This is a genomic window from Pseudomonas sivasensis, from assembly GCF_021391435.1.
GTDB lineage: Bacteria > Pseudomonadota > Gammaproteobacteria > Pseudomonadales > Pseudomonadaceae > Aquipseudomonas > Aquipseudomonas sivasensis.
In genome coordinates this window covers 3,987,743-4,045,413 of the sequence record NZ_CP090029.1, presented here as the reverse complement: position 1 = coordinate 4,045,413, position 57,671 = coordinate 3,987,743, and the positions used below count along the sequence as shown (strand labels likewise).

Genomic DNA, 57,671 nt, shown 5'->3' with positions numbered 1-57,671 from the left:
GCCCACTGACCGACCCCCATGCGCTGGAAGCCATGCGCCTGATCAACGGCAACCTGGTGCAGATGATCGCCAACCCCACGGACATTGCCCTGCGCGAGAAAATCATGCTCGGCAGCATGCAGGCGGGCCTGGCGTTTTCCAACGCGATCCTCGGCGCCGTGCATGCCATGTCCCACAGCCTCGGCGGGTTTCTCGATTTGCCCCACGGTTTGTGCAACGCGGTGCTGGTGGAGCATGTGGTGGCGTTCAACTACAACTCGGCGCCGGAGCGCTTCAAGGTGATTGCCGAGACCTTTGGCATTGACTGCCGTGGCCTCAACCATCGACAGATCTGCGGACGATTGGTCGACCACCTGATCGCGCTCAAACATGCGATTGGCTTCCACGAAACCCTGGGGCTGCATGGGGTGCGCGTGGCGGATATTCCGTTCCTGTCCGAGCATGCGATGGACGACCCCTGCATCCTCACCAACCCTCGTGAGTCCAGCCAGCGTGACGTCGAGGTTGTTTATGGCGAAGCGCTCTGACGACCAGCAACAAGCACTGGCAGGGCTGCTGGGCTTGGGCAATCACTCGGCACGCAAGAGTCACTACCCGGAACTCACCGCGCGCCTCGACGAGCTGGAGGCGGAGCGCAACCGCTATATCCGTCTCAACGATGAGCTGGAGCAGCGCGTGGCCGCGCGCACCGATGAGCTGCTGGAAGCCAACCGCAACCTGCAACAGCAGATCGCCCAGCGTGAGCAGGTCGAGCAGGAATTGCGCGATGCGCGCGACGCCGCGGAGGCTGCCAACCGCAGCAAGGACAAATACCTCGCCGCCGCGAGCCATGACCTGCTGCAACCGCTGAACGCGGCGCGGCTGCTGATCTCCACCCTGCGTGAACGCAACTTGCCCAGCGTCGAGCAGGTACTGGTGGAACGTACTCACCAGGCGCTGGAAGGCGCGGAAGATTTACTCACCGATTTGCTGGATATTTCGCGGCTCGACCAGGCGGCGGTCAAACCCGACGTGGCGCTGTATCGCCTGGATGAACTGTTTGCGCCGCTGGTCTCGGAGTTCCAATCGGTGGCGCTGGCGGCCGGGCTGAACCTGCGCGCGCGTACCGGCCATTATGCGATTCGCACCGACTTGCGCCTGGTGACGCGGATTCTGCGCAACTTCCTCAGCAACGCCTGCCGCTACACCGACGAGGGCTGCATCCTGCTCGGCGCGCGCCGCCGTGGCGACCGCCTGCGCCTGGAGGTGTGGGACACCGGGCGCGGCATCGCGGCCGACCGGCTCGACGCGATCTTCCTCGAATTCAACCAGCTCGACGTCGGCCGCGCCTCGGACCGCAAAGGCGTGGGGCTGGGCCTGGCGATTGTCGAGCGTATCGCCGAGATCCTCGGCTACCCAGTGGCGGTCCGTTCGTGGCCGGGGCGTGGCTCGATGTTCAGCATCGAGGTGCCCATCAGCGAAGAGATGCCCCTGGCGATCAGCCAACTGCCGGTGCTGCCGACCACGGGCAACCCGCTGCCGGGGCGGCGTTTGCTGGTGATCGATAACGAGGTGAGCATCCTCGAAAGCATGCGCGCGCTGCTGGTGCAGTGGGGCTGTGAGGTGGTCACCGCCACCGACCAGGCCGGTGCGTTACTGGCGTTGCAGGGCAGGGCGCCGGAGTTGATCCTCGCCGACTACCACCTCGACCACGGCGTGGTGGGCGCTGCGGTGGTCAAGCATCTGCGCGAGCATTTCGCGCAAAAGATCCCGGCCGTGATCATCACCGCCGACCGCACCGACCAATGCCGTCGTGTGCTGCGCCGCCTTGACGCGCCGTTGTTGAACAAACCGCTCAAGCCCGGCAAGTTGCGGGCGGTATTGAGCCAGTTATTGACCTAGGGTCTTGATACCCGTCAACACCCGTTGCGGCGCTTTGCCCCATGCTGCCTGCCTGATTTAGAGCACGACGGAGCCCGCCATGAACGCCCCCGCAACAACCGCAGCATCCTTCAAGTTGCCCCTGGGCCTGGTGATCGGCGTACTGGCGATGGTCGGCGTGCTGCTGTTGCCGCTGCCCGCCGATCTGCCGGTGGCCGGGCAGCGCATGCTGGCGATCCTCGCGTTTGCCGTGGTGGTGTGGATCACCGAGGCGGTGTCCTATGAAGCCAGCGCGATCATGATTACCTCGCTCATGGCATTTTTGCTGGGCACGGCGCCGTCGCTGCAAGACCCCGCCCATCTGATCGGCTCCAGCCCGGCCATCAGCATGGCGCTCACCGGCTTTTCCAACCCGGCACTGGCCTTGGTGGCGGGCGCGTTGTTCATTGCGGCGGCCATGACCCACACCGGCCTCGACCGGCGCATCGCCCTCGTGACCCTGACCCGCGTCGGCACCAGCACCCGCGGCATTCTGCTGGGGGCGATTGCGGTGACCATCCTGCTCAGCCTCGTGGTGCCCAGTGCCACCGCGCGCAGTGCCTGTGTGGTGCCGATCATGATGGGCGTGGTTGCCGCGTTTGGCGTGGACAAGCGCTCCAATATTGCCGCCGGCCTGATGATCGTGGTGGCCCAGGGCACCAGCATCTGGAACGTCGGCATCCAGACCGCCGCCGCGCAAAACCTGCTGACCGTGGGCTTTATGGACAAGATGCTCGGCCAGCGCGTGTCGTGGATCGACTGGCTGATCGCCGGCGCGCCGTGGGCGGTGATCATGTCGGCGGTGTTGCTGTTCCTTGTGATCAAGCTGCTGCCGCCGGAAACCGACAGCATTCCCGGTGGTAAAGAGGCCGTGGCCCAGTCCCTGGTGGACATCGGCCCGATGACCGGCCCGCAGAAGCGCTTGCTCACCGTGTCGGTGCTGTTGCTGTTGGCGTGGGCGACGGAAGGGCGCCTGCACCCTTTCGACACCACCTCGACCACCTACGCCGGGCTGGTCTTCCTGCTGTTGCCGGGGATTGGGGTAATGACCTGGAAGGATGTGCAGTCGCGTATTCCGTGGGGCACGGTGATTGTATTCGGCGTGGGCATCAGCCTCGGCACCGCGTTGCTGACGACCCAAGCCGGGCAGTGGCTGGGCTCCCAGGTGGTGGCGCACACCGGGTTGGATCAGGTCGGGCCGTTGGGGGTGTTTGCGATTTTGGGAGCGTTTTTGATTGTGATCCACCTGGGCTTTGCCAGCGCCACGGCGCTGACCTCGGCGCTGTTGCCGATCCTGATTGCGGTGTTGCAGACCTTGCCCGGGGAGTTCAACCGGTTGGGGATGACCATGCTGCTGGGGTTTGTGATGAGCTACGGGTTCATCCTGCCGATTAATGCGCCGCAGAATATGGTGTGCCTGGGGACTGGGACGTTTACGGCGCGGCAGTTCGCCAAGGTGGGGATTCTGGTGACGGTGATCGGGTATGGGCTGATGTTGGTGTTTGCGGCGACTTACTGGAGTTGGTTGGGTTGGATCTGATCGGGAAGGCGGTTCTGGATGGGCATGCAATCCAAAGAGAGCAAGCCCCCTCCGACTTTTGACCGTACCCGCTCCAGGCATCAATTCCATGCCCAAGATGGCAAGATGAACCCCGCTCAGGTTTACTACTCTGAGTAATGGTTTTACCGACCTCACCCGTCGGGTCATCTAGGTCATCGAATGGATAAATACACCCCCCACACCTGGGAACCCCACGAGCGCCCGAGCCTGCCCGGTTCGCCGTCGACGCCGTGGCACCCTACGCACAAGCGTTGGCTGTATGCGCTGGTCGGTGTGCTGGTCGCGATCACTGGCGGCCTGGGAAATGCCCTGGTCATCGCCAACCTGCAATACCTGCAAGGCGCCCTCGGCGCGACCACAGCGGAAATGGCCTGGCTGCCCGCCGCCTATGTGATGACCAACGTGTGCATGAACCTGCTGCTGGTGAAGTTCCGCCAGCAGTTCGGCCTGCGCGTGTTCACCGAGGTGTTCCTGGTGCTGTACGCGCTGGTGACCTTCGGCCACTTGTTCGTTAACGATCTCAGTTCGGCCATCGCGGTGCGGGCGGCCCATGGGATGGTGGGCGCGGCCCTGAGTTCGTTGGGCTTGTACTACATGATCCAGGCGTTCCCCGCCAAGTGGCGACTCAAAGCCCTGGTGCTGGGTTTGGGCACGGCGCAGTTGGCGTTGCCGCTGGCGCGGTTGTTCTCCGAAGATTTGCTGCAAATCGCCGAGTGGCGCGGTTTGTACCTGTTTGAATTGGGGATGGCGCTGATCTGCCTGGGGTGTGTGTTCTTGCTCAAGTTGCCGCCGGGTGACCGCTTCAAGACCTTTGAGAAACTCGACTTCCTGACCTTCGGCATCCTCGCCACCGGCGTGGCGTTGCTCTGTGCGGTGCTGTCCCTGGGGCGCATCGACTGGTGGCTGGAAGCCCCGTGGATCGGTATCGCGTCAGCCTGTTCCCTGGTGTTGATCATGGCCGGCCTGGCCATTGAGCATAACCGCGCCAACCCGATGTTGATGACCCGTTGGCTGGGCAGCGGCACCATGATTCGCCTGGCACTGGCGGTGATCCTGATTCGCATGGTGCTGTCGGAGCAGTCCACCGGTGCGGTCGGGTTCATGCAGATGTTGAACATGAGCTACCAGCAGATGCATACGCTGTACGTGGTGATGCTGGCCGGCGCAATCAGCGGGCTGGCGGTCAGTGCGCTGACGATCAACCCGGCTCATCTGCTGATGCCGCTGGTGATCTCCCTGGCGCTGATGGCCACGGGTTCGGTGATGGACAGTTTCTCCAGCAACCTGACCCGGCCCGAAAACCTGTATATCAGCCAGTTCCTGTTGGGCTTTGGCGGCACTTTTTTCCTGGGACCGACCATGGTGTTGGGCACCAAGAACGTGCTGACGAACCCGCGCAATCTGGTGAGTTTTTCGGTGATGTTCGGCATTTGCCAGAACCTCGGCGGCCTGATTGGAGCTGCGTTGCTGGGAACGTTCCAGGTCGTGCGGGAGAAGTTTCATTCCAGCATGATCGTCGAACACTTGACCTTGCTCGACCCGCGTGTGGCCGCGCGGGTGAGCAGCGGTGGCTCGGCCTATGGCGGTGTCATTGCCGACCCCGAGCTGCGCAACCTGATGGGTATCCGCAGCTTGGCCACGGCGGCCACCCGTGAAGCGAATGTCATGGCTTACAACGATGTGTTCATGCTGATTGCGATCATCGCGATCCTGACCATGCTCTGGATATTTATTCGCAGTCTGTGGCTGATGAGTACCACCCAAGCAGCAGCCCCTCCCGTTCAACCCAGCGGCGCACCTTCATGACCGAACCTTCGACAACCACCACCACCGCCATTGCATCCACCCCGGAAGGCACCATGCCGCCCGGCGCCACGGTCACCGAGCCGCGCTCATTGCGCGTGCGCATCCTTTCGTCCATGGGCTTCGCCGCGATTGCCATCGTCGGGGTACTGATCGTGCTGTATGCCTGGCAACTGCCGCCGTTCAGCAGTGCGGTGGAAACCACTGAAAACGCCCTGGTACGTGGCCAAGTGACGATTATTGGCCCGCAGCTCAGCGGCTATGTGTTCGAGGTGCCAGTGCAGGACTTCCAGTACGTCAAGGCCGGTGACTTGTTGGTGCGCCTTGATGATCGCATCTACAAGCAGCGCCTGGACCAAGCCTTGGCGCAACTGGCGGTGCAGAAGGCCTCGCTGGCCAATGTTGTGCAGCAGCGCAACAGCGCCGAAGCGACCATCAAGTTACGCCAGGCTGCGCTGGTAGACAGCCAGGCACAGGCGCGTAAAAGCACTGCGGATTTGCGTCGTAACGAGGAGCTGATCAGCGACGGTTCGGTGTCCAAGCGCGAGCTGGACGTGACCCGTGCTGCCAATGCGCAGACGGTCGCCGCCGTCGCCCAAGCCCAGGCCAGCCTGGAAATCGCGCGGCAGGATTTGCAGACGGTGATCGTCAATCGCGGCTCCCTGGAAGCGGCGGTGGCGAGTGCCGATGCGGCGGTGGAATTGGCGCGGATCGATCTGTCCAACACCCGCATCACCGCACCCCGCGACGGTCAGTTGGGGCAGATTGGCGTGCGCCTCGGTGCCTACGTCAACTCTGGCGCGCAGCTGATGGCACTGGTGCCGAAGCAGCTGTGGGTGATTGCCAATATGAAAGAAACCCAAATGGACAATGTGCAGGTCGGCCAGCCGGTGACCTTTACCGTGGATGCGCTGAACCACCGCAAGTTTCATGGCACGGTGCAGCATATTTCGCCGGCCACCGGCTCGGAGTTCAGCCTGTTGCAGGCGGACAACGCGACGGGCAACTTTGTGAAGATTGCCCAGCGCGTGCCGGTAAGGATTACGGTGGACCCGGATCAGGCTGAGAGCGAACGGTTGCGGCCGGGGTTGTCGGTTGTCGTGAGTATCGATACGGCTGGGCGTCTGAAAAACTCTCCACCCTGACATCACTGACAAAACCTAAATCAAAACTGTGGGAGGGGCTTGCCCCTGATAGCTATAGGTATTTACACAACTTTATAGCAGTCAACGGTAATCACGATGCGAAGCGAGCCGCCGTAAGGGCGGAACCCATAGCGGCCGTTGGCTGAATAATGGATATGTACTCGGTCTGTTCCAGCATCCTGTTCGGCTGTCAGGCCGCTATCGGGGGCAAGCCCCCTCCCACATTTTGAATGTATTTCAGGGTGAAGTTGAGTTGGACCGACTGATTGTGTTCCAGCAGTTTCAGGCCCGGCCGTCCCGCCAGGTGATGAGCATTCACCGGATGACTCACCGGCTCGATGCAAAAGAACCCCTGCCCCGGCGGGCAGTACAGCAGGAAGTAATCGGCCCCGCTGGCCTGGCATTCCAGCGCATAGCCCAGGTCCGGCTGTTCGATCCGGCAATACCCGTCCCACTGGCAAAAGCCGTTGTCCACCAAGCCTTGGGGCAGGGCATTCATTTCCTGGAAATCCCACTCGTCCGGCACCGGTGCCAAGCCGGTCGGCAGCTTGGACGCGTCACTCATCCACACCTGCGCGGCCTTGGCCTGCAACCGGGTACCCGGCCGACGCGGAAAGTACGGATGCAAGCCCACGCCATGCCACGCCGCTGTTTCGGCCAGATGGGTCACGCGCAGTTCGATACGCAAGGCCCCATCGCTCAAGTGAATCCGCTGCTCGGCGCGATAGGCAAAAGGCGTCTCGCAGACCACCTCCAGCACCACTTCATCTGCCGACTGGCTGACCACCTGCCACGCTTGTTGCCAGGCCGAACCGTGAATCGGCAGCGGATCGGTCAGGCTGTTAGGCGTGAGCACCAGCCAACCGTCGGGGTTATCGAAACCGCCGTGGGCAATGCGGTTGGACCAGGGCACCAACGGATAGCACCCCAGCTTGCCCGGCAAACCGGTATGGATCGCCTGCTCATCGTTATGGCGCAGCAACGGCTGCCCGGTGGCGCGCACCGTCCAGTTGACGATGCTGCCGCCCACGGCCGGATTCAAGGTGAGGTGGGTCAGGTTATCTTCAAGTTCAATCAGCATTACAGCACCACGCTCGGCAGCCACAGCGACAATGCTGGAATGTACGTCACTGCTATCAGCACCAGGAACAGCACGGCATAAAACGGCACCAGCGCCTTTACGGTTTTCTCGATGGTGGTTTTGCCCACCGCTGCGCCGACAAACAGCACCGCGCCCACCGGCGGGGTGATCAGACCAATGCCGAGGTTCACCAGCATGATCATGCCGAAGTGCACCGGGTCGACGCCGATACCCAACACCACCGGCAACAGGATCGGCGTGAGGATCAGGATCAGCGGCGCCATGTCCATCACCGTGCCGAGCAACAGCAGCATGGCGTTGATGCACATCAGGATCACGTAGCGGTTGTCCGACAGCGTTAGGAACAGCGTGGTGATCTTCGCCGGGATCTGCATCAGGGTCATGATGTAGCCGAAGCTGGCGGCGAAGGCGATCAGGATCATCACGATGGAAATCGTGCGCACCGTGCGGTGCATCAGCTTGGGCAGCTCGCGCCACTTGTAGTCGCGGTAGATGAACATGGTCACGAAGAACGCCCACAGCACTGCAATCGCGGCAGACTCAGTGGCAGTGAAGATGCCCGAGAGGATGCCGCCGAGGATGATCACCATGGCCATCAGGCCCCAGAGCGCATCGGCGGCAATCTTCAGCGCCTGCTTCAGGGGGATGACTTCGCCTTTGGGGTAGTTGCGTTTCTTCGCGAAGATCAGGCACAGCACCATCAGGCACGCGCTCATCAGCAGGCCCGGCACCACGCCGGCCATGAACAGCGAAGCGATGGACACAGTGCCGCCAGCCGCCAGGGAGTAGAGCACCGAGTTGTGGCTGGGTGGCGTGAGCAAGGCCTGCACCGAGCCGCTGACGGTCACCGCCGTGGCAAATTCCCGTGGATAGCCACGGCGCTCCATTTCTGGAATCAGCACCGAGCCCACCGAAGCGGTGTCCGCCACCGACGAGCCGGAGATCGCGCCGAAAAACGTCGAGGCCATGATGTTCACCAGGGACAGCCCGCCGCGCACAAAGCCCACCAGCACCCCGGCAAACGCCACCAGCCGCCGCGACATGCCGCCCTCGGCCATGATCGCCCCAGCCAGCACAAAGAACGGTATCGCCATCAGCGAAAACTTGTTCACCCCGCCGGCCACCTGAATCATCAGGGCCTGGAACGGGATATCGATCCACCACGCGCCGATCAGCGCCGACAGCCCCAGGGCATAGGCCACCGGCATGCCGATCAGGATCAGGGCGATAAAGCTGCCCAGCAGAATCAATGCGTCCATATCAGGCAGCCCCTTCGTTTTCTTCTACCAGGTCGAAGCGCACCACGCGCCGGTTGCTCTGGTCGCCCAGCAGCAGTTTTTCCAGCACGAAAATCAGCGTCAGCACGCCCCCGATGGGGATCGGCATATAGGTGATACCCACGCGCAGGGTGGGGATGGCGCTCATGAACTGGTTCCAGGTGGACAGGCACAACTTGGTGCCCCAGATCGCCATGAACAGACAGATTGTCGCCATCAGCAGTTGCGAGAAAATGCCGACGATTCGGCGTTGGGCAGGTGGCAGGCGGTCCGTGACCATGGCCACCGACATGTGCGCCCCGGCACGATAACTGGCGGCTGCGCCGATAAAGGTGAACACGAGCATCAGCAGGATAGCGGTGGGCTCCGGCCAGCTGGAACCGGTGCCGAGGATGTAGCGGGCAAAGATGCCCCAGGGAATGATCAGTGCGACCCCGAGGACCGAGAGACCGGCGACCCAGATGCAGGTCATGTAGATACGGTCGTTGATGCGCAGCAGTAGATTCTTCATGGCGTTCACCGTCACCGGGCGCGTCGATGCCGACCGCGCCAGGCCTTGTCAGGGAATGGGGCGTTACTGAACGGCGTCGATACGCTTGATGATGTCGGCGTAAGGCGCGCCGTACTTGGCTCGCACCGCGGCGGTGGCGTCGTAGAAGGGTTTTTTGTCGACGGTGATGAACTCGACCCCGGCCTTCTTGAGTTTTTCCTCACTGCTGGCGGACTTGGCGTCCCACAGCACGCGCTCATCGGCCTGGGCGACCTTGGCGGCTTTTTTCACCATGTCCTGCTGGGCGGGAGTGAGTTTGTTCCAGGTGATTTTCGACATCACGATGGGCTCAGGCAGGATCAGGTGTTCGGTGAGGGTGTAGTACTTGGCGTTCTGGAAGTGGTTGTGTTCCAGCAGGGTGGGCGGGTTGTTCTCCGCGCCGTCGATGACACCGGTCTGCAAGGCACTGAAGATCTCGCCGGTGTCCATGGCGATGCCGTTGGCGCCCATGGCGTTGAAGGCGTCGATGAACAGCGGGTTGCCCTGCACGCGGATCTTCATGCCCTTGAGGTCTTCGATCTTGCGCACCGGTTTCTTGGTGTAAAGGTTGCGCGTGCCGCCGTCCATCCAGGCCAGGGCCACGAGGCCGAACTCGGAGTCGGTGATCTTGGCGAGGATTTCATCGCCGATCTCGCCGTCGATGACCTTGCGCATATGCGCCTGGTCGCGGAACACGAACGGCAGGTTGAAGACGTTCACGTCCGGCACCACCGGCCCGACGATGCCGAGGCTGACGCGGGTCATCTGCACGGCGCCCACTTGGGCCTGTTCGACCACTTCTTTCTCGGAGCCCAGCACGCCGCCCGGGAAGTACTTGAACGTGAGTTCGCCGTTGCTTTCCTTGGTCAGCGCCTTGCCCATGTTTTCTTCGGCGACCACGGTGGGGTAGCCAGCGGGGTGGATGTCGGCGAATTTGATTTCCAGCGCGTGAGCGGCGCTGCTGAGGGTGAACACTGCGGCGGCGAGCAAGGTGCGTTTGAAGTCCATTGGGGGTCACTCCTGTCTTGTTATTTTATTGTTGTATTCAAGGCACAGCGATGCAGCTAGAGGGTGAAGGTGGGCTCCGGCAATCCGGTGACGCCGGGGTTGAGCGCAAACACGCCGCCGGCGATGGACTGGTCGCTCTGGTCATCACGGATCGAGGTGACGAAGAGGGTGTCCAGCCGACTGCCGCCGAAGGCGCACATGGTGGGTTTTTTCACCGGCACGCTCAGGGAGCGATCCAGGCGACCGTCGGGGGTGAAGCGGTGGACCAAACCGGCGTCGTTGGCGCAGATCCAGTAGCAGCCTTCGGCGTCAACCGCGGCGCCGTCGGGTCGACCCAGGAAATGGTTCATGTCGACAAACACGCGGCGATTGGACGGCGTGCCGGTCTCGATGTCGTAGTCGAAGGCCCAGATCTGCTGCACCAGCGGGTGGGAATCGGAGGCGTACATCGTGCGGCCATCGGGGCTGAAGGCCAGGCCATTCAGGGTGATGAACCCGTCAAGTTGGGCGTGGGGCGCTGAACCGGACGCATAACGGTAGAGGATGCCTTGCGCCGCATTGGCGCTCATGTTGAGCACCATGCTGCCGGCCCAGAAACGGCCCTGGCGATCACAGCGGCCATCGTTCATGCGCATGTCCGGGCGTGGGTGTTTGACACTGGCCAGAGGGGTGGTGTCGAGGCTGTCGTCGTTGTGTGCGGTGAGTTGGAAAAAGCCGGTTTCCATGCCTGCGACCCAATTGCCCGCATTGGTGCGGGCGATGCAGGCGAGCATCTGCGGGGCTTTCCAGGCGGCGACATGGCCGTTGCCGGCGCTCCAGCGCTGCAGGCCGCCGTTGGGAATATCCACCCAGTACAGCGCGTTTTCCTCAGGCACCCATACCGGGCATTCGCCCACGGCATTGCGGGCGTCGACGATCAATTCAGCAGTCATGGCAACTCATTCCCTTGGGTTGATGTGAACTCAGTCACCGAACGGTCCGGCTGCGCAGAATGCGCCACCCTGATAGACCTTGGCCGGGTCATCGGCTGCCACTGGCGGCTGGGCTTCGACCTGGGCGCGGAACACTTCGGACGTGTCTTTGGGCACAAAACCCAGGTGTGCGGCGTGGCGGTTGTCCCACCAGGTGTCGAGGTTATCCGACATGCCGTAGACCACGGTGTGGCCGACGTTCGGCGTGTACAACGCGCGTTCGAGCAGTTGAGTGAGGTCGTCGAAACTCAGCCAGGTGTGCATCATCCGACGGTTCTGCGGTTCCGGGAACGAGGAGCCGATACGGATGCTCACGGTCTCGATGCCGTAGCGGTCGAAGTAGAAGCTGGCCATGTCTTCGCCATAGGACTTGGACAGGCCGTAGTAGCTGTCGGGCCGGCGTGGGGAATGGGCGTCGATGGTTTCGGTCTGCTTGTAGAAGCCGATCACATGGTTGGAGCTGGCGAAGATCACGCGCTTCACGCCATGGCGGCGGGCGGCTTCGTAGATATGGAATGTGCCGCTGATATTGGCACCGAGGATTTCTTCAAACGGACGCTCCACCGAGACACCGCCAAAGTGCAGGATGGCGTCGACGCCTTCCACCAAGTGGTGCACGGCTTGTTTGTCGGCGAGGTCGCACGGTTGGACTTCCTCCGATGCATCGGCAGCCGGGGCCATGGCGGCGATGTCGGACAGACGCAGTACCTGGGCGTAAGGGCGCAGGCGCTCGCGCAGGACTTTACCGAGGCCACCGGCGGCACCGGTGAGCAGCAGGCGGTTGAAGGGAGCGGGAGCGGGGGTGGTCGTGGTCATGGGGATTCCAAATTTTTGTTGTAGGTTGTCGTATGACTATGCCGAAGTATTGTTAGGGAGCCCCCAGGTTGTCAACGTTCTTGCGGACAGAGTGCGGAGCAAAATGTGGGAGAGGGCTTGCCCTCAATGAGGGCGTGCCAGTGAATGCATCTGCTACTGACCCACCGCCATCGGGAGCAAGCCCTCTCCCACAGGGGATTTTCTTGGGCTGGGAGACTGAGCTCTACAGCAGGGAGATTGGATAGCTGATAAAGATCCGGTTTTCGTCGAATTCGTTGGTGCTGAAATCCCGACGCATGGTCGAGTTCCGCCACTTAACGTTCAGGTTCTTCAACGCACCGCTCTGCACGGTGTAGGCCAGCTCCGACTCACGCCCCCACTCCTTGCCATCAGTGATCGCCCCGGTGTGCACGTTGCTGCCGCTGATGTAGCGGTTCATCAGGGTCAGCCCCGGTACGCCGAGCACCACGAAGTTGAAGTCATGTCGCACCTGCCAGGATTTTTCCTTGGCGTTGTCATAGCTGGCGTTGTAACTGTCGTTGGCCAGGGTGCCGCCGCTGGTGCCGTTGACGCGCATCCACACGCTGTCGCCGGTGAGTTTTTGCAGGCCCACATAGAAGGTGTTGCCGCCGTATTTGGCCGAGAGCAGGGCGAAGGTGGTCTTGTTGTCCAGGTCGCCGGCCAGGGCGCTGCCGTCTTCCTTGCCGCTGAAGAAACCGAGGTTGGCGCCCAACGTCCAGTCGCCTACCGGCTGGCTGTGGGTGAGGTTGACGTAGCGCTGCTGGTAAATGTCGCTCAGTTCGGCGTACCACAGGCCGACCTGGGTGCGCTTGTCATTGAAGCTGTATTCGCCGCCGCCGAAGTTGAACCGGTCGGAGGTGAATGCCGCTTTGCCGTTCATGAACATGTCTTCCATGCTCGCGTCGTTGCGCGGGCTGTTGCCACGGAACTGGCCGCCGTAAAGGGTCAGGCCGGCGATCTCGTTGGACGTCACCTGGCCGCCGCGAAAGGTCTGGGGCAGGGAGCGACCATCGTCGGAACGCAGGATCGGCAGCACCGGCATCCATTCGCCGACCTTCAGTTCGGTCTTCGACAGTCGGGTTTTCAGCGCCACACCCAGGCGTCCGAAGTTGTCGGCGGGGCGGCCGTCATCGTGGATTGGCAGCAATTGGGTACCGCCAGTGCCTTTGCCGCCATCCAGTTTCTGGGAATACAGGCCCAACACATCAAGGCCGAAACCCACCGTGCCCTGGGTGAAGCCCGACTTGGCATCGAGAATGAAACTCTGCGTCCACTCTTCGGCCTTGCCCTGGGCGTTTGCCGGGTTGGTGAAGTTGCGGTTGAAGTAGGCGTTGCGCAGGTTGAGCGTGGCTTTGGCGTCGTCGACAAAACCTTCGGCGTGGGTGATGAGGGGCAGGGTGAAGGCCAGGCCGCCGAGACCGATAAGGCCGATACACGACGAGGAATTACGGGCGAATTGACTCACAGTGACGCTCCCTTTGATTTGTTGTTTTTATTATTTGTTATACGTCGTCGTACAACATTAGGGCGGATATTTGCGGGGTTTTCGTGGAGTGTCAAGCAGAAGTTATACGATGACTAAGTGAAGGCGTTAACAGTCAATGTGGGAGGGGCGGTGCGACGATTCGACGTGCCCCCGATAGCAGTGGGTCAGTCACAGATGATGTCGCTGATACACCGCCATCGGAAGCCAGGCGAGTCGACGCACCGCCCCTTCTATATTCAGTCAGCCAGGACCATCGGCGGCAAAGTGCCGAGGAGCGAAACAGCGGCTACTGCGCAAACACCCAGCAGCCACTCCACCATCACGCTGACCTTCAAACTGCCCAGCTGCTGTTCGCAACGATCAAGGCGCAGCCGGTTCAGCAGTGCCAGGGCCAACATGCCCAACACCAGCATCACCTTGATCAACAGAATCAGGGCAAAACCACTGAACAACGGCGTGGGCCACAGTTGCCCGGTCAGTACGCGCACATTGATCAAGCCAGTCACCAGCAGGCCCGCGACCAGGCCATAGCCCACGCCACTGAAACGACGCAGGACAGGTGCCAGCTCATCACGGTTCGATTGCCTGAGGATCATAACCAGCAGCAATAACCCACCCAACCATGCACCGACGCACATCAGGTGCACTACTTGGTTGAGGATCAACAGCTGCCCGCTCAGCCCGTCGAGCATGGCGCCATGGCCGACCGGCGCGAGGGTCATCAGCAAGAGTGTGATCAGCGGCAGGCGCGGGGCCTTCCACGCGGTCATCAGGGCGATGGCCAGCAACCCATTCAACATCAGATGCCAGGTCCATACCTGGCCAAAAAAGGTCTTGCCCAGCACCAACTTCACGGTCGACGGTTCCAACGCTGCCGCCCATGAGCCCGCCATGCTGACGGTGATCAACATTAACCAGATCACACCCGACGCGAGAGCCGTCCATGCCAGGCCACGGGTCAGGCGCAACAATTGTCGGTCCAGCACGGGCTGCGGTTTGGCGCCTAGGAGCCAGGGCCTGAACACACAGGCCCCGAACATCAGCAACACGACGATGAAATGCACAAAGCGGCACAGCACCAGCAGCGTCGCCATGGATTATTGGCCGACCTTGAAGCTGTATTCGCCGTTGCTCTTGTGGGTGTCGACCGAGACGGCATTCCACACCACCTTGTAGTTACCGGCCGCCAATGGCGCGGCCGGGGTGACTACGAGGGTTTTCTTGTCGGCGCCTTCGGTATCCAGGCCCTTGATGGCGATTTCGGTGCCGTCCTTGCTCAGGGACACCTTGGTGAAGGTGGCTTCGATGCCTTCGCTGAAGGTCAGGCGCAGATCCTGGGGGGCCGTGACAGTGCTGTCTGCCGCAGGCGTGGCGCTTTTGAGATGAGCATGGGCAAATGCTGCGGAGGCACCCAGCAGGGAGGCGAGCAGGGCGACAGTGGTCAGGGTTTTCTTGATCAACATTGTGCAATACCCATCAATGGTTAGGAGCGGGCAGTGTACGAAGTTTCGACTGCGCCTGTCGCCCCGATCTAGAGCGGGTGGTAGTCTTTGGCGTATGTCTTTGTCAGGGAGCCCTTATGGGCAATCACAAGATCGGAATTCGTCGGATCAACGTCGAAAAAATCCTGCTGGCGGCGGAGAAAATCTTCGCCGAGAAAGGCTACGGCAGCACCGCCATGGCCGACATTGCTGAAGAAGCGCAATTGCCGCGCTCCAACCTGCATTACTACTTCACCACCAAAAGCGAACTGTACAGCGCCGTGCTGTTCGACCTGCTGGAGGTGTGGAAACAGGACGCCCTGAGCTTCGAAACCTTCGATGACCCGCGGGTGGTCCTCAGCAGTTACATCCGCGCCAAGATGCAGCGCTCACGCACGCGGCCCTATGGTTCGAAGGTCTGGGCCAACGAAATCATCCACGGCGCGCCAACACTCGGTGAGGCGCTGGACGAGAGCCTGTACGACTGGGCCAAGATGAAGGAAGCGAAAATTCGCCAGTGGGTGGAAGACAAACGCATCCTGCCGGTGGAGCCGTCGAGCCTGCTGTATATGATCTGGGCATCGACCCAGCACTATGCCGACTTTGACCATCAAGTGAAGATTTTGAATGATCACCAGCCGTTGTCGGATATGCAGTTCGAGAAGGCGATCCAGACGGTGACAGGTGTGATTTTGCGCGGGATTGGGTTGGAGCCTTGAGTGGGATGGGGGGCTGAGGGCCTCATCGGGAGCAAGTCGAATCGTCGCACCGCCCCTCCCACCTTTACTGCATTTTGTCTGAAAGAATGCAGACAACTGTGGGAGGGGGCTTTACTGCATTTTGTCTGAAAGAATGCAGACCATTGTGGGAGGGGGCTTGCCCCCGATAGCGGCCTACAGGCCTACAGGCCTACAGGCCTACAGGCCTACACCGCCTCCCGGTAGGGATTCCTCGGATCCTGCGTCCAATTCAAAAACGGCTTGCCCGTGTCGATAGGCACCATCTCGATACAATCCGCCACTGGGCAGGTGATCTGGCACAGGTTGCAGCCCACGCACTCATCATCGATCACCTCGTACTTATGCGTGCCGTCCGCCTGCTTCAAGCTGGCGATGGCCTGGTGAGAGGTATCCTCACAGGCAATATGGCAACGCCCACAGCCAATGCACGCCTCTTGGTCGATCTTGGCGATCACCTGGTAGTTGATGTCCAGGTACTTCCAGTCCGTTGTATTGCCCACAGCCCGCCCGGAAAACTCTTGCAAGCTCGCGTAACCCTGGCTGTCCATCCACCGCGACAGCCCGTCCTTCATCTCCTCCACGATGCGAAAACCATGCAGCATCGCCGCCGTGCACACTTGCACCGCGCCGCAACCGAGGGCGACAAATTCAGCGGCGTCGCGCCAGTTGCCGATGCCGCCAATGCCGCAGATCGGCAGGCCTTTTGTCTGCGGGTCGCGGGCGATTTCCGCGACCATGTTCAAGGCAATCGGCTTGACCGCCGACCCGCAATAACCTCCGTGGGTGCTTTGCGTACCGACGATGGGGAGGGCGACCATGCGATCCAGGTCCACGCTGGTGATGGAATTGATGGTGTTGATCAGCGACACCGCATCCGCACCGCCGCGATAGGCCGCCCGCGCCGCCACACGGATGTCGGTGATGTTCGGCGTGAGCTTGACGATCACCGGCAGCGAGCAATAGGTCTTGCACCAGCGCGTCACCTGTTCCACATACTCCGGCACCTGGCCCACCGCCGCGCCCATACCGCGCTCGGGCATGCCGTGGGGGCAGCCGAAGTTCAGCTCGATACCGTCGCAACCGGTGGCTTCCACCAGGGGCAGAATGTTTTTCCAGGACTCTTCAACACACGGCACCATCAGCGACACGATCAGCGCGCGGTCGGGCCAATCCTTTTTCACCTGGGTGATTTCCCGCAGGTTGATCTCCAGGGAACGGTCGGTGATCAGCTCGATGTTGTTGATGCCCAACACTTCACGGTTGGCGCCGAAGTGCGCCGAGTAACGTGACGACACGTTGACCGCTGCGGGGTCCTCACCCAGGGTCTTCCACACCACGCCGCCCCAACCTGCTTCAAACGCACGCACCACGTTGTAGGCCTTATCGGTGGGCGGCGCGGAGGCCAGCCAGAACGGGTTGGGGGCTTTGATACCGGCGAAGACAATCGAGAGATCGGCCATTACGCAGCCTCCACATTGAGCATGAGTTGGGCGTGCATGGCTTCGGCGGCCAGCTTGCCGTGTTGCACTGCCTGTACGGTGAGGTCCTGGCCGAGGCTGACGCAGTCGCCGCCGGCGTAGACCCCAGGGATGCTGGTGCGTAGCTGTTCGTCGACGAAGATGCGCTCGCCCACGCGGTGCAGCTGTTGCGCCAGGGGATCGTGCAATGCGTCGTTGTCGAAGCCTTGACCAATGGCCTTGAAGATTGCATCGGCAGCCAGTTCGAAGGTTTCCCCGGTGGGGAGCAGGCGGCCGTTTTCCACGCGGGTGCGGGCGAAGCGCATGCCGCGTACGTGGCCCTTGTCATCCAGCAGCACTTCTTCGGGCTGTGCCCAGGTTAATAGGCGCACCTGATTAGCCTTGGCGATGTCTTGTTCATGGTGAGTGGCGCCCATATCGGCAAGGCCACGGCGGTAGACGAGGTTCACATCGCGGGCGCCGAGGCGGGCCATTTGCACGGCCATGTCGATGGCGGTGTTGCCGGCGCCGAGCACGATGCAGCGGTCGGCCAGGGGCAGTTGAGTCAGGTCATCGGCCTGGCGCAGCTCGCGGATGTAATCGGTGGCGGCGAGCAGGCCGGGGGCGTCTTCGTGGGGCAGCCCCAGTTGTTTGCTGGCGGCGAGACCCAGGCCGAGGAATACCGAATCGAATTGCTGATGCAGTTCGCTCAAGGTCAGGTTGTCACCCAGGCGCTGGCCGTGGCGGATTTCGATGCCGCCGATTTGCAGGAGAAAATCCAACTCCTTTTGGGCAAAGTCGTCCACCAGTTTGTATTTGGCGATCCCGTATTCATTCAGGCCGCCGGCTTTTTCCCGCGCTTCGAAGATCACCACGTCGTGGCCATGCAGGGCTGCGCGATGGGCACAGGCCAGACCGGCTGGCCCGGCGCCCACCACGGCGATGCGCTTGCCGGTGGAAGCGGCGCGCTGGAAGGGGTGTTCGCTGAAGTGCGCATTGTCGATGGCGTAGCGTTGCAACAGGCCGATCAGCACGGGCGCGCATTCTTCGCTGTTGTTACGCACGCAGGCTTGTTGGCAGAGAATTTCGGTGGGGCAGACCCGGGCGCAGCTACCGCCGAGGATATTGGCCGAGAGGATTTTCTGCGCGGCGCCTTGGACGTTGTCAGTGTGGATATTGCGGATGAACGAGGGGATGTCGATTTCGCTGGGGCACGCGTTCACGCACGGGGCGTCGTAGCAATACAGGCAGCGCGAGGCTTCCAGTTGGGCCTGGCGGGCGTTGAGGGGCGGCGCCAGGTCGGTGAAATGGCTGGCGAGGGTGGCCCCGTCTTCATGGGGATGGGGGAGGTGGGTCAGGGTCTGGATCACGGTGTTGGCCTCACGGTTATTGAGGTGCTGCCTCTGATGGGCATTGGTTTTTTGTGTTGTCTGTTTGGGCCTCATCGGGGGCAAGCCCCCTCCCACATTCGACCGAGTTGTATCTGAATGAATGCGGTCAAGCGTGGGAGGGGGCTTGCCCCCGATGGCGGTCTCAGCGCTTCACAACAACCGGCCTGGAATGCTCCGCCCGCTTGCTCAACTGCTCAAACACCGACGGATACGCCGGCCGTTCCACATACCGCCCGGCCCCGCGTTCGGCGCGCAGGTCGCCATCGGCCCAGACCAGTTTGCCCTGGCTGATGGTGTGGCTCGGCACGCCGCGCACGGTCTTGCCTTCGAAGATGTTGAAGTCGACCTTTTGATGGTGCGTCTTGGCGGAAATGGTCCGCGTGCCTTCGGGGTCCCACAGCACCAGGTCGGCATCCGCACCCACGCGGATCGCGCCTTTGCGTGGGTACAGGTTGAAGATCTTCGCGGTGTTGGTGGAGGTCAACGCGACAAACTCCTGCATCGACAGGCGCCCGGTATTGACGCCTTCGTGCCACAGCAGCGCCATGCGGTCTTCGATACCGGCGGTGCCGTTGGGGATCTTGCTGAAATCGTCACGCCCGGCAGCTTTTTGCTCGGCGCAGAAGCAGCAGTGGTCGGTGGCGGTGGTGTGCAGGTTGCCCGATTGCAAGCCATGCCACAGCGCTTCCTGGTGCCCGCGCGGGCGGAACGGTGGACTCATCACATAGCCGGCGGCGGTTTGCCAGTCGGGGTGTTGGTAGACGCTGTCGTCCAGCAGCAAGTGGCCGGCGAGCACTTCGCCGTACACCGCCTGGCCCTTGCCACGGGCATAGGTGATTTCATCCAGCGCTTCTTTGGTGGACACGTGCACCAGGTACAGCGGCGTGCCGATCGTCTCGGCGATACGGATCGCACGGCTGGCCGCTTCACCTTCTACCTGGGACGGGCGCGACAGCGGGTGCGCCTCCGGCCCGGTGATGCCCTGGGCCATCAACTTGCGTTGCAGGTGATACACCAACTCGCCATTTTCGGCATGCACGGTGGGCACGGCGCCGAGTTCCAGGCAGCGCTCGAAGCTGGCGACCAGGGTGTCGTCGGCCGCCATGATTGCGTTCTTGTAGGCCATGAAGTGCTTGAAGCTGTTGATGCCGTGATGGCTGACCAGCTCGGCCATTTCCTCGCGCACCTGTTCGCTCCACCAGGTGATTGCCACGTGGAAGCCGTAGTCGGATGCCGATTTTTCGGCCCAGCCGCGCCATTGGTGAAACGCTTCCATCAAGGACTGCTGCGGGTTGGGGATCACAAAATCGATGATGGAGGTGGTGCCTCCGGCCAAGCCCGCTGCTGTACCACTGAAAAAGTCTTCACTAGCCACGGTGCCCATGAAAGGCAGTTGCATGTGGGTATGGGGGTCGATGCCGCCGGGCATCAAGTATTGGCCGCTGCCATCGAGTATTTCAGTGCCGGCGGGAATATCCAGATCCGTGCCAATGGCGCGAATTAGACCGCCTGCGCATAACACATCGGCGCGGTAACTTTCATCATGGGTAATAACGGTAGCGCCACGGATCAACAGCGACATGTCGAGTTCCTCACAGGCTTGACCGGCTTGTGCCAGTTCTAAGTGTTGTAATACTGCTGCCGATGGTCGGTTAATTCCTGTCATCGGTGACAGGAATAGAAGCTAGCCCGAGTTTTTCGATTGAGCAAGAAGATTTTTAATAAGCTTATATCCATATTAAGTATCTGATTTATAAGTATTAAAAATTAAAATCACCAAAATGTAGCGGCCTCTCACCATTTTGACGCACTTGACAGGATCTCAATATGAGCAACATTTCTTATTGCAAATCAGACGGTTGAGATATGCCTCTTGACGGGGCTGGGAAATAAAAATAATTGTGTTGCACCAGATTGAGTCCCGACAGTTCGGGCAACTTCCACGTTATTCGGCCTGAGTCGCGTGGCAAGTACCGCAGGTTCAATCGGAAAGCTGATTAACTTCAGTCAGTTATATGAGCGGTAAGGGTGTGGTGGCGGTTTTCGGCACGGTTATTGAGTGCAGAAACGGCTGGCCGGGCCCGTGATGTCATGTTGTTTACGAGGTACTCCGGCCACCTGCACTCACCACGCAGGTGAGCAAAAATAATTCGAAAAAACCGTGGAGCGGCCATGCAACAGAACAGATCGCAAGTCATAGAACGCAACGGCCTGTACGAACTCGACGCCGGCCCCGACGTCCTCGACAGCCCTCGCTATAACCACGACATGGCACCGACCAAGGTGCATGAACGAACCTGGAACAAATGGCACATCACCGCGCTGTGGGTCGGCATGTCGATCTGCGTGCCCACCTACACGCTGGGTGGGGTACTGACCGCTTACTTCGGGTTGTCGGTGGGCGAGGCGCTGATGGCGATTTTGCTCGCCAATATCGTGGTGCTGATTCCGCTGACCCTCAACGCCTTCCCCGGCACCAAGTACGGCATTCCGTTTCCGGTGTTGCTGCGTTCGTCCTTCGGGATCCTCGGTTCCAACGTGCCGTGCCTCATCCGCGCGCTGGTGGCGTGCGGCTGGTTTGGTATCCAGACGATGTTTGGCGGACTGGCGATTCACCTGTTCCTGGGGTCGATTTTCGAGGGGTGGAAGTCCCTAGGCGGCACCGGTGAAGTGATCGGCTTCATGATTTTCTGGTGCCTGAATTTGTGGGTCGTATTGCGTGGCGCTGAGTCGATCAAGCGTCTGGAAACCCTGTCGGCGCCGTTGCTGGTAGCTGTGGGCATTGGCCTGCTGGTGTGGGCGATGCCGAATGTATCTATCAGCGAGTTGATGGCTATTCCTCCCAAGCGCCCTGAAGGGGCGAGCCTCACCGGTTATTTCATGGCCGGCCTTACCGCGATGGTGGGCTTCTGGGCCACCTTGTCGCTGAATATTCCCGATTTCAGCCGCTACGCCAAAAGCCAGAAGGATCAGATCCTCGGGCAGATTTTCGGCCTGCCGCTGACCATGTTTCTGTTCGCCGCCCTCGGCGTGATCATGACCGCGGCGTCAGTGAAGCTGGTAGGCGTCAGCGTGTCCGATCCGGTGACCCTGATCGGTCATATCCAGAGCCCGGTGTGGGTGGCCGTGGCCATGGCGCTGATCATCGTCGCGACCTTGTCCACCAACACTGCCGCGAACATCGTCTCGCCCACCAACGACTTCCAGAACATCGCGCCCAAGCTGATCAACCGCACCACGGCGGTGATCCTCACCGGCCTGGTCGGGCTGGTATTGATGGGCCATGAACTGCTGAAAAAACTCGGCCTGATCGTCTCGGATGTGAGTCTGGAAACCGTGTATTCCAACTGGTTGCTGGGTTACTCAAGTTTGCTGGGCCCGATCGCCGGGATCATGGTGGTGGACTACTTCATCACCCGCAAACAGCAACTGGACCTGGCCGGCTTGTACCGCGACGACGTATACCCGGCGTGGAACTGGAGCGGCTTTATCGCCTTTGGCGTGCCGGTGGTGTTGACGTTGCTGTCGTTGGGCAGTGATGCGTTCAGCTGGTTCTACAGCTACGGCTGGTTTACCGGTTCGGCGTTGGGCGGGTTGTTGTATTACGGCCTGAATGCCAGGCGCGGAATCAGCCCGGTCGTTGTCAATTCATAAGAAATACAAGCCTGAGGAGATCCCCATGAACGCTGCCCTTGACGTTCTGCAATCGACCCACCAGCACATCAACCGCGACCGCTTGTGGCAGTCGCTGATGGACCTGGCCAAACTCGGTGCCACCCCCAAGGGCGGCGTGTGCCGCCTGGCCCTCACCGACCTCGACCGCAAGGCCCGCGACCTGTTTGTGCAGTGGTGCGAAGACGCCGGTTGCACCGTGACCGTTGACGGCATTGGCAACATTTTCGCGCGCCGTCCCGGTCGTAATCCCAACCTGCCGCCCGTGATGACCGGCAGCCATATCGACACTCAGCCCACGGGCGGCAAGTTTGATGGCTGCTTTGGTGTATTAGCCGGGGTGGAAGTGCTGCGCACCCTGAACGATCTGAATATCGAAACGGAAGCGCCGCTGGAAGTGGTGGTGTGGACCAACGAAGAAGGCTCGCGCTTTCCGCCCTGCATGATGGGCTCCGGAGTGTTTGCCGAAAAATTCACCCTGGCGGAGACGCTGGCCAAAGTCGATGCGGATGGCGTGAGCGTGGGTGATGCGTTGAATGCGATTGGGTACGCGGGAACCCGTCCTGAGAGTGGGCACAAGGTCGGTGCGTATTTCGAAGCGCATATCGAACAAGGGCCGATTCTGGAGGATGAGAAAAAGACCATCGGTGTGGTACTCGGCGCCCTCGGACAAAAGTGGTTCGACCTGAAGCTGCGCGGCGTTGAAGCGCATGCGGGGCCGACACCGATGCACCTGCGCAAGGACGCCCTGGTAGGCGCGGCGGCAGTGGTGGCGGCGGTGAATGCGGCGGCGTTGGGGCATCAGCCCCATGCTTGCGGGACCGTGGGTTGCCTGCAGGCGTATCCCGGCTCACGCAACGTCATTCCTGGCGAAGTGCGCATGACCCTGGACTTCCGTCACTTGGAACCGGCGCGCTTGGATTCGATGATTGCCGAGGTGCGCAAGGTCATTGATGACACCTGCGCCAAGCATGGCTTGAGTTTTGAAATGGAACCCACGGCCGACTTCCCGCCGCTGTACTTCGACAAAGGCTGCGTTGACGCCGTGCGCGATGCGGCGAATGGGCTGGGCTTGTCGAACATGGACATCGTCAGCGGGGCAGGTCACGACGCGATCTTCGTCGCCGAGTTGGGGCCGGCGGGGATGATCTTTGTGCCGTGTGAGGGGGGGATCAGCCATAACGAGATCGAGAATGCCGCCCCGGATGATCTGGCGGCGGGGTGTGCGGTATTGCTGCGCGCCATGGTGGCTGCATCGGCAGCCATCGCCAGCGGCAAACTCGCCGCCTGAAATGCCGGTAAAAAATGTGGGAGGGGGCTTGCTCCCGATTGCGGTGTATCAGTTACAGATAATCTGACTGACCTACCGCAATCGGGAGCAAGCCCCCTCCCACATTTGAACGGTGTTGTTTCAGCTAGTGTTGCCAGACGTTAGACCCAGATGGCATCCCACAATGGGTAGTCGCCAATCCGCTCCACCAGGCCCGCTCGCAATGGATTAGCCACCACATATCGGGCCATTTTCACCAAGTCATCTTCCTTGCGTAGCGCCCGGTCATGGAAGCTCTCTTGCCAAAGCCGCCCCTTGCGTCCGCTTGCACCATTAACGGTCCTGGTGCTTTTTGACTTCACCTGGCACATCAAGTCCGCCAGCGAGCCTTTTTTCAGTTCAAGCAGCCAATGGAAATGGTCCGGCATGATCACCCATGCCAGGGAATTGGCCAGCCCTTGGTACTGGGCCAGCCGAAATTGCCAGACCACTAAGCGAGCGAGATGGAAGTTGTTGAATATCGGTATGCGTTCGTGGGTGTTGGTGGTGATGAGGTAGATGCGGTTGGGTTCGCTGAAGCGGCTGATGCGCAGGCGGTGTGAAGCGGGTAAATCTGCCATTCCCTGGCCCTCTCTAGATGTGCTTAGAGAGGCTAGATTGGAGAGCAAGAGGTTGATGGGCAGGCTTTTGGCAGGATGTGTCGGGAAGGTCGCCATCGGGGGCAAGCCCCCTCCCACATTGGCTCAGCGGTGTTCATACATTGTGTGTCTGACGCGGGACCAGTGTGGGAGGGGGCTTGCTCCCGATGAGGCCGGAACTGACGCTGCCGAAACCTCATTGGACGTGGAAGTACCTTGTTTTGAGGCTGTGGTGTAAGGCATGTCTTACTCCTTTGTACGAAGTCTCTTTTGTTCTTCTCCTCGCTCATCATCTTGGCTATCTGGTGTTAGGTTCTGCCGCGCAAAAACCTAATGCAGAGGAAGCATGCAATGGCGAACCCTATAACCCCGCCTGGTGTATCTGTTGACGAAAATATGGCCACCGCTTTTCATAAAAAGAATGTACTGAAAGCCGGTTCAGCGTTTATGTACTCTTGGTTTTATACTCAGGTCCGCAATCGCGGCCCGTGGGACTACAAGCAAATTTCCAAAGAATATGAAGCGTTTGGAAATTTTCACTATGTTGCGGTGGGGATTGCGGCGGGTTTCAGCGAGGAAGTGCTTTTACGCGCAGCGGGACTTGCTCAAACCAGAGCGGGTACGGATAAACCCGAGTTTGGTCGTTGGTGGGGGGATGCGCCTTTCGGTGACGATCCAGTCGACCAATATTGGATCAAGAAAGGAATCAGCTATGCCAGGTTCAGGAACTACTAGAAAGTCGCTTTACTCAAGGGTTACAACGATTTTGCTGGCGCTTTGCTTGGTGTATATCGCTGGTGATTGGCTGCTTTCGCCGGGCCGTCCGCAATTGACGGAGGTTGTACTCCGCGTACCGATCAGTGATGACGCTTCGATCTATGGCGTCAAGGATGATCGCGGAGGGGCCACTGTTCCGTTCAGTTACCGATATTACGTTTACCGCACCTTGGGAACCGATAGTGAAATATTGGCTGTATTGAAAGATGCCCATCCGTTTCTAGTTACGCGTGACGGGGCGGTAAAAGTTGATGTCGAGAGCCGTTCGATTACGGTTTCGGTGTCGGGGGATGTATCCGACTATCACAGCAGTACCCTGTATCGGCATGCCAATGGTAGTGATTACACAGCGGTGAGTGTTTTTCTTAATAGTCGGCCAGAGGGCTGAAATGTGCGGTGGCTCAGTCAGTGGTGGTTGACTGAGCCACCGCTATCGGGGGCAAGCTCTCTCCTGGATTTAGCTTGAACTGTGCCTGGAGGTGATGTCAGGCGCCAGGTTGCCAGCCGCCGCCGAGTGCCGTCAGGAGTCCTACACTGGCCTGCAGCTGCCGCGTCTGCACCGCCTGCAATGTCCGTTGCGCTTGCAACGCCGCCGTCTGCGCCGTCACCACATCCAGGTAACTCACCGCACCCGCTTGATAGCTGTTCATCGCCAGCGATTGCGTGTGTTGCGCCGCGTCCGCCGCGGCTTGCTCATCCTGCGCTTCCTGCTGCAAATCCCGCAGTTGCGCGAGGTTATCTTCCACCTCGCGCACGGCCTTCAGTACCTGGCTGCGGTACTGCGCGGACGCTTCTTCAAACTCGGCCTTGGCTTGGCGTTCATTGGCATTCAGGCGGCCACCGTCAAAGATCGGCAGGTTCACCAACGGCCCCAGCGCCCAATACCGATTACCTGCCGACAGCAGATTCCCCACGCCTTGCGTTTGCCCGCCGATCAGCCCGGTCAAACTGAAATCCGGATACCACGCCGCCTTGGCTACGCCGATATTCGCGTTGGCCGCAAACACCCGGCGCTCTGCCGCCGCAATGTCCGGGCGACGTTGCAGCAGGTGGCTTGGCAGCTGCGAGGGAACCCCTGGCAGGGCGATCAGTTGCTGGCCGGGCGGCAGCGTAAAGTCGCTGGCTGCCACACCCACCAATTCACCGATGGCGTGCTCGGTGAGGTTGCGTTGCCCGCGTACCTCATCCAATTGCGCCCTGGCCTGCGCCAGTTGATTTTGCGCACGGGTCAGGTCCAGCTCCGAGGCTATCTGGCCCTCATAACGGCTGCGGGTCAGTTGCAGTGCCTGGCTGAAATCCTCCAGCGAGCCAGTAAGAATCCGGCTCTGCGCATCCAGCCCATTGAGCTGCACGTACAAGGTCGCCAACTGATGCTGCAAACTCAGGCGCGCTACCGCCAGGTCATCCCCGGACGCTTGCGCCTGGGCGTCACCGGCCGCGACCTGATTGCGAATTTTGCCCCACAGGTCCAGGTCGTAACTCAACGAAAAACCGGCGGTGTTGCTGTTGTACACCGACGGCTGCGTCTCCCCCCGTAGCGGCCGCGAGTCAGATTGGCGCTGGCGCAACGGTTGTGCGCTGGCGGTAATCTGCGGGAACAGCCCGGCATGTAACTGACTGGCATAGGCTTGGGACGCATCGAAGTGCGCCAGCGCTGCAGCCAAGTCCGGGTTGGCCTTGAGCAATTGCTGTTGCAGGTCATTCAGGCGCGAATCGTTGTAGAGCTTCCACCATTCGGGGGCCAGTTGGTCGGACGGCTGCGCGCTGTGCCAGGGGCCGTTGTTGGTCTGCTCGCGGTAGTTGGCCGGCAGGTCAATCGACGGCACCTTGTAGGTGGGCGCCATCGAGCAACCTTGCAATACCAGCAGCGTCAACGCAGCGAGTGGTTTAAGCCCTGTGCGCATGCGCACCTTAAGCCTTACGCGCATGCGCACCTCCGGCGTCGGCCAGTTGCACAGCGTCGCCTTCGCGCAGAGCGTCGGGCGGGTTGTCGACCACGCGGTCGGCAGGTTTCAGGCCCTGGTCGATTACCAGGCGTTCGCCCAGGTCGAGGCCGATATGGATGGCTTGCAGGTGCACATGGTTCTGCCCATCCAGTACCGCGACCTGGGTGCCTTGGGCGCGAAAGATCAACGCGCTGGCCGGGATGCTCACACCATGGGTGTCGGCCGGAATCGGCAGCGTGGCTTCGGCGTAATCACCTGGCAGTAGCGCGTCGTCGGGATTGTCGACCACGAACTGCGCGAGCAGGGTGCCGGAGCGGCGGTCGATGGCAGTGGAGTCGCCGATCAGCCGTGCCTTGAAGTGCTTGCCAGGGTGTTCGGGCACGGTGAGCCGGGCTTCCAGGCCGGGGTGAATCACTGCCGCGTAGTTCTGTGGAACGGGTACATAAAGCCGCAGCTGGTGCGTATCCGCGATGCTGAACAACTCCGGGTCGCTGTCGGTGTCGGCCTTGATCAATTGGCCGATGTCGGTGTTGCGCGCCGTGATGGTGCCGGCGAACGGCGCGCGAATCGTCTTGTAGCCTTCCAGTGCGGACAGCCGCGCATAGTCGGCAGCAGCAGCCTGGGCATTGGCTTTGGCGGCCGCGGCGTTGGAGGTTTTTTCATCGGCTTCCTGGCGCGATACGGAGTGGCTCGCCAGCAGGTTTTGCCATCGGGTTGCGGTGGTTGCAGCGAGGCGCGCATTGGCCTGTTCCTGCACCAAGCGTGCATGGGCTTGCGCCAGTTGCTGGTCGAGGTCGGGGCTGTCGATTTCGGCGAGGACTTGCCCGGCCTTGACCTGGCGGCCGATGTCGACTGTCCAGTCCTTCAAATAACCGCTGACCCGGGCGTGGATCGGCGCCTTGCTCCACGCCTCAAGGTGCGCCGGCAGGCGCAAGGTATCGCCGGCCACATTCTGCTTGGGTTGAAACACCATCACTTGCGGGATGGCGGCTGTCTCTGTCCAGGCGGTGACCGATTGCTCGTGCAGCGTGCGGGCATGCAAGCCGTTGGCGACCAACAGGGCAGCCACGGTCAGGCCGCCGACACCCATGAACATCAGGCGCTTGCGCGAGGGTTTGTGATCAGACGACATGTGGGGTTTCTCCTGCAACTGCGCGACTAGGGTGACGCCCGTGGACCAGGCTGAAGACCACGGGAACAAACAACAGGGTGGCGATGGTGGCGAAGATCAAACCACCGATCACCGCACGGCCCAGCGGCGCGTTTTGCTCCTCGGACAGCGCCAGGGGCAACATGCCGATGATCATCGCCAGGGCGGTCATGCACACCGGGCGGAAGCGCGTGTAACCGGCCTCCAGCGCGGCCTTGAGCGCATCACCATGTTCGGCCAGGCGCTCACGGCAGAAGCTAACCACCAGGATTGAGTTGGCAGTGGCTACGCCCATGCACAGGATCGCGCCGGTCAAGGCGGGCACCGACAACGAGGTGCCGCTGAGGAACAGCATCCACACGATCCCCGCTAACGCCGCTGGCAACGCAGTGATGATCACAAACGGGTCGGCCCACGATTGGAAGTTGACCACGATCAGCAGGTAGATCAGCACCACCGCGCCGAGCAGGCCGAAGCTCAAGCCGCTGAAGGCTTCATGCAGCGCGTCGATCTGGCCGTGCAGGCTGATCGTCGCGCCTTTTGGGCGCATGGACGCGGTGTCATCCAGCACCTTTTGCACGTCGCGGGCTACGCCGCCGAGGTCGCGGCCTTGCACGTTGGCGTACAGGTCCAGGGTCGGTTCGATGTTGTAGTGGGTCACCACCGCCGGGCTTTGCACGCGGGAGATGGTTGCCACACCGCCGAGGATCTGCGACTGCCCGTTGGCGCCGGTGACGGGCAGCGCTTCCAGTGATGGAAGGCTGTCGAGGCGGTATTGCGGGGTGGCGGCGACGATGGAATAGGACACGCCGTTGGCCGGGTTGAGCCAGAAGGTCGGCGCGGTTTGCGAGCTGCCGGCGAGAGAGGCGACCATGCTGTTGGTCACGTCGCGCTCGGTAATGCCCAGGCCGTTGGCGCGCAGGCGGTCGACATTCACCTGCAGCGACGGGTAGCCGGTTGACTGCTGGATGCGCAGGTCGGCGATGCCGGGCACGTGTTGCAGGCGACGTTCCAGCTCGACGGCATAGGCGCGGTTTTCTTCATCGCTGCGCCCGGAGATTTTCACGTCCAGCGGCGCCGGCGCGCCGAAGTTGAGGATCTGGCTGCTGATGTCCGCCGGCAGGAACGCGAAGTGGCTGCCGGGGAAACTTTGCGGCAGCGCTTCACGCAGTTTTTTCACGTAGTCGGCGGTGGGCGCGTGGTGTTTTTTCAGGCTGACTTGAATGTCGCCATCCTGCGGGCCGATGGTGCCGCTGCTGCTGTAGGCCATGTCGATGCCGCTGAGCGGGATGCCAATGTTATCGACAATGGTGTCCAGTTCTTCGGCAGGGATGACCTCACGGATCCGCGCTTCAATGCGGTCGAAGGCGGCGGCGCTTTCTTCGATGCGCGTGCCCAGCGGCAGGCGCACATGCAGGGCCAGCGCACCGGCATCCGTGGCCGGGAAGAAGTCCTGGCCAAGGCTGGGCAATAGCAGGAATGAGGCGAGCACACAGGCCAGAAAACCCACGATAAAGCGCTTGCGATGACCCAGGGCCAATGTCAGCAAGCCATGGTAGGTGTCGCGGATATTCGAGAAGTGGCGCTCGAACCCTTGCTGGAAATTCAGCACGGCTTGCAGCGCGGCAGTGCGCGGTTTCGTGTGCTGCTCACCCTCATGGTGGTTGATAAATTCATCCTCCGGATGATGTCCCGCGCCTTGCTCCGGCGTATGCGGCTTGAGCAGGAACATCGCCAGCGTCGGCACCAGGGTGCGCGAAAGAATGAACGAGCTGGCCATGGCAAAGATCACCGCCAGCGCCATGGGCCGGAACAGATAACCGGCAATGCCTTGCAGCAGGAACATCGGCACGAACACGATGCAGATGCACAGCAGCGAGACGAACGCCGGGCCGACAATTTGCGCGGCGCCGTCGAGGATCGCGGTCTTCACCGCCTTGCCTTGTTCCAGGTGCCAGTTGATGTTTTCGATGGTCACCGTGGCGTCGTCCACCAGGATCCCCACCGCCAACGCCAGCCCGCCGAGGGTCATGACGTTGAGGGTTTGCCCGCTGACGGCCAGCAGCGCAATCGCTGAGAGCACTGCCAGAGGAATCGACGCCGCAATAATGATCGTGGAGCGCCAGCTGCCGAGGAACAGCAGGATCATCGCGCTGGTCAGCAGCGCGGCGATGATGCCTTCCTGGGCCACGCTGCCCACCGATTGCTTGACGAACACCGAGGCGTCGCCCAGCAACGAGGTCTTCAGTGACGGTGGTAGGGTCTCGTTGATGCGCGGCAGCATTCCACGGATACCGTCTATGATCGACAGGGTGGAAATGCTGCCGTTTTTCAACGCCGGCATCAGCACTGCGCGATGACCGTCGACGCGCACGATGTTGGTCTGCGGCGGCGAGCCGTCACGCACGTGGGCAACCTGGCCGATGGTGATCAACGCGCCGTCGACGGTCTTGATCGGCAGGTCGTTAAGCTCATCGATGGCCTTGGGGCTGTTGTTGAGCAGGATGGTGTATTCGTTGGGGCCGAGCTTGGCAGTGCCCACCGGAATGATCTGATTCTGCAGCGCCAGGGCATTGCCCACATCCTGGGCCGACAGGCCTTTGGCAGCCAGCGCTTGCGGGTCGAGGTCGAGGGTGATCTGACGCTGCTTGCCACCCATCGGTGTGGGCATGGCCAGGCCGGGCAGGGCGCTCAACGGCAGGCGGATGTTGTTCTGCACCAGGTCGCGGATCTTGGCTTCCGAGAGGCTTGGGCTGGAAAACGCCATTTGCAGGATCGGCACCGTGGACGCGCTGTAGTTGAGGATCAGCGGCGGCGTGATGCCCGGCGGCATTTGCTTGAGCACGGTTTGTGACACGGCGGTCACTTGGGCATTGGCGGTGCGGATATCGACGCCGGGTTGGAAGAAGATTTTCACGATGCCCATCCCTGGCAGGGATTGGGATTCGATATGTTCGATGTCGTTGACGGTGGTGCTCAGGGAGCGTTCGTAGGTGTAGATCACGCGGCCCGCCATGGCGTCCGGCGACAGGCCGTTGTACTGCCAGACCACGGCGACCACAGGGATGCCGATATCGGGGAACACGTCGGTGGGAGTACGCAGGGCCGCCATCGGCCCGATGATGCAGATAAATATGGCCAACACGATAAACGTGTAGGGCTTTTGCAGTGCGGTCTTTACCAGCCCGAGCATGCGTGAACCTCCGAGGGAGCAGGATTGCAAACCCCGGCAGTCTTGCCCGACCCACCTAACACGCGCCTTTCAGCCAGGTGAAGGAACATTTAGGTAAGGGCTGAAGATCGTTTCATATGGATTCATTTGTTCCAGGCAGCGCTGCTGGTCACGCTTGTCACCCATCGGACATATCGTCTTTTTGGAGTACTGCCATGTCACTTAAACCTCTGTTGTTGATCCCTGCATTGGGTGTCGTATTGCTGCTGTCGGCGTGCGCCGGCCCGATCCCTAAAGCGGATCCGAGTGAGGCCTGGATTGGTCTGACAGAGGATGCGCCGAATGACTTGCTGGCTGAGCGCGTGGACGGCAAGCGTGTGGATGACGGGCGCTATTTCGAGGTAAAACCGGGGGCTCACAGCCTGGATGTTACGTTGTACGAAGAGGAGCCCGGCGACGACAATCAGCGGGATTGCCAAGGCCGGGTCGAATACGAAGCCTTTAAGGCGGGTGAGCACTACACGCTGGTGGAATCCAGCCTGGGCACCACCGTGCGTGCATCCTTAAAGGATGGCCACGGCAAGGAAGTTGCGGCGACGCGGGACTTCAATTGCATGCCTGGCTAGGCGTGGTGTGCCGCTGCCTTTAGGGGCTTGGCAGGTTTTACGTGGGGGTGATGGTGCCGACGGGTAATGCGCAACACCCCCCACAACATGGCGCCGGCAACCGCCAGCCAACCGCAGATCAACATCACAATCGTCGTTGCAAGGCTCATTCAGGCCTCCTTTCGCCCAGTACGGGGCACACACAGTCTTCTCAATGGACAGTCTAGCTACCTGACGGTTGCCTGCTATTGACCAATGGTCGTGTTCATCCAACTTGTTTGCTCTATCTCAGGCGGTAAACCCTGGCTTTGGGCTATACCCGCGTGGCCGAGCGCCCTATGATCAGGGCCCTTACCGGCAGTTGATCAAGAGAGTAAAAAATTGCGGTTACGGTCGAACGTTAAATCATCCCTGTTGCTGGCCTGCGCCATGGGCCTCGCGGCCTGTTCCGGGCATCCTTCGAAACTGCCGGGCTTGCCGGAGCGCGTCGAACTCAATGGTGTGCCGACCTTTCGCAGCGAGGCTTATCAGAGCGGTCCTACGGCGTTAGCCAGCATGCTGTCGCAACAAGGCATTGTCATGACACCGGGTTTGCTGGATAAGCCGCTGCGTTTGCCGGGCGGCGAAGCGGACCTGGAGCGCAACATGCAAGTGTTGGCGCGTGAGTATGGGCTGATGGTGTATCCACTGGATGCCAAACTGACGGCCGTGCTGGCGCAAGTGGCGGCGGGTTATCCGGTGATGGCGCGGGTGGGCGGCGGGCTGTGGTCGGATGCGCACTATGTCGTCGTGGTGGGCTTCAATCAGCAGAAAAGCACGGTTCTGCTGCGCTCGGGCATGGACCGGCGTTTATTGATGAGCTTCAGCGACTTTGAATCGAAGTGGGCAAGCGCCGGGCACTGGGCGATCCTCACCCAGCGTCCGAGCCAGTTGCCAGCGAATGTGGATGCCCAGCGTTGGCGCGAGGCGGCAAATGCGACGGCCCAAGCCGGGCAGGAGCAGGCGGCGGCCCAGGCGCTTAAAGTATTGTCAGAACACCGATAAAAATGTGGTGCGGCGCCCTTTAACGGTGGGCTTGCGCCGCATTCGAGCGGTTCTTCAGATTTTTGTCGGCCTTGTAGCGCAATGCCACGTCCGGCACCGAACCGCCCTTGCCGGTCTCGACCCAGCTGCGAATACGGCTCGCATCGGCAAAGTGCGTGAACTTGCCGAACGCATCCAGGATCACCAGCGACACCGGGCGATTACCCATGCTGGTCACCAGCACCAGGCAATGGCCGGCCTGGTTAGTGAAGCCGGTCTTGGTCAACTTGATATCCCAGTTGGCGCGGTTGATCAGGTGGTCAGTGTTGGAGAAACCCAGGGTGTAGTTGGGCTTGCGGAACGCAACGGTCTTTTCCTTCGTGGTGCTCAACTGGCTGAGCAGCGGGTAGTGCCGTGCGGCAGCCAACAGCTTGCTCAGGTCGCGGGCGGTGGACACGTTGTGTATCGACAGGCCGGTGGGTTCAACATAGTGGGTGTTGGTCATGCCCAGCGCCTTGGCCTTGGCGTTCATCGCCGCGATAAATGCCGGGTAGCCCCCCGGATAGTGGTGGGCCAGGCTGGCGGCGGCGCGGTTTTCCGATGACATCAGGGCGATCAGCAGCATTTCCTTGCGAGGCATTTCGCTGCCGATTTTTACGCGGGAGAACACGCCTTTCATTTCCGGCGTGTCTTTGATGTTGATGTCGATGTACTCATCCATGTTCTGCTTGGCTTCAAGCACGATCAGGCCGGTCATCAACTTGCTCACCGACGCAATCGGCACCACCACGTCGGGGTTGCTGGCGTAGATGACCTTGTTGGTCTGCAGGTCCACCAGCATGGCGCTGCCGGATGCGATCTGCAGTTTGGATGGGTCGCGCGGCGCCTGGGTGGATTCGGCGGCGTGCGCAAAGGTGCCTGTGAACGCAAAAAATAGGCTGGCAATAGAAAGACGAATTTTCACGCGGATGAACTCGCTAAAAAAGTAGGAAATACCGTTGAGCAACGGTTTCTTTGATAAATGCCGTTACATTTTAGGAGTATGGACGATGGAGTGTCGAATGTTCTTCTAAAACCAGACGAAAGTGCTTAAAAACTAAGAAAAAACAGGTTTTTTTCGGGCAATAAAAAGCCCTGCGATAAGGCAGGGCTTTTTCAGTACGACTGGTTATTAACCGTGCAGGGTCTCTGCGGCGTACAGGGTGTTCTCCAGCAGGCAAGCGCGGGTCATCGGGCCGACGCCGCCTGGCACCGGGGTGATCCAGCCAGCGCGGGGCAGGGCAGTGTCGTACACCACATCGCCTACCAGCTTGCCGTCTTCCTGACGGTTGATGCCCACGTCGATAACGATGGCGCCTTCCTTGATCCACTCACCTTTGACCAGGCCCGGCTTGCCGGCGGCTACGACAACGAGGTCGGCACGACCAACGTGGCCTGCCAGGTCCTTGGTGAAGCGGTGGGTAACGGTCACGGTGCAGCCGGCCAGCAGCAGCTCCATGGCCATCGGGCGACCGACAATGTTGGACGCGCCGACCACAACTGCATCAAGGCCGTACAGATCGACACCGGTACTTTCCAGCAGGGTCATGATGCCTTTTGGCGTGCACGGGCGCAGCAGGGGGATGCGCTGGGCCAGGCGGCCGACATTGTAAGGATGGAAGCCGTCGACGTCTTTGTCCGGGCGGATTCGCTCCAGCAGCTTGGACGCGTCCAAGTGCTCGGGCAGTGGCAGTTGCAGGAGGATGCCGTCGATCGCAGGGTTGTCGTTGAGGCCGTCGATCAGATCGGTGAGTGCCTCTTGGGTGGTGGCGGCAGGCAGGTCATAGGCCTTGGATATAAAGCCGACCTCTTCACAGTCTTTACGCTTGTGCGAGACATAAACCTGAGAGGCAGGATCGCTGCCGACCAGGATCACCGCGAGGCCAGGCGTGCGCAGGCCTTGCTGGCTGCGCTCGGTGACTCGTTTGGCGATCTGCTGGCGCAGGCTGGCGGCGATTGATTTGCCGTCGATAAGTTGTGCAGTCATTACGCGTGATTAACCATCGAGAGGGGGAGGAAAAGTGCGCGCATTCTCGCACGCCACGGCGTGAGGGCAAAGGCGCTTGGTCTGCAAATTGGCCTAACCCCTTAAATAAAATGAATTTTTTTCAAAAAAGATTTGACGGGTTTCCGGGCCCTCTATACTATTCGTCGCACTTGTCGGGCACAGCCTAGCACTGGTTAAGAAGGTCGAGCAGAATTGTTGTACTGCAAGGCTGGAAGCACTTAGTTTGTAATCCTCCAAGAGTACAGATTAATAAGGCGCCCGTAGCTCAGCTGGATAGAGCATCCGCCTTCTAAGCGGATGGTCGCAGGTTCGAGTCCTGCCGGGTGCGCCATTAGGCAGCTTTGGCACAAGTAGCGCTATATGGTGGGCGTAGCTCAGTTGGTAGAGCACGGGATTGTGACTCCCGTTGTCGAGGGTTCGATCCCCTTCGTCCACCCCATATTTTGAAAAGGCGCCAGATTAATCGTCTGGCGCCTTTGCTTTAAGAGCTTCAAACGCGGATGTGGTGGAATTGGTAGACACACTGGATTTAGGTTCCAGCGCCGCGAGGCGTAAGAGTTCGAGTCTCTTCATCCGCACCAATTAAAGCTTCGCCAAGCCGTCAGGCTGGGTGGGGTCAACAAAGAAGATGTTCGAGTTCTTTGTTAATGCAATATGGTGGGCGTAGCTCAGTTGGTAGAGCACGGGATTGTGACTCCCGTTGTCGAGGGTTCGATCCCCTTCGTCCACCCCATATTTTGAAAAAGCGCCAGATCAATGATCTGGCGCTTTTTTTTGCATCTGGAAAAAGCCGGGTCTTGTTTCTGTGGGCGGTTGCGGTCGAGTAGTGCGAGGCGCCTAGAGATTATGGTTGTCAAAAAAGCAAGCATTCTCAATGCCTTGGCGTTAGAATCGTTGCCGGTTTTGAACGTGTAGGACTGATGCTCGTCTATAGAGAGGTCAGTACCGCTATTAAATAGCGATAACGGCGCAGTACCTGAAAAGGGCTGTGCCGTTTTCGTTTAAGCGTTTCGAGTTTCAAGGGCGGGGCGCTTCATCGTATTTGTGTTTCTCGATGCTGCTTCCCTGTCGCCGGTCTTGCTCGCAAGGCTGGCTGCCGGGGGCTGCGTTCCTGGTCCTTCTATATATAGAAGGGTTGGCGCAGAGCCCTGGCGTGATGAGCTGTATTTGCTAACGGGATGAGGTGCACGCGTGCACTTGAACCTACAAATGGCCTGCTGTTTTTTTACCCGTTTCCAGTAGGGTGACTTCTTGAGTTTGACCCTCTAGAATGCATGCCCTTGATTCTGGGGTCGGAAACGGCCGGCTAACGTCTGTGCAACGAGGAATATTCATGCAAGTTTCTGTTGAAAATACTACTGCTCTTGAGCGCCGCCTGAGCATCACCGTGCCGGCAGAGCGTATCGAGACTGCGGTCAACAAGCGTCTGCAGCAGACTGCCCAAAAGGCCAAGATCGCTGGTTTCCGTCCAGGCAAAGTGCCGATGAGCGAAATCAAGCGCCGTTTTGGTGCTGATGCGCGTCAAGAAGCTGTAGGTGACGTGATCCAGGCTTCCTTCTACGAAGCCGTTGTTGAGCAAAAGCTGAACCCAGCTGGCTCGCCTTCGATCGAGCCTAAGTCCCTGGAAGCTGGCAAGGACCTGGAATATGTTGCCGTATTCGAAGTGTTCCCAGAGTTCGAAGTCGCTGGTTTCGACGGTATCGAAATCGAGCGCCTGAGCGCTGACGTCGCTGATTCCGACCTGGACAACATGCTGGAAATCCTGCGCAAGCAGAACACTCGTTTCGAAGTGGCCGATCGTGCCGCCCAGAACGAAGATCAGCTGAACATCGATTTCGTTGGCAAGGTTGACGGCGAAGTGTTCGCTGGTGGCTCTGCCAAGGGTACCCAATTGGTACTCGGCTCCAACCGCATGATTCCTGGTTTCGAAGACGGCCTGGTTGGCGCCAAAGCCGGCGAAGAGCGTGTTTTGAACCTGACTTTCCCTGCTGACTACCAAAATCTGGACTTGGCTGGCAAAGCTGCCGAGTTCACCGTGACCGTCAACAGCGTTTCCGAGCCTAAGCTGCCAGAGCTGAACGAAGAGTTCTTCAATCAGTTTGGTATCAAGGAAACCGGCATCGAAGGCTTCCGCACCGAAGTTCGCAAGAACATGGAGCGCGAGCTGCGCCAGGCCATCAAGTCCAAGGTTAAGAATCAGGTCATGGACGGTCTGCTGGCTGCCAACCCGATCGAAGTGCCTAAGGCTTTGCTGTCCAATGAAGTGGATCGCCTGCGCGTTCAAGCGGTTCAGCAGTTTGGTGGCAATATCAAGCCTGACCAACTGCCTGCCGAGCTGTTCGAAGAGCAAGCCAAGCGTCGCGTTGTGCTGGGTTTGGTCGTGGCTGAAGTGGTCAAGCAGTTCGACCTCAAGCCTGATGAAGATCGCGTTCGCGAAATGATCCAGGAAATGGCTTCGGCCTACCAGGAGCCTGAGCAGGTTGTGGCTTGGTACTACAAGAACGACCAGCAACTGAACGAAGTGCGTTCGGTTGTGCTGGAAGAACAAGTTGTGGATACTGTTCTGCAGAAGGCTAAGGTGACCGATAAAGCGGTCTCTTACGAAGAAGCAGTCAAGCCGGCGGAAGCAGCACAAGCCGACTGATTGTCCAACTCGTTGGAAATTCAACCATAAGCCAGCCTCGCGCTGGCTTGTGCGTTTTCAAGACATGACTATTTGGGAGTAACTGCAGAGCATGTTCCGTAATTCCTATATTCAGCAGAACTCTGATATCCAGGCCGCAGGCGGCTTGGTCCCGATGGTTGTCGAGCAGTCTGCTCGTGGCGAGCGCGCCTACGACATCTACTCGCGCCTGCTCAAGGAGCGAGTGATCTTTCTGGTGGGCCCGGTAGAGGACTACATGGCCAACCTGATCTGTGCGCAGCTGCTGTTCCTTGAAGCGGAAAATCCGGACAAGGACATCCATCTCTACATTAACTCGCCGGGCGGTTCGGTGACGGCAGGTATGTCGATCTACGACACCATGCAGTTCATCAAGCCTAACGTCTCGACGACCTGCATTGGCCAGGCCTGCAGCATGGGCGCGTTCCTGCTGACGGCGGGTGCCGAGGGCAAGCGTTACTGCCTGCCGAACTCGCGCGTGATGATTCACCAGCCACTGGGCGGTTTCCAGGGCCAAGCGTCGGACATCGAAATCCACGCTAAGGAAATCCTCTTCATCCGCGAACGTCTTAACACGCTGATGGCCAAGCACAGCGGGCACACGCTGGAAGAAATCGAGCGCGACACCAACCGCGACAACTTCATGAGCGCCGAAGCCGCACGTGAATACGGGTTGATCGATGCAGTGATCGAAAAGCGCCCCGCTTAATATAAGCCGCTCAAAATAGGGCTGGTCGGCGTGTCCGATCATCGGCGGGCTTGAAAAAGCCCGCATAAGCCTTCATCTTGTGTTGCAAGCCTATCGGATTTGGATCGAACGAAGGACTGACACCCGCAACGGCGAGGACAACGGCAAGCTGCTCTATTGCTCCTTCTGTGGCAAAAGCCAGCATGAAGTACGCAAGTTGATTGCCGGCCCCTCGGTGTTTATCTGCGACGAGTGCGTCGACCTGTGCAATGACATCATCCGCGAGGAGGTGCAGGAAGCACAGGCCGAGAGCAGCGCGCATAAACTGCCTTCGCCTAAAGAAATCAGCGGCATCCTTGATCAATATGTGATTGGTCAAGAGCGTGCAAAGAAGGTTCTGGCCGTAGCGGTGTACAACCACTACAAGCGTCTGAACCAGCGTGACAAGAAAGGCGACGAAGTCGAACTCGGCAAGAGCAACATCTTGCTGATCGGTCCTACAGGCTCGGGTAAAACCCTGCTTGCAGAAACCCTCGCTCGTCTGCTGAATGTTCCGTTCACCATCGCCGACGCTACCACCCTCACTGAGGCTGGCTACGTGGGTGAGGACGTCGAGAACATCATTCAGAAACTGCTGCAGAAGTGCGATTACGACGTAGAGAAGGCCCAGATGGGTATTGTCTATATCGACGAAATCGACAAGATCTCGCGCAAGTCTGACAACCCGTCGATCACCCGGGACGTTTCTGGTGAGGGCGTGCAGCAGGCTCTGTTGAAGCTGATTGAAGGCACGGTTGCTTCCGTACCGCCACAAGGCGGCCGCAAGCACCCGCAGCAGGAATTCCTTCAGGTTGATACGCGTAACATCCTGTTCATCTGTGGCGGTGCGTTCTCTGGGCTGGAAAAAGTTATTCAGCAACGTTCCACCCGGGGCGGTATCGGTTTCAGTGCAGAAGTGCGCAGCAAGGAAGAAGGCAAGAAGGTGGGCGAGTCCCTGCGTGAGGTTGAGCCTGACGATCTGGTCAAGTTCGGTCTGATCCCGGAATTCGTTGGCCGTTTGCCGGTCCTGGCCACATTGGACGAGTTGGATGAGGCTGCTCTGATTCAGATCCTCACCGAGCCGAAAAATGCCCTGACCAAGCAGTACGCCAAGCTGTTTGAGATGGAAGGTGTGGACCTTGAGTTCCGTACTGATGCCCTCAAGTCGGTAGCCAAGCGGGCGCTGGAGCGCAAGACCGGTGCACGTGGTCTGCGTTCTATCCTTGAAGGCGTGTTGCTCGACACCATGTACGAAATTCCCTCGCAGTCTGAGGTGAGTAAAGTGGTGATCGACGAAAGCGTTATAGAAGGTAAGTCCAAGCCGCTGTATATCTACGAGAACAGTGAGCCGACTGCCAAAGCTGCGCCAGACGCGTAAGCGTTTCGCAGTTTCGGTACAAACAAGGGGCCCCTAGGGCCCCTTTGTTTTTTGTGCGACTTTCATCTTGAAGCGTTTACTGCGTTTAACTGCTGGCAATAAGCTTGTTTTTTTTGCATGCAGCCCCCATCTTGGTTTCAAGCTTATTTTTCAACTGTCATAGAGGCGAAATCATGAAGACAACCATTGAATTGCCTCTCCTGCCGTTGCGTGATGTCGTCGTTTATCCGCACATGGTTATCCCGCTGTTCGTGGGGCGCGAGAAGTCTATCGAAGCCCTTGAGGCAGCGATGACGGGCGACAAGCAGATCCTGCTGTTGGCCCAGAGAAATCCTACCGATGATGATCCAGGCGAAGACGCCCTGTATCGCGTCGGTACAATTGCTACTGTCCTGCAACTGCTCAAACTGCCTGATGGCACCGTCAAGGTGCTGGTAGAAGGCGAGCAACGAGGTGCTGTAGAGCGTTTCATGGAGGTGGATGGTCACCTGCGCGCCGAAGTGGCGCTGATCGACGAAGTCGAAGCCCCTGAGCGCGAATCCGAAGTTTTTGTACGCAGCCTGCTCTCGCAGTTCGAGCAGTATGTGCAGTTGGGCAAAAAAGTCCCGGCTGAGGTCCTGTCTTCCCTCAATAGCATTGATGAGCCAAGCCGTCTGGTCGACACCATGGCCGCACACATGGCGCTGAAGATCGAGCAGAAGCAAGACATCCTCGAAATCATCGACCTGTCGGCCCGTGTTGAACATGTCCTAGCGTTGCTGGATGCCGAAATCGACCTGTTGCAGGTTGAGAAGCGCATTCGTGGTCGCGTGAAGAAACAAATGGAGCGCAGCCAGCGCGAGTACTACCTGAATGAGCAGATGAAGGCCATTCAGAAAGAACTTGGCGACAGCGAGGAGGGCCACAACGAAATCGAAGAGCTGAAAAAGCGCATTGATGCCGCAGGCCTGCCGAAAGACGCTCTTACCAAAGCTAATGCCGAGCTGAACAAGCTCAAGCAGATGTCGCCGATGTCCGCTGAAGCGACCGTAGTGCGCTCGTATATCGACTGGCTGGTGCAAGTGCCGTGGAAGGCCCAGACCAAAGTGCGTTTGGACCTGACACGTGCCGAGGAAATTCTCGACGCCGATCACTATGGCCTCGAAGAAGTCAAAGAGCGGATTCTCGAATACCTCGCCGTGCAAAAGCGCGTGAAGAAAATTCGTGGTCCGGTGTTGTGCCTGGTCGGCCCTCCAGGTGTTGGTAAAACCTCTCTCGCCGAATCGATTGCCAGTGCGACTAACCGCAAATTCGTGCGCATGGCGCTCGGCGGTGTGCGTGATGAGGCGGAAATTCGTGGTCATCGCCGAACTTACATCGGTTCGATGCCAGGAAGATTGATTCAAAAGATGACAAAGGTGGGTGTGCGCAACCCGCTGTTCCTGCTTGATGAAATCGACAAAATGGGCAGCGACATGCGTGGCGACCCGGCATCGGCGTTGCTGGAAGTGCTCGACCCTGAGCAAAACCATAATTTCAACGACCATTACCTAGAAGTCGACTACGACTTGTCTGACGTAATGTTCCTCTGCACTTCCAACTCCATGAACATCCCGCCGGCCTTGCTGGATCGGATGGAGGTGATTCGTCTACCGGGTTACACCGAGGACGAGAAGATCAACATTGCGGTCAAGTACCTCGCGCCCAAGCAAATTTCGGCGAATGGCCTGAAGAAGGGCGAGATCGAATTTGACATCGAAGCGATCCGCGACATCGTGCGTTACTACACCCGCGAGGCCGGTGTGCGGGGCCTTGAGCGCCAGATCGCGAAGATTTGCCGCAAGGCAGTCAAAGAGCATGCGCTGGAAAAACGCTTCTCCGTGAAGGTGGTGGCCGACTCCTTGGAGCACTTCCTGGGTGTGAAGAAATTCCGCTACGGCCTGGCCGAGCAGCAGGATCAAGTCGGTCAGGTGACTGGCTTGGCGTGGACCCAGGTGGGCGGGGAATTGCTGACCATCGAGGCTGCTGTGATTCCAGGCAAAGGCCAGCTGATCAAGACCGGTTCCCTGGGTGACGTGATGGTTGAATCCATCACTGCCGCGCAGACCGTGGTGCGCAGTCGCGCCAGAAGCCTGGGGATCCCCCTGGACTTCCACGAGAAGCATGACACTCACATCCATATGCCGGAAGGTGCTACGCCTAAAGATGGCCCTAGCGCTGGCGTAGGCATGTGCACGGCCTTGGTGTCTGCATTGACCGGCATCCCGGTGCGTGCCGACGTTGCCATGACTGGGGAAATCACCCTGCGTGGTCAGGTATTGGCCATCGGTGGTCTGAAAGAGAAATTGCTTGCAGCACACCGGGGTGGTATCAAAACAGTGATCATCCCTGAAGAGAATGTTCGCGACTTGAAGGAAATTCCTGACAACATCAAGCAGGATCTTCAGATTAAACCGGTTAAATGGATTGACGAGGTCCTGCAAATTGCGCTGCAATACGCGCCAGAGCCCTTGCCGGATGTGGCTCCGGAGATAGTTGCCAAGGATGAAAAACGAGAGTCTGATTCCAAGGAAAGAATTAGCACGCATTAATGTGAATAAGCCTGGAGGCTTCCTTGACAGCTTTTTAGAGCCCTTGTTATAAAGCGGCTCTTAAGTGTCTGTAGGCCATTCAGCACTGGTTTTTGCTGTTTACCAAAAAACTTAGAATCATACTCAATAGATATATAAGGGGACTTAGAGTGAACAAGTCGGAACTGATTGATGCTATTGCTGCATCCGCTGATATCCCGAAAGCTGCTGCTGGCCGTGCGCTGGATGCAGTAATCGAATCCGTCACTGGCGCTCTGAAGGCCGGCGACTCCGTGGTACTGGTAGGCTTCGGTACGTTCTCTGTGACTGACCGCCCAGCTCGCACTGGCCGCAACCCACAGACTGGCAAAGCACTGCAAATCGCTGCTGCCAAAAAACCAGGTTTCAAAGCCGGTAAAGCCCTGAAAGAAGCCGTTAACTAAGCTTCGTTCAAGCCTTTGCTACCCGGGTCGGACGCAGGTCTGGCCTGGCAGCGGAGCGGTAGCTGACCCACGTATCCATTGGGTCGCCACGCCGGGGGTGCAAGTTCAACCCCCCGTCCGCTCCGCCAGTTACGAGAAGGCGCATCCTCGGATGCGCCTTTCTTCTATCCGGATTCTACCCACGCTCCACGGTTGCCAATTTTTGAAGTTCAACCGTTTCTGGGGGACGCATGCTGCAAAATATCAGGGACAATTCACAAGGCTGGATTGCCAAGACCATTATCGGGATCATCGTCGCATTGATGGCGTTCACCGGTATCGAAGCCATTTTCCAGGCTTCGGGTACTAACAAGCAGGACGTGGCCAAGGTCAACGGTGAAGAAATCACCCAGACCGAGCTGAGCCAGGCCGTCGACATGCAACGTCGACAGCTGATGCAACAGTTGGGCAAGGATTTCGACGCTTCGCTCCTCGACGAAAAACTGCTGCGCGAGGCGGCTCTCAAAGGCCTGATCGACCGCAAGCTGTTGCTGCAAGGTGCTGCCGATTCCAAGTTCGGGTTCTCTGAAGCTGCATTGGACCAGGTGATCCTGCAAACGCCGGAATTCCAGGTTGACGGCAAGTTCAACGCCGAACGCTTTGACCAGGTGATCCGTCAGTTGGGCTACAGCCGTCTGCAGTTCCGTCAGATGATGACCCAGGAAATGCTGATCGGTCAGGTTCGCGCAGGCATTGCCGGTAGCGGCTTTGTCACCGATGCCGAAGTGCTCGCATTCGCCCGTCTGGAAAAACAGACTCGCGATTTCGCCACCGTCAACATCAAGGCCAACCCTGCGGCGGTGAAGCTCACCGACGAAGAGGTCAAGGCTTACTACGAACAGCACGCCAAAGAGTTTATGACCCCGGACCAGGTGGTCATCGACTATCTGGAATTGAAGAAGTCTTCTTTCTTCGACCAGGTCAACGTCAAGGACGATGAGCTGCAGGCGGCCTATCAGAAAGAAACCGCCAACCTCGCTGAACAGCGTCGCGCGGCGCACATCCTGATTGAAGTCAACGACAAGGTTTCCGACGCGCAAGCCAAGGCTAAGATCGAAGAAATCCAGGCACGCCTGGCCAAAGGTGAGAAGTTCGAAGCCCTGGCCAAGGAGTTTTCCCAGGATCCTGGCTCTGCCAACAACGGCGGTGACCTCGGCTTCGCTGGCCCTGGCGTCTACGATCCGGACTTCGAAACGGCCCTGTATGCGTTGAAACAGGACCAGGTCTCGACGCCGGTGCGCAGCGCCTTCGGTTGGCACTTGATCAAGTTGTTGGGCGTTGAAGCACCGCAAGTGCCGACGTTCGCCAGCCTGAAAGACAAACTGACCCGTGAGCTCAAGGCCCAGCAGGTAGAGCAGCGTTTTGTCGAAGCGACCAAGCAATTGGAAGATGCGGCATTCGAAGCTTCTGATTTGGCTCAGCCTGCCTCTGACCTGAAGCTGACCGTGCACACCTCCGCACCGTTTGGCCGTGAAGGTGGTGACGGTGTCGCGGCCAACCGTGCCGTGGTCACCGCTGCGTTCAGCCCGGAAGTGCTGGATGAAGGTGCCAACAGCACCGCCATTGAGCTGGACCCGGAAACCATCATCGTGCTGCGTGCCAAAGAGCACCGCAAACCTGCGCAACTGCCGCTGGAAAGCGTTGCTGCGGCAATCCGCACGCAGATGGCCAAGGAGCGCGCCAGCGCGGCTGCCAAGACTCACGCTGACGAGCTGATCGCCAGCCTGCGTGATGGCAAGACACCGCTGAACCAGCCGGTCGACGGTCAGGCGTGGAAAGTCACTGAAGCGGCTACTCGTAGCCAGGAAGCGATCGATCCAGCCGTATTGCAAGCCCTGTTCCGCATGCCTAAGCCTGCGGTCAAGGACAAGCCGACCTTCACCACCGTGACCCTGGCTGACGGTAGCCTGGCGATCGTGCGCTTGAACGGCGTGAATGAAGCTGCAGCCCCATCGGAAGAAGAAAAGGCCCAATACCGCCGCTTCCTCGCTTCCCGTGTCGGCCAGCAGGACTTCGCAGCGTACCGCAAGCAGTTGGAAACCAAGGCTGATATCAAGAAGTACTGATGTTGGTTTGAACAAGAAGCCCCCGGCCTGAAAAGACCGGGGGCTTTTTTATGTGCGCTAGACTGGGTGCTCGGTATCGTCGACCCAGGAGTTCCATGCATGTTGATTCAAGGAATGGACGGCTTGCTGATCCGCCGCGCCCGTGTGGCGGATGTTTCTGCCGTGCTCCAGGTGTTCGACGAGGTGATTGCATGGTTCGTTGGCATAGGCAATACCCATCAGTGGGGCACCGAGCCCTGGTCGGCGTTGCCCCGGCGGGTCGCGCAAGTGGCTGAAGCCTGCGCGTTGCCCGGGGCGTGGGTGGTAGAGGATCCCGCAGGGCGTATCCGTGGAGCGCTGGTTTTGGGCGATCCCATGCCTTATGTACCGTTGGCGACTGAGCCCGAGGTGTATGTGCGCCTGTTGATTGCCGCGCGTGACCCGCGTGTTCGCGGCCTTGGGCGGCGCATGATGGCCTTTGCCGATGACCAGGCCCGGGCAGTAGGCGTCACGCGTTTGCGTGTGGACTGCTACGGCGGCGGGAGAGGGGATCTGGTGCGTTTTTATGAGTCCTGTGGCTACGAGCGCATTTCAACATTCGACTTGGCGGGCTGGCCGGGCCAACTGCTGGGGCGCCGTCTGTGATGCGCCGGCCCAGGCCAGTAGCATCAGTAGCATAACGGCCCATGGAAAGCCCGCGACGCCCCAGCCCTGAAGCAACACGCCACCCGCCAGCCCGCCACCGGCTATCCCCAGGTTCCACACGGTCACCAGCATTGATTGTGCGGTATCCGCCGACTCGCCCGCCGATTGGGCCAGTGCGGTTTGCAACAGCGCCGGCAGGCCGCCGAACGCCAGGCCCCATAACGCCACGGCGGTATAGATGACTGCCGGCACGTTGATCCAGAACGCCAGCGCCAGGGCGATCAGGCCAAACAGCGCACAACTGATTAATAGTAAGGCGCGCAGCCACCGGTCAATCAACACACCTGCCAACCAGATGCTCAGCACCGCCGAGAGGCCAAACACCAGCAGCACTCGGTCAATATCCGCATCGATCCCGGCGGGCACCAGCAACGGGGCAATGTAGGTGTAGAGAATGTTGTGGGCCAGCACGTAGGTAAACGTTACCCACAGCACCGGACGAATTCCTGGCAGGTTCAGCACCTGGCGCAGCCCCAGGCGTTTATCCGCCCGTTCGCCGGCAAAATCCGGCAGTTGCCAGCGTGCCCAGGCCAGTAACACCAAGGTCAGCCCGGTCATGATTGCAAAACTCAGGCGCCAGCCAACGGCGGTGCCGAGGAAGGTGCCCGCAGGCACACCCAGTGACAGCGCCAGCGGTGCACCCAGCATGGCCACGGCAATGGCGCGACCTTGCAGGTGTGGCGCCACCATTCGGCTCGCATAACCCGCTAGCAACGCCCAAAGCAGCCCGGCGAAGACCCCGGCAAAAAAGCGCGCTACGAGGGTCAGCCCGTAGTGGCTGGACAGCGCGGTTACGCTGTTGACCAAGGCAAAGCCGCCGATGGCCATCAGCAGTAATGGTCGTCTGCGCAAGCCGCGGGTCAGCAGCGTCAGGGGGATGGCTGCCAGCAACGAGCCAAGGGCATAGACCGTGACCAGTTGACCGACCAGGGCGGGCGACACGCCTAGGCCTTCGCCTACCTGGGGTAGTAATCCGGCGGGCATGGCTTCGGTGAGGATGGTGATAAAGCCGGCGCTGGCCAGGGCCAGTAGACCGCCCAGCGGTAATGAATCCCGCTGGGCTGATGCGGTGAGTGAAGTGCTGCTGCTCATGACGTTTTATCCAGGTAAAAGGGCAAGCAGGCAGAGTAGGGGGCTGTGGTTGACGGAAAAACAGGCTAAGGTTCCGAACTTATCGGACGTAAGTGTCCGCAATCGCTGAAGGCGGGATCATGGACAGCTTGGGCAGCCTTTCTGTGTTCGTGCAGGTGGCGCAGACGCTCAGCTTCACCGCCGCCGGCCGTGTGCTGGGGGTGTCGTCGTCGGCTGTAGGCAAAAGCATTGCGCGGATGGAAGAGCGCCTGGGCGTGCGGCTGTTTCACCGCAGCACGCGCAGTATCACCTTGACCAGTGAAGGCTCGCTGTTCCTTGAACGGTCGCGGCGGATTCTCGCTGAGGTGGAAGCAGCCGAGCAGGAACTGACAGACGCCGGTGCAACCCCACGGGGCAAGCTGCGCATCAGTGTGCCGCAGGTGCGGGGCTTGTTGATGCCAGTACTCAGTGACTTTATGCGCGTCTATCCGGATATCGAGTTGGATGTGGATTTCTCTGACCGTATGGTGGACGTGATCGAGGAAGGTTTCGATGCGGTGATTCGCACGGGCAAGCCGGAAGATTCGCGGTTGATGGCGCGCCACCTGGGTCACTACCAGTTGGTGCTCGTCGCCACACCGGGATACTTCGCCCAACACGGCACCCCGCAGCAACCGCAGGACCTGAATGGCCACGCCTGCCTGCGCCACAAGTTCTGCGCCACGGGCAAGCTCGAGCCCTGGCCGTTGCGTCTTGCCCCGGATGCTGCGGAACCGCTGTTACGTACGCCGTTGGTCAGTACCACCATTGAGTCTCTGAACCACGTGGTGCTCGAGGGTTTGGGCATTGCCTGCCTGCCGGACTACATGGTCAACCAGGCCGTGGGCGAGGGGCGCTTGCAACGGGTGTTGGATGATTACTTGGAACACCGGGGCAGTTTCTGGATGTTGTGGCCCGGTCGCCATACTTCGACCAAGGTACGCGTGTTTATTGACCATATGTGCGCCGGGCTTTTCCCTGCAGGCCCCGGTGCGTAACCCTGTGACGTTTTACCGACAGGAATGCGCGCGCCAAGGCCTCGTTCTGTTGCACAATACCGCCCAGACCGTTTTCCTCAGGATCTTCAATGTCAACATCATTCCACTTGCGTAGCCTCGGGCTGGCGCTGGTGCTGGCGGGCGCCGCGGGCTGCTCGTCACCCAAGACCGCTATTTATGAACATGAGAACTTCGACGACTCCGGTACGTTTTCCCGGGATTACCCCGTTAGCGATGTAGCAGCGTGCGAGGCCGCGCGGCGTGCCTTGCTGAGCCAGGGCTACATCATCACCAGCAGCGACCCGAAACTGGTCGTGGGTAACAAGAGTTTCCAGCAGACCGGCGAAACTCACCTGCAGATCAGCTTCAACGTGGTGTGTGCCGATGACGGCAAAGGTAAAAAGCACTCGACGATGTTTGCCAACGCCCTTCAGGATCGCTATGCGCTGAAGAAGGTCAACAACTCCGCTAGCCTCGGTGTAGGCGTGCTGGGGTCGGTGTCGATGCCGATTGGCTCCACCGATGACTCGATGGTGAAGGTGGCGAGTGAAACGGTGTCCGCGCCGAAGTTCTACGATCGCTACTTTGCGTTGGTGGACGTCTTCCTGCCCCAGGAAGTGAAGAAGGCTGAGCATATCCCCGAGCAGCCAAAGGCGGACCTCGGTGTGCCGGAGCCGAAGGCCGCACCCGCGGCGGAGAAAGTCGAGGCGCCGAAGGAAGAGCCTGCCGTACCAGCTGCTTCGGAGCCGGTTGTGCCTGCGCCTGAAGCCGCACCGATTGCCCCGCAGGCCGAGCCCGTACCCGCCACGACCACGCCGGACCTGCCGGCGCCGACAGAAGCGATTCCGCCCCTGCCAACGCCTGCGCAGTAGTTCAGACCGCTACGGGATTCACCTTGTCGACGTTGATCCCGTAGCGTTTGATCGCTTCACTGACCTTGTCGCGACCGATCATGCCGTCATCCGCCAGCGCCTTCACGGCGGCCAGGGCGATGAAGTGGCGATCCACCTCAAAGAACTCACGCAAGGCTTCCCGGGTGTCTGATTGCCCGAAGCCATCAGTGCCCAGCGCGACAAAGCGACGGCCCGGCACGAACGGACGAAGCTGATCGGCGAACAGTTTCACGTAATCCGTCGCCACCACCACTGGCCCCGTGTGCCCGGCCAGGCATTGCTCTGCGTAACTCACGCGAGGCTCGCTTTCCGGGTGCAGCAGGTTCCAGCGTTCGGCCGCATGCCCGTCACGGCGCAACTCGGTGAGGCTGGTCACGCTCCACACGTCGCCGTGCACACCGAAGTCGGTGGCCAGCAGTTCAGCGGCGGCGATCACTTCTCGCAGGATCGAACCACTGCCCATCAGTTGCACTTGCGCCTCAGGGTTGGCGCTGAGCCTGTACATACCTTTGAGAATGCCGCCTTCCACGCCTTCGGGCATCGCCGGGTGCGGGTAGTTTTCGTTGAGCAGGGTGATGTAGTAGTAAATGTCCTCTTGCTCAACGTACATGCGCCGCATGCCCTCGCGAATAATCACCGCCAGTTCGTAGGCAAAGGTCGGGTCATAAGAGATGCAGCACGGAATCACCGACGAGAGGATATGGCTATGACCGTCGTCATGCTGCAAGCCTTCGCCCATCAGCGTGGTACGCCCGGCCGTGGCGCCCAGCAAGAAACCACGCGCGCGCATCGCCCGCCGCCCAAGCCAGGTCGCCGACGCGCTGGAAACCGAACATCGAATAGAAGATATAGAACGGCACGGTCATCAGGCCGTGGTTGCTGTAGGACGTACTCGCCGCGATCCATGAGGAAATGGCGCCTGACTCATTCAGGCCTTCCTGCATGATCTGTCCGTCCTTGCTCTCCTTGTAGTAGCTCAGTTGTCCGGAGTCCTGTGGGGTGTAGAGTTGGCCGACGGCGGAGTGGATGCCGATCTGACGGAACAGGCTCTCCATGCCGAAGGTGCGTGATTCGTCCGGCACGATGGGCACGATCAGCTTGCCCATGTGCGGGTCTTTCAGCAGCGTGCCGAGGATGCGCACGAAGGCCATGGTGGTGGAAATCGCGCGCTCGCCAGTGTCCTTGAGCTGAGTGGCGAAGGCGCTCAGTTCGGGGATCTGCAGCGATTCGACCGCAGTGTGGCGCGCGGGCACATAGCCGCCCAAGGCCTGGCGACGTGCAGCGAAGTAACGGGCTTCTTCGCTATCGGCTATGGGCTTGAGGTAAGGAATTTCAGCAAGTTGCTCATCGGGCACTTCCAGGCCGAAGCGGTCGCGGAAGGCCTTGACGGCGTCGGCACCCATCTTTTTCAGTTGGTGGTTAATGTTCTGGCCTTCGCCGGCTTCGCCCATACCAAAGCCCTTGACGGTTTTTGCCAGGATCACCGTCGGTTGGCCACTGTGACGCACGGCGGCGGCATAGGCGTTGTAGACCTTGTCCGGGTCATGGCCTCCCCGTGAGAGTTTCCAGATGTCGTCGTCGGACAGGTCCGCAACCAGTGCCAGCAACTCCGGGTATTTGCCGAAGAAGTGTTCGCGCACGTAGGCGCCGTTCTGGGATTTGTAGTTCTGATAGTCACCGTCCACGCATTCCATCATGCGTTGGCGCAGCAGGCCGCTTGTGTCTTTTTCCAGCAGTGCATCCCAGCCACCACCCCAGATCACTTTGATCACATTCCAGCCGGCGGCGCGGTACAGGCTTTCGAATTCCTGGATCACCTTGGCGTTGCCGCGTACCGGGCCGTCCAGGCGTTGCAGGTTGCAGTTGACCACGAAGATCAGGTTGTCGAGTTTCTCGCGTCCGGCCAGGGAAATGGCGGCCAGGGATTCCGGCTGGTCCATTTCGCCATCACCCAGGAATGCCCAGACCTTACGGCCCTGGTGTTGCTTGAGGTCACGAAACTCCAGGTAGCGCATAAAACGCGCCTGATAGGCCGCCGTGATCGGCCCCAGTCCCATGGACACCGTAGGAAATTGCCAGAAGTCCGGCATTAGTCGTGGGTGGGGGTAGGACGAAATGCCCTCACCACCGGCTTCACGGCGGAAGTTATCCAGTTGTGCTTCGCTGATGCGGCCTTCGAGGTAGGCGCGGCCGTAAATGCCAGGCGAGGAATGCCCCTGGATGTACACCAGGTCGCCGTCGAAGCGGTCGGTGCGGCCACGGAAGAAGTGGTCGAAGCCGACGTCGTAAAGCACAGCGGCTGACGCATAAGTGGCGATATGCCCACCCACACCGGAGTGTTTGCCTGCACGCAATACCATGGCCATGGCGTTCCAGCGGATAAACGCATTGGTGCGGCGTTCGATGGCCAGGTTGCCGGGGTAGGGCAACTGGCGATCCACCGAGATCGTGTTGACGTAAGGCGTGGTCACCCGCCCATAGAAGTCGCCATGCCGCGCCACGTCGAAATCCAGCAACTGATCGATCAGGTAATGGGCGCGCGGGCGGCCTTCGGTGGACAGCACCGATTCGATGGACTCCAGCCACTCGCGGGTTTCCTGTGGATCGACGTCGCGTCTGACTGCGTTGTTCGGGGTCATGTGAGGCTCCAGGGTCGGCAGATTTCAAGTGGCGGGCTCCTTGTGGGAACGTCGTCAATGTTGTTGCAATTGCAACTACATGGCCGAATCTAGCGCGGGATGAGCTACTATTGCAACCTTCTTGAAATCCACCGGATGGTGTTGCATGTCGTCGAAAGAGCCCGATGTATGGTTCCGTTTTGTCAGGGCCCACAGGACGGTCATCCGTGAAATCGAGCGCCGCCTGGCGGCCGCCGACTTGCCCCCTTACGCCTGGTACGACGCACTGTGGGGTCTAGAAAGCGGCCCCGAAGGCACCCGCCGCATGCACGAGTTGGCCGATGTGTTGGCCATTGAGCGCTATAACCTCACGCGCCTGGTAGACCGCCTGGAAAAGGAGGGCCTGGTGCTGCGTTCACGCTCCGACGGCGATGGCCGCGCGGCATTTGCGTCGATCACCGATACCGGCCGGGCGTTGCGTAAAAAAATGTGGAAGATCTACGAAAGTACGGTGGACGAGTTGTTCCTGTCGCAGATCGAACCGGAGCAGCGCCGGGCGTTTGCCGAGGCGTTGGAGCGTACCGCCGGGATGGCGGTGGAGGCGGGTGTTCAAACCCGTGGCCGACGCAAAGCTGAAACCTGATGCAGATCTCATGTGCGAGGGTGCAAGCCCCCTCCCACAATGGAATGCATTGCCGTCCATTTCAGTGCGTAGCTGATTGCAATCGCGCTTCAAAGCCCTGGCGCTAAATCCGCATAACGCTGCTACGTTTAATCTTGAAGTGCAGGAACATCATGGCGCAGACATTTTTTCGTCATGACGGCACTTTAGGCTGGTGATGCAGGTCATTTATCTGCAGCCACTTTTAACGTCAAGAAGGAGTCCATGATGGACGATTACCAGGAAGAACTGCTGGAGTACCAGGCCTTTGAATTCGATCCGCTGGATCCGGCCGACGACGCCACCGAGCTGTAAGACCGACTTCAGGCGGAATGCCGCTGACTGCGGCGAAATTCCCCTGGGGTCTGGTTGTTCCATCGCTTGAATGCCCGTTGAAAGGCTTGGGCTGAGGCAAAGCCGAGCAAGTAGGCGATCTCGCCGAACGCCAGTTCCGTATCGCGAATGTAGGTCATGGCCAGGTCGCGGCGGGTATCGTTGAGAATCGCGCGGAATTGAGTGCCTTCTTCGGCCAGTTTACGGCGCAATGTCCAGGTCGGCAGCTTCAAGCGTGCCGCCACTTCTTCCAGGTCGGGTTCCCGGCCGCCGTTGAGCATCGGCCCGAGCAACCGGGTAATGCGCTCGCGCAAACTGCGGGTGCGGGTCAACTGCTCCAACTCCCTTTCACACAATTGCAGCAAGAGCTGCCAGGTACTTGGGCAATGCTGCGGGTTACGCATTGCCAGGGTGGATTGGCTCAGGCGCAACTGGTTGGCCTCGGCACCGAAGTGGACCTGGTTGGCGCCCAATAGGCTGTACTGCTCGCTGTACTCGGGGGCATCGAACTCGATGTCGATTCGTTGCGCCAGCAACGGTTGTTGAGCCAGGTTGGCGAGCTGATGCAACCAGCTGGAAATGATCGAGTCCACCACAAAACGGTTGTAGGCGTTGTAGGGGCTGATGGAATAGAAACGCAGCCAGGCGCCTTCGGCATCCTCATGAAAACTCGATTGCCCGCGATAGTTGGCACCATACAGCGGCTCAAAGCGCGTCAGGGTGCGAGCGGCTTCGCGTACGTTAGGCGCCTGTGCGGCGGTGACACCAGCCAGTCCCGCTTGGCTCAAGCGGCTGAGTTGCCCCATGCGCAAGCCCAGGCCGGGGTCGCCGGTCAGTTGAATGGCCGCATGGCCCAGGCGCATATAGCGCGGGATCGACAAGCGCGCGCCAGCTTCGGCGAGGCGCGCCGGGTCTAGGCCGTATTGCAGCAAGAGCGGTTGCGGGTCCAGGCCGTGGCTGTGGATCGCGTCGGCCAGGGTGTGCACGAAGCCCACCGACAAATCCCCGAGGCGCACCGGCTTCACCGCGTTACAGCCAGATATTCAGCAGGCGCGCGCCACGGGCGTCGCTGTCGGCGTTGATCTGCCCGTTGTGACTCAGGAAACTCTGCCCGGCAGTGCCCAAATCCCAGAACTGCCCGCGCAGAAATACGCTCATGCCGGCGCTGGCCTGGCTGATCGGTTGTTGGCTGATCAAGGTCAGGCGGCGCCACGCTTCGCCCTCACTGAGCTCTTCGGGCTTGAGGCTGATTTCCTGTGGAGTGGAGACGCTTTTAAAACCGCGCCATGGTCGATCCCAGGTCTCGCGGCCAAGCACAAAGGCCGGCACTGCAATCAGCTGCGCGCCTTGTTCGTTGAGCTTGCGGTAGTTGTCCGGGTACCAGCTGTCACTGCCCACTAGCACGCCAAGGCGGCCGGCCGGGGTGTCGACCACGCTGACGATATTTTCGTCTCCAGGCTCGATAAAACCGCGCTCATCGTAGATCGGGTAGAGCTGGCGTTGCAGATTGCCGACGGGCAAGCCGTCTGCCGCAAATACCACGCTGGCGTTAAACAGCGCGCCATGGCCGACCTGGAGTTGCCCTTGGCTCACACTTGGGTTGGGCAGGGCAATGGAGCCAGCGACCACCGTGACCCCGAATTCCTTGGCCAGGCCGCCGAACAGCACTTGATAGTCACGCGCCATGGCCGGGGCTTTCATGCGCAGGTAGGCGTCGTTGGTGCGGTCATCGCCCGTGGCGCTGATCCAGGCACGCAGGAATTGCAAGGGATTGCTCAGCGACAGCCAGTGCATCGCGTCCTTCACATGCAGCGCTTGGTACACCTCGTTTTTTTCGCCGGTGAGCATCAGCCAAGTGCCGATGTGTTCAGGCAGTACCACAATGGTCTTTTCGTTGATCAGGCCCTGGTCCCGTGCGTTTTGCAGGTACGCCGCAAGCTTCAGGTGCAGGCGTTCCAGGCTCTGGTAGTCGGCGGGGAATAACTCCGGCTGGATGCCCAGCAGGTTACCTCGATCGGCGGGTTGGCCTTCGTTGACGGCGAGGGTGCTGCGCAGGTCCGACAGGTAATGCGCCACGGGGCGCTCCTGGGTCCAGACCAGATACGCGGCGACGGCGGCAACCAGGGCCAGGGTGACGGTAAAAGCTAGAAGTTTACGCATGGGGGAACAGACAACAGACCAAGTGCAGGGTTCGCTGACTAGGGTAGGGCCCATGCGGCGGCTTGCCAAGGGGCGCTGTGCGTTTGGATCAATAAGTTGTGAGTTTCGGTCATTGAGCGGTAGGGGATCGCCTCTTAGTCTGTGGGACATAAACCGATGGCAGGCCATTCGAGCCTTCCACGTCCCGTGATGATCCGTTGTGGAGCTGTACCATGACCGCTGCTGCCTACCCGCACCTGCTGGCCCCGTTGGACCTGGGTTTTACGACCTTGCGCAACCGTACTCTGATGGGTTCGATGCACACCGGCCTTGAAGAAAAACCCGGTGGCTTCGAACGCATGGCGGCTTATTTTGCCGAGCGCGCCCGTGGCGGCGTGGGCCTGATGGTCACCGGTGGCATTGGCCCCAACGATGAAGGCGGGGTGTACGCCGGTGCGGCCAAGCTGACTACCGACGAGGAAGCGCAAAAGCACAAGATCGTGACCAAGGCCGTGCATGAAGCGGGCGGCAAGATCTGCATGCAGATCCTCCACGCCGGCCGTTATGCCTACAGCCCCAAGCAGGTCGCGCCAAGCGCCATCCAGGCGCCGATCAACCCGTTCAAGCCCAAGGAATTGGACGAAGAGGGCATCGAAAAGCAGATCCAGGATTTCGTCACCTGTTCGCTGCTGGCCCAGGTCGCCGAGTACGACGGCGTGGAAATCATGGGCTCCGAAGGTTATTTCATTAACCAGTTCCTTGCCGCCCACACCAACCACCGCACCGACCGTTGGGGCGGCAGCTACGAAAATCGCATGCGCCTTGCCGTGGAAATCGTGCGGCGGGTGCGCGAAGCGGTGGGGCCGAACTTCATCATCATCTTCCGCCTGTCGATGCTCGACCTCGTGGAAGGCGGCAGCACTTGGGAAGAAATCGTGCAGTTGGCCAAGGCCATCGAGCAGGCCGGTGCGACCATCATCAACACCGGCATCGGCTGGCACGAAGCGCGTATTCCGACCATCGCCACCAAGGTGCCACGCGGCGCGTTCAGCAAAGTCACTGCCAAGTTGCGCGGTGCGGTGCAGATCCCGCTGATCACTACCAACCGCATCAATACACCGGAAATTGCCGAGCAGATTCTCGCTGAAGGCGATGCGGACATGGTTTCGATGGCGCGACCGTTCCTCGCCGACCCGGAGTTCGTCAACAAGGCCGCCGCCGGGCGTGCCGATGAAATCAACACCTGCATCGGCTGCAACCAGGCCTGCCTGGACCACACCTTTGGCGGCAAGCTGACCACCTGTTTGGTCAATCCCCGTGCATGCTACGAGACCGAACTGAATTACCTGCCGGTCAAGCAGATCAAAAAAATCGCTGTGGTCGGCGCCGGCCCTGCGGGTCTGGCCGCTGCCACCGTAGCCGCTGAACGCGGTCACCACGTGACGCTGTTCGACTCGGCCAGCGAGATCGGCGGCCAGTTCAACATCGCCAAGCGTGTGCCCGGCAAGGAAGAGTTCTTTGAAACCCTGCGCTACTTCAAGCGCAAGTTGCAAACCACCCACGTCGAGCTGTGCCTCAACACCCGAGTGGATGTCGCGCAGCTGGCGGCTGGCGGCTACGACGAGATCATCCTGGCCACCGGCATCGCGCCCCGCACGCCGGCGATTGCGGGCGTGGAAAATGCCAAGGTGCTGAGCTACCTGGACGTAATCCTTGAACGCAAGCCGGTGGGCAAGCGCGTCGCGGTGATTGGCGCTGGCGGTATTGGTTTCGACGTGTCGGAATTCCTCGTGCACCAGGGCGTGTCTACCAGCCTGGACCGTGAAGCATTCTGGAAAGAATGGGGCATCGACACCCAGTTGCAAGCCCGTGGCGGTGTGGCCGGCATCAAGCCTCAACCCCATCCTCCGGCCCGTGAAGTGTTTTTGTTGCAGCGCAAGGCTTCAAAGGTCGGCGACGGTCTGGGCAAAACCACCGGCTGGATTCACCGTACCGGCTTGAAGAACAAGCAGGTGCAGATGCTCAACAGCGTTGAGTACCTGAAAATCGACGATGACGGCCTGCATATCCGCATCGGCGCCGAGGGCGAGCCGCAGCTGTTGGCGGTGGACAATATCGTCATCTGTGCCGGCCAGGATCCGTTGCGTGAATTGCACGACGGCCTTGTCGCAGCGGGCCAGAACGTGCACCTGATCGGCGGCGCCGATGTGGCGGCCGAGTTGGATGCCAAGCGCGCCATCAACCAAGGCTCGCGCCTCGCCGCGCAGCTGTAAGACGACGCAAGGGGCGGTGTTAGACTACCGCCCCTTTTTTTATTCAGATGCCGCCCGATGGGTCCTTTCGATTGGCTTCCCCATGCTCCGCTTGAACCGTTAGCACTGGATTGGCTCAACGGCGTCGAGTTGGCCGTGCTGCGCCTGGACCGCATCGACCCGCTGATCAGTGGCAACAAGTGGTTCAAGCTCACCGAGCACTTGGCCCAGGCGCGACAGGCAGGCGCCAGCGGCGTTATCAGCCTCGGCGGCGCCTATTCCAACCATCTGCACGCACTGGCGGCGGCGGGCAAGCGTTTTGGCTTTCCCACTGTCGGCCTGTTGCGCGGTCATGCGCAAGACACGGCTACCGTCCAGGATTTGAAAGCATTCGGCATGCAGCTGCATTGGCTCGGTTATGGCGGCTATCGTGCGCGCCATGAGCCGGGTTTCTGGGAACCTTGGCGCGCGCTTTATCCGCATCTGTATTCCGTGCCTGAAGGCGGCAGCGGATTGGCCGGCGCAGTGGGGTGTGGGGTGTTGGTCGAACAGGCCCGTGAACAACTGAGAAACCTGGGTTGGGCCGATTACGACGGCTGGTGGCTGGCAGCAGGCACCGGCACCACGCTGGCAGGTTTAGTCCTGGCAGAGGCGGGCGCCCATCCGGTGTTCGGCGCAATGGCCGTGCCGGACGATCATGGTGTGGCGCAAAACGTGAGTGCCTTGGTGCAAGGTGGCTATACATTGCTGGATGCCAGCCGGGGTGGCTTCGCCAAGGTCGACCCGCTGTTGCTCGACTTTATTGAAACCACGGAGCAGGCCTGCGGCGTGCCGCTGGAACCGCTGTACACCGGCAAAGCCCTGCTGGCGTTGAAGCAGCAGATCGAGGCCGGGCACATCGCGCCCGGTACTCGCCTGATCTTTGTGCACACCGGCGGCCTGCAAGGCCGCCGAGGGCTTACAGCCTAGCGCGCTTACCCGGCATCATCCGCAACGCTGTGTTATCGCGCATCACATAATGATGAAAGATCCCCGCCAGGGCATGCAGGCCGATCAGCCAATACCCGATTTGGCCGAACAACACGTGCCAGCTTTCAATCTCTTTGGCCAGTGGCTTGTTCTCGCCAATTAA

47 protein-coding genes, 4 tRNA genes and 1 pseudogene (2 of these 52 running past the window's edge) are annotated in these 57,671 nt (G+C 60.0%); 28 read left to right on the top strand and 24 right to left on the bottom strand.

Features of this window, described 5'->3' with window-relative positions:
• From ercA to LRO94_RS18085, 5 genes are all read left to right on the top strand, one after another.
• A protein-coding gene (gene ercA, locus LRO94_RS18105) for an alcohol dehydrogenase-like regulatory protein ErcA (RefSeq protein WP_032889958.1) crosses the window boundary here: on the top strand, nt 1-527 show its 3' portion. 637 nt of this gene lie to the left of the window's left edge; only the last 527 of its 1,164 coding nucleotides appear in the window; its start codon lies off the left edge, out of view; the stop codon is at nt 525-527.
• Complete coding sequence (locus tag LRO94_RS18100) at nt 511-1,881, top strand: ATP-binding response regulator (RefSeq protein ID WP_032889957.1); 1,371 nt, start codon at nt 511-513, stop codon at nt 1,879-1,881. Before ercA ends, LRO94_RS18100 begins: the two co-directional genes overlap by 17 nt.
• Before the next feature lie 79 nt (nt 1,882-1,960).
• On the top strand, nt 1,961-3,439 hold the full coding sequence (locus LRO94_RS18095; RefSeq protein ID WP_032889954.1) for a DASS family sodium-coupled anion symporter: 1,479 nt from the start codon (nt 1,961-1,963) through the stop codon (nt 3,437-3,439).
• A gap of 180 nt (nt 3,440-3,619) precedes the next feature.
• On the top strand, nt 3,620-5,266 hold the full coding sequence (locus LRO94_RS18090) for an MFS transporter (protein ID WP_032889953.1): 1,647 nt from the start codon (nt 3,620-3,622) through the stop codon (nt 5,264-5,266).
• Nucleotides 5,263-6,408, top strand: a complete 1,146-nt coding sequence (locus LRO94_RS18085) for an HlyD family secretion protein (protein WP_032889950.1) — start codon at nt 5,263-5,265, stop codon at nt 6,406-6,408. Before LRO94_RS18090 ends, LRO94_RS18085 begins: the two co-directional genes overlap by 4 nt.
• 190 nt (nt 6,409-6,598) lie before the next feature.
• On the opposite strand, the gene LRO94_RS18080 is transcribed toward LRO94_RS18085, so the two are convergent.
• The 9 genes from LRO94_RS18080 to copC form a co-directional block, all read right to left on the bottom strand.
• On the bottom strand, nt 6,599-7,489 hold the full coding sequence (locus LRO94_RS18080; protein WP_179178750.1) for an aldose 1-epimerase: 891 nt from the start codon (nt 7,487-7,489) through the stop codon (nt 6,599-6,601).
• A complete protein-coding gene (locus LRO94_RS18075; protein WP_032889946.1) occupies nt 7,489-8,769 on the bottom strand; it encodes a TRAP transporter large permease in 1,281 nt (426 codons plus the stop codon). Before LRO94_RS18075 ends, LRO94_RS18080 begins: the two co-directional genes overlap by 1 nt.
• Nucleotide 8,770: 1 nt before the next feature.
• Entirely contained in the window at nt 8,771-9,298 is a 528-nt protein-coding gene (locus tag LRO94_RS18070; RefSeq protein ID WP_032889944.1) for a TRAP transporter small permease, read from the bottom strand.
• Between the two features lie 63 nt (nt 9,299-9,361).
• Nucleotides 9,362-10,324 carry a TRAP transporter substrate-binding protein gene (locus LRO94_RS18065; protein ID WP_032889942.1) on the bottom strand — a complete coding sequence of 321 codons (963 nt, stop codon included), beginning with the start codon at nt 10,322-10,324 and terminating at the stop codon, nt 9,362-9,364.
• 56 nt (nt 10,325-10,380) lie between these two features.
• Nucleotides 10,381-11,256: an SMP-30/gluconolactonase/LRE family protein gene (locus LRO94_RS18060; protein ID WP_179178751.1), complete on the bottom strand. Its 876-nt coding sequence runs from the start codon at nt 11,254-11,256 to the stop codon at nt 10,381-10,383.
• A 30-nt stretch (nt 11,257-11,286) separates the two neighbouring features.
• Entirely contained in the window at nt 11,287-12,111 is an 825-nt protein-coding gene (locus LRO94_RS18055; RefSeq protein WP_179178752.1) for an NAD-dependent epimerase/dehydratase family protein, read from the bottom strand.
• A gap of 223 nt (nt 12,112-12,334) precedes the next feature.
• Nucleotides 12,335-13,597, bottom strand: coding sequence for an OprD family porin (locus LRO94_RS18050; RefSeq protein ID WP_032889938.1), 1,263 nt, complete (start codon nt 13,595-13,597; stop codon nt 12,335-12,337).
• A gap of 257 nt (nt 13,598-13,854) precedes the next feature.
• Nucleotides 13,855-14,712: a copper homeostasis membrane protein CopD gene (gene copD, locus LRO94_RS18045; protein WP_179178753.1), complete on the bottom strand. Its 858-nt coding sequence runs from the start codon at nt 14,710-14,712 to the stop codon at nt 13,855-13,857.
• 3 nt (nt 14,713-14,715) lie between these two features.
• Nucleotides 14,716-15,081, bottom strand: coding sequence for a copper homeostasis periplasmic binding protein CopC (copC, locus tag LRO94_RS18040; protein ID WP_032889934.1), 366 nt, complete (start codon nt 15,079-15,081; stop codon nt 14,716-14,718).
• 116 nt (nt 15,082-15,197) lie between these two features.
• Here copC and LRO94_RS18035 point away from each other — a divergent pair, with 116 nt between their 5' ends.
• Nucleotides 15,198-15,818 (top strand): TetR/AcrR family transcriptional regulator, encoded by a 621-nt coding sequence (locus LRO94_RS18035; protein WP_032889933.1) that lies wholly within the window; start codon nt 15,198-15,200, stop codon nt 15,816-15,818.
• A 206-nt stretch (nt 15,819-16,024) separates the two neighbouring features.
• On the opposite strand, the gene preA is transcribed toward LRO94_RS18035, so the two are convergent.
• The 3 genes from preA to hydA all read right to left on the bottom strand — a co-directional run bounded on the left by preA (nt 16,025) and on the right by hydA (nt 20,269).
• Complete coding sequence (gene preA, locus LRO94_RS18030) at nt 16,025-17,299, bottom strand: NAD-dependent dihydropyrimidine dehydrogenase subunit PreA (RefSeq protein WP_032889931.1); 1,275 nt, start codon at nt 17,297-17,299, stop codon at nt 16,025-16,027.
• Entirely contained in the window at nt 17,299-18,666 is a 1,368-nt protein-coding gene (locus tag LRO94_RS18025) for an NAD(P)-dependent oxidoreductase (protein ID WP_179180056.1), read from the bottom strand. Before LRO94_RS18025 ends, preA begins: the two co-directional genes overlap by 1 nt.
• 163 nt (nt 18,667-18,829) lie before the next feature.
• Nucleotides 18,830-20,269: a dihydropyrimidinase gene (gene hydA / locus LRO94_RS18020; protein WP_179178754.1), complete on the bottom strand. Its 1,440-nt coding sequence runs from the start codon at nt 20,267-20,269 to the stop codon at nt 18,830-18,832.
• 590 nt (nt 20,270-20,859) lie between these two features.
• Here hydA and LRO94_RS18015 point away from each other — a divergent pair.
• Nucleotides 20,860-22,341, top strand: coding sequence for an NCS1 family nucleobase:cation symporter-1 (locus LRO94_RS18015; protein WP_032889926.1), 1,482 nt, complete (start codon nt 20,860-20,862; stop codon nt 22,339-22,341).
• Nucleotides 22,342-22,366: 25 nt separating this feature from the next.
• Entirely contained in the window at nt 22,367-23,650 is a 1,284-nt protein-coding gene (locus tag LRO94_RS18010; protein ID WP_095184375.1) for a Zn-dependent hydrolase, read from the top strand.
• Between the two features lie 140 nt (nt 23,651-23,790).
• Here LRO94_RS18010 and LRO94_RS18005 read toward each other — a convergent pair whose 3' ends face one another.
• On the bottom strand, nt 23,791-24,249 hold the full coding sequence (locus tag LRO94_RS18005) for an REP-associated tyrosine transposase (protein WP_179178755.1): 459 nt from the start codon (nt 24,247-24,249) through the stop codon (nt 23,791-23,793).
• 369 nt (nt 24,250-24,618) lie between these two features.
• Here LRO94_RS18005 and LRO94_RS18000 point away from each other — a divergent pair, with 369 nt between their 5' ends.
• Together LRO94_RS18000 and LRO94_RS17995 are read left to right on the top strand one after the other, a co-directional pair.
• Complete coding sequence (locus tag LRO94_RS18000; protein ID WP_233896850.1) at nt 24,619-25,002, top strand: polymorphic toxin type 44 domain-containing protein; 384 nt, start codon at nt 24,619-24,621, stop codon at nt 25,000-25,002.
• Complete coding sequence (locus tag LRO94_RS17995; protein ID WP_081797821.1) at nt 24,980-25,432, top strand: hypothetical protein; 453 nt, start codon at nt 24,980-24,982, stop codon at nt 25,430-25,432. Before LRO94_RS18000 ends, LRO94_RS17995 begins: the two co-directional genes overlap by 23 nt.
• 97 nt (nt 25,433-25,529) lie before the next feature.
• Here the strand turns inward: LRO94_RS17995 and LRO94_RS17990 are convergent, their stop codons facing one another.
• From LRO94_RS17990 to LRO94_RS17980, 3 genes are read right to left on the bottom strand one after another with little or no spacing between them, the layout of a single operon-like run.
• Complete coding sequence (locus LRO94_RS17990; RefSeq protein WP_179180058.1) at nt 25,530-26,948, bottom strand: efflux transporter outer membrane subunit; 1,419 nt, start codon at nt 26,946-26,948, stop codon at nt 25,530-25,532.
• Nucleotides 26,949-26,955: 7 nt separating this feature from the next.
• Nucleotides 26,956-28,122 carry an efflux RND transporter periplasmic adaptor subunit gene (locus LRO94_RS17985; RefSeq protein ID WP_179178756.1) on the bottom strand — a complete coding sequence of 389 codons (1,167 nt, stop codon included), beginning with the start codon at nt 28,120-28,122 and terminating at the stop codon, nt 26,956-26,958.
• The gene (locus LRO94_RS17980) at nt 28,112-31,333 is read right to left on the bottom strand and encodes an efflux RND transporter permease subunit (RefSeq protein ID WP_032889917.1); all 3,222 of its coding nucleotides are present in this window, start codon (nt 31,331-31,333) and stop codon (nt 28,112-28,114) included. Before LRO94_RS17980 ends, LRO94_RS17985 begins: the two co-directional genes overlap by 11 nt.
• A gap of 194 nt (nt 31,334-31,527) precedes the next feature.
• Here LRO94_RS17980 and LRO94_RS17975 point away from each other — a divergent pair, with 194 nt between their 5' ends.
• On the top strand, nt 31,528-31,938 hold the full coding sequence (locus LRO94_RS17975) for a PA0061/PA0062 family lipoprotein (protein WP_095184380.1): 411 nt from the start codon (nt 31,528-31,530) through the stop codon (nt 31,936-31,938).
• Here LRO94_RS17975 and LRO94_RS17970 read toward each other — a convergent pair.
• The gene (locus LRO94_RS17970) at nt 31,935-32,087 is read right to left on the bottom strand and encodes a hypothetical protein (RefSeq protein ID WP_163034900.1); all 153 of its coding nucleotides are present in this window, start codon (nt 32,085-32,087) and stop codon (nt 31,935-31,937) included. The two genes, LRO94_RS17975 and LRO94_RS17970, sit on opposite strands and share 4 nt — an antisense overlap.
• Nucleotides 32,088-32,298: 211 nt before the next feature.
• Between LRO94_RS17970 and LRO94_RS17965 the strand changes: the two genes are divergently transcribed.
• On the top strand, nt 32,299-32,961 hold the full coding sequence (locus LRO94_RS17965; protein WP_081797819.1) for a C39 family peptidase: 663 nt from the start codon (nt 32,299-32,301) through the stop codon (nt 32,959-32,961).
• 19 nt (nt 32,962-32,980) lie between these two features.
• Here the strand turns inward: LRO94_RS17965 and pbpG are convergent, their stop codons facing one another.
• Nucleotides 32,981-33,904, bottom strand: coding sequence for a D-alanyl-D-alanine endopeptidase (gene pbpG, locus LRO94_RS17960; protein ID WP_032890050.1), 924 nt, complete (start codon nt 33,902-33,904; stop codon nt 32,981-32,983).
• A gap of 207 nt (nt 33,905-34,111) precedes the next feature.
• Nucleotides 34,112-34,966, bottom strand: coding sequence for a bifunctional methylenetetrahydrofolate dehydrogenase/methenyltetrahydrofolate cyclohydrolase FolD (gene folD, locus LRO94_RS17955; protein ID WP_032889913.1), 855 nt, complete (start codon nt 34,964-34,966; stop codon nt 34,112-34,114).
• 275 nt (nt 34,967-35,241) lie between these two features.
• Between folD and LRO94_RS17950 the strand changes: the two genes are divergently transcribed.
• The 11 genes from LRO94_RS17950 (at nt 35,242) to LRO94_RS17900 (ending at nt 45,475) form a co-directional block, all read left to right on the top strand.
• A tRNA-Arg gene (locus tag LRO94_RS17950) sits at nt 35,242-35,318 on the top strand.
• 32 nt (nt 35,319-35,350) lie between these two features.
• Nucleotides 35,351-35,426: transfer RNA gene (locus LRO94_RS17945), tRNA-His, on the top strand.
• A 57-nt stretch (nt 35,427-35,483) separates the two neighbouring features.
• A tRNA-Leu gene (locus LRO94_RS17940) sits at nt 35,484-35,568 on the top strand.
• Nucleotides 35,569-35,644: 76 nt separating this feature from the next.
• Nucleotides 35,645-35,720: transfer RNA gene (locus LRO94_RS17935), tRNA-His, on the top strand.
• Nucleotides 35,721-36,320: 600 nt separating this feature from the next.
• Nucleotides 36,321-37,631 (top strand): trigger factor, encoded by a 1,311-nt coding sequence (gene tig / locus LRO94_RS17930; RefSeq protein ID WP_032889911.1) that lies wholly within the window; start codon nt 36,321-36,323, stop codon nt 37,629-37,631.
• 91 nt (nt 37,632-37,722) lie between these two features.
• Complete coding sequence (clpP, locus tag LRO94_RS17925; RefSeq protein WP_003174822.1) at nt 37,723-38,358, top strand: ATP-dependent Clp endopeptidase proteolytic subunit ClpP; 636 nt, start codon at nt 37,723-37,725, stop codon at nt 38,356-38,358.
• Nucleotides 38,359-38,461: 103 nt separating this feature from the next.
• Nucleotides 38,462-39,754: an ATP-dependent Clp protease ATP-binding subunit ClpX gene (clpX, locus tag LRO94_RS17920; protein ID WP_179180059.1), complete on the top strand. Its 1,293-nt coding sequence runs from the start codon at nt 38,462-38,464 to the stop codon at nt 39,752-39,754.
• Between the two features lie 173 nt (nt 39,755-39,927).
• Nucleotides 39,928-42,324: an endopeptidase La gene (lon, locus tag LRO94_RS17915; protein ID WP_179178757.1), complete on the top strand. Its 2,397-nt coding sequence runs from the start codon at nt 39,928-39,930 to the stop codon at nt 42,322-42,324.
• A 149-nt stretch (nt 42,325-42,473) separates the two neighbouring features.
• A complete protein-coding gene (locus LRO94_RS17910; protein ID WP_003174819.1) occupies nt 42,474-42,746 on the top strand; it encodes an HU family DNA-binding protein in 273 nt (90 codons plus the stop codon).
• Nucleotides 42,747-42,976: 230 nt separating this feature from the next.
• Nucleotides 42,977-44,851: a SurA N-terminal domain-containing protein gene (locus LRO94_RS17905; protein WP_179178758.1), complete on the top strand. Its 1,875-nt coding sequence runs from the start codon at nt 42,977-42,979 to the stop codon at nt 44,849-44,851.
• Nucleotides 44,852-44,950: 99 nt separating this feature from the next.
• A complete protein-coding gene (locus tag LRO94_RS17900; RefSeq protein WP_179178759.1) occupies nt 44,951-45,475 on the top strand; it encodes a GNAT family N-acetyltransferase in 525 nt (174 codons plus the stop codon).
• On the opposite strand, the gene LRO94_RS17895 is transcribed toward LRO94_RS17900, so the two are convergent.
• Nucleotides 45,422-46,627 (bottom strand): MFS transporter, encoded by a 1,206-nt coding sequence (locus LRO94_RS17895; RefSeq protein WP_179178760.1) that lies wholly within the window; start codon nt 46,625-46,627, stop codon nt 45,422-45,424. The two genes, LRO94_RS17900 and LRO94_RS17895, sit on opposite strands and share 54 nt — an antisense overlap.
• A gap of 119 nt (nt 46,628-46,746) precedes the next feature.
• Between LRO94_RS17895 and LRO94_RS17890 the strand changes: the two genes are divergently transcribed.
• A complete protein-coding gene (locus tag LRO94_RS17890; protein ID WP_095184386.1) occupies nt 46,747-47,643 on the top strand; it encodes a LysR family transcriptional regulator in 897 nt (298 codons plus the stop codon).
• Between the two features lie 89 nt (nt 47,644-47,732).
• On the top strand, nt 47,733-48,515 hold the full coding sequence (locus tag LRO94_RS17885) for a DUF2242 domain-containing protein (RefSeq protein WP_122756707.1): 783 nt from the start codon (nt 47,733-47,735) through the stop codon (nt 48,513-48,515).
• Between the two features lies 1 nt (nt 48,516).
• On the opposite strand, the pseudogene aceE reads toward LRO94_RS17885, so the two are convergent.
• Nucleotides 48,517-51,175: pseudogene (gene aceE, locus LRO94_RS17880) on the bottom strand (pyruvate dehydrogenase (acetyl-transferring), homodimeric type).
• A 145-nt stretch (nt 51,176-51,320) separates the two neighbouring features.
• Between aceE and LRO94_RS17875 the strand changes: the two are divergent.
• Nucleotides 51,321-51,797, top strand: a complete 477-nt coding sequence (locus tag LRO94_RS17875; protein ID WP_095184389.1) for a MarR family winged helix-turn-helix transcriptional regulator — start codon at nt 51,321-51,323, stop codon at nt 51,795-51,797.
• Between the two features lie 341 nt (nt 51,798-52,138).
• Here the strand turns inward: LRO94_RS17875 and LRO94_RS17870 are convergent, their stop codons facing one another.
• Together LRO94_RS17870 and LRO94_RS17865 are read right to left on the bottom strand one after the other, a co-directional pair.
• Nucleotides 52,139-53,173, bottom strand: coding sequence for an AraC family transcriptional regulator (locus LRO94_RS17870; protein ID WP_032889894.1), 1,035 nt, complete (start codon nt 53,171-53,173; stop codon nt 52,139-52,141).
• 4 nt (nt 53,174-53,177) lie between these two features.
• Nucleotides 53,178-54,308 carry a carbon-nitrogen hydrolase family protein gene (locus LRO94_RS17865; RefSeq protein WP_032889892.1) on the bottom strand — a complete coding sequence of 377 codons (1,131 nt, stop codon included), beginning with the start codon at nt 54,306-54,308 and terminating at the stop codon, nt 53,178-53,180.
• A gap of 212 nt (nt 54,309-54,520) precedes the next feature.
• Between LRO94_RS17865 and LRO94_RS17860 the strand changes: the two genes are divergently transcribed.
• Together LRO94_RS17860 and LRO94_RS17855 are read left to right on the top strand one after the other, a co-directional pair.
• Nucleotides 54,521-56,560, top strand: a complete 2,040-nt coding sequence (locus tag LRO94_RS17860; RefSeq protein WP_032889888.1) for an NADPH-dependent 2,4-dienoyl-CoA reductase — start codon at nt 54,521-54,523, stop codon at nt 56,558-56,560.
• 57 nt (nt 56,561-56,617) lie between these two features.
• Complete coding sequence (locus tag LRO94_RS17855) at nt 56,618-57,508, top strand: 1-aminocyclopropane-1-carboxylate deaminase/D-cysteine desulfhydrase (RefSeq protein WP_032889886.1); 891 nt, start codon at nt 56,618-56,620, stop codon at nt 57,506-57,508.
• Here LRO94_RS17855 and LRO94_RS17850 read toward each other — a convergent pair.
• A protein-coding gene (locus LRO94_RS17850) for a cytochrome b (RefSeq protein WP_032889883.1) crosses the window boundary here: on the bottom strand, nt 57,498-57,671 show its final stretch. The gene runs 384 nt beyond the window's last position; the window shows 174 of its 558 coding nt (coding positions 385-558); its start codon lies beyond the right edge, outside the window; the stop codon is at nt 57,498-57,500. The two genes, LRO94_RS17855 and LRO94_RS17850, sit on opposite strands and share 11 nt — an antisense overlap.

Bases quoted from the DNA above. Each gene is read 5' to 3' on its own strand.
- clpP (WP_003174822.1), top strand. From the start codon at position 37,723: ATGTTCCGTAATTCCTATATTCAGCAGAACTCTGATATCCAGGCCGCA.
- LRO94_RS18015 (WP_032889926.1), top strand. From the start codon at position 20,860: ATGCAACAGAACAGATCGCAAGTCATAGAACGCAACGGCCTGTACGAA.
- LRO94_RS17990 (WP_179180058.1), bottom strand. From the start codon at position 26,948: ATGCGCACAGGGCTTAAACCACTCGCTGCGTTGACGCTGCTGGTATTG.
- LRO94_RS17900 (WP_179178759.1), top strand. From the start codon at position 44,951: ATGTTGATTCAAGGAATGGACGGCTTGCTGATCCGCCGCGCCCGTGTG.
- LRO94_RS18090 (WP_032889953.1), top strand. From the start codon at position 3,620: ATGGATAAATACACCCCCCACACCTGGGAACCCCACGAGCGCCCGAGC.
- LRO94_RS18070 (WP_032889944.1), bottom strand. From the start codon at position 9,298: ATGAAGAATCTACTGCTGCGCATCAACGACCGTATCTACATGACCTGC.
- LRO94_RS17980 (WP_032889917.1), bottom strand. From the start codon at position 31,333: ATGCTCGGGCTGGTAAAGACCGCACTGCAAAAGCCCTACACGTTTATC.
- hydA (WP_179178754.1), bottom strand. From the start codon at position 20,269: ATGTCGCTGTTGATCCGTGGCGCTACCGTTATTACCCATGATGAAAGT.
- LRO94_RS18035 (WP_032889933.1), top strand. From the start codon at position 15,198: ATGGGCAATCACAAGATCGGAATTCGTCGGATCAACGTCGAAAAAATC.
- LRO94_RS18010 (WP_095184375.1), top strand. From the start codon at position 22,367: ATGAACGCTGCCCTTGACGTTCTGCAATCGACCCACCAGCACATCAAC.
- LRO94_RS18065 (WP_032889942.1), bottom strand. From the start codon at position 10,324: ATGGACTTCAAACGCACCTTGCTCGCCGCCGCAGTGTTCACCCTCAGC.
- LRO94_RS18085 (WP_032889950.1), top strand. From the start codon at position 5,263: ATGACCGAACCTTCGACAACCACCACCACCGCCATTGCATCCACCCCG.
- LRO94_RS18095 (WP_032889954.1), top strand. From the start codon at position 1,961: ATGAACGCCCCCGCAACAACCGCAGCATCCTTCAAGTTGCCCCTGGGC.
- folD (WP_032889913.1), bottom strand. From the start codon at position 34,966: ATGACTGCACAACTTATCGACGGCAAATCAATCGCCGCCAGCCTGCGC.
- preA (WP_032889931.1), bottom strand. From the start codon at position 17,299: ATGGCCGATCTCTCGATTGTCTTCGCCGGTATCAAAGCCCCCAACCCG.
- LRO94_RS17895 (WP_179178760.1), bottom strand. From the start codon at position 46,627: ATGAGCAGCAGCACTTCACTCACCGCATCAGCCCAGCGGGATTCATTA.
- tig (WP_032889911.1), top strand. From the start codon at position 36,321: ATGCAAGTTTCTGTTGAAAATACTACTGCTCTTGAGCGCCGCCTGAGC.
- LRO94_RS17985 (WP_179178756.1), bottom strand. From the start codon at position 28,122: ATGTCGTCTGATCACAAACCCTCGCGCAAGCGCCTGATGTTCATGGGT.
- LRO94_RS17865 (WP_032889892.1), bottom strand. From the start codon at position 54,308: ATGCGTAAACTTCTAGCTTTTACCGTCACCCTGGCCCTGGTTGCCGCC.
- LRO94_RS17975 (WP_095184380.1), top strand. From the start codon at position 31,528: ATGTCACTTAAACCTCTGTTGTTGATCCCTGCATTGGGTGTCGTATTG.
- LRO94_RS17875 (WP_095184389.1), top strand. From the start codon at position 51,321: ATGTCGTCGAAAGAGCCCGATGTATGGTTCCGTTTTGTCAGGGCCCAC.
- LRO94_RS17890 (WP_095184386.1), top strand. From the start codon at position 46,747: ATGGACAGCTTGGGCAGCCTTTCTGTGTTCGTGCAGGTGGCGCAGACG.
- LRO94_RS18080 (WP_179178750.1), bottom strand. From the start codon at position 7,489: ATGCTGATTGAACTTGAAGATAACCTGACCCACCTCACCTTGAATCCG.
- copD (WP_179178753.1), bottom strand. From the start codon at position 14,712: ATGGCGACGCTGCTGGTGCTGTGCCGCTTTGTGCATTTCATCGTCGTG.
- LRO94_RS17855 (WP_032889886.1), top strand. From the start codon at position 56,618: ATGGGTCCTTTCGATTGGCTTCCCCATGCTCCGCTTGAACCGTTAGCA.
- LRO94_RS17905 (WP_179178758.1), top strand. From the start codon at position 42,977: ATGCTGCAAAATATCAGGGACAATTCACAAGGCTGGATTGCCAAGACC.
- copC (WP_032889934.1), bottom strand. From the start codon at position 15,081: ATGTTGATCAAGAAAACCCTGACCACTGTCGCCCTGCTCGCCTCCCTG.
- LRO94_RS17860 (WP_032889888.1), top strand. From the start codon at position 54,521: ATGACCGCTGCTGCCTACCCGCACCTGCTGGCCCCGTTGGACCTGGGT.
- LRO94_RS17970 (WP_163034900.1), bottom strand. From the start codon at position 32,087: ATGAGCCTTGCAACGACGATTGTGATGTTGATCTGCGGTTGGCTGGCG.
- LRO94_RS18000 (WP_233896850.1), top strand. From the start codon at position 24,619: ATGGCGAACCCTATAACCCCGCCTGGTGTATCTGTTGACGAAAATATG.
- LRO94_RS18060 (WP_179178751.1), bottom strand. From the start codon at position 11,256: ATGACTGCTGAATTGATCGTCGACGCCCGCAATGCCGTGGGCGAATGC.
- LRO94_RS17995 (WP_081797821.1), top strand. From the start codon at position 24,980: ATGCCAGGTTCAGGAACTACTAGAAAGTCGCTTTACTCAAGGGTTACA.
- LRO94_RS17885 (WP_122756707.1), top strand. From the start codon at position 47,733: ATGTCAACATCATTCCACTTGCGTAGCCTCGGGCTGGCGCTGGTGCTG.
- LRO94_RS18055 (WP_179178752.1), bottom strand. From the start codon at position 12,111: ATGACCACGACCACCCCCGCTCCCGCTCCCTTCAACCGCCTGCTGCTC.
- LRO94_RS18005 (WP_179178755.1), bottom strand. From the start codon at position 24,249: ATGGCAGATTTACCCGCTTCACACCGCCTGCGCATCAGCCGCTTCAGC.
- LRO94_RS18100 (WP_032889957.1), top strand. From the start codon at position 511: ATGGCGAAGCGCTCTGACGACCAGCAACAAGCACTGGCAGGGCTGCTG.
- LRO94_RS18075 (WP_032889946.1), bottom strand. From the start codon at position 8,769: ATGGACGCATTGATTCTGCTGGGCAGCTTTATCGCCCTGATCCTGATC.
- lon (WP_179178757.1), top strand. From the start codon at position 39,928: ATGAAGACAACCATTGAATTGCCTCTCCTGCCGTTGCGTGATGTCGTC.